The following is a 56,279-nucleotide window of genomic DNA, read 5'->3' on the forward strand; positions in this document are numbered from 1 at the left end:
TAGACGGGTCGATGGTGGCGGCCGCCGTCGGGCCGGTGACGGCGCGGCCCCTGGAGGCGCGGGGCGTCCCCACCCTCCAGCCCGAGCGCGGCCGGCTCGGCGCCCTGGTGCGCACGATCGTCGGGCACTACGAGCACCTGGAGTCCGTGGCGCTGGCCACGGTCGCCGGGCCGCTCGTCATCCGCGCCCGCGTCGCCGTCCTGGACCAGCAGGTGCTGCCCCTGTCGCCCACCGGCGTCGAGGTGCTGCGGCTGCTCGCCTCGGCGGGCGGGGACGTCGTGCCGCGCGAGCGCGTGCTCGACGTGCTGCCCGGCACGTCCCGCGACCCGCACGCGGTCGAGGTCGCCGTGGCCCGCCTGCGCGAGGCGACCGGGCGGCGCGACCTGGTCAAGACCGTCGTCAAGCGCGGCTACCGGCTGGAGCTCGCACCCCTGGCGTAGGCGCTGACCAAGGCCCGATGGGCAGTTCTCCCCGTGGTGCATCAGGGGCCCCTCTCGTTACTCTCTTCGTGGCGACAGAGGGTGAGAACCGGTGGCTGACCTGCGGGGGGACCTGGACGTGATCGTGCACAAGGTCGAGGCGAGAGCGTGAGGCCGTCGGACTGGTCGCCGGTGGGTCTGGACTCGGACCCGACGCCGGGGGATCCGGTGCTGGTGCTGGCGGGCGGTCAGGACTATCTGGAGGTCGCGGGGTCGATCGACGACGCCGCGGGTGCGATGTCGCGGTTGGACGTGGCGGGCACGGTCTCCCAGGCGGTGGACGCGTTGATGGAGACCAAGGAGGACACGGTCTCGGAGATCCGGCGCGCGCATTCGCGGTACCAGGCCACGGGTGAGGCGTTGGTGGACTACGCCCGCACCCTGGACCGGGTGCAGTCCGAGACCCTGGCCGCGTTGGAGAAGGCCAGGTCGGCGAAGGATGCGGCGGACTCCGCGGCCGGGTCGCGGGACCGGTACCAGGACCTCGCGGACACGGCGACGGACGCAGAACAGAAGCGGGAGTATCAGCAGCAGGCGGATGCCGCGGGCGGGAACGCGGACGACGCGAACGGTCAGGCCGCCGCGGCCCGTTCGGACATCGAGGGGTCGGTCTCGGACCGGGACCGGGCCGCCAGCGATGCGGTGTCCCGGATCGAGGACATCACCTCCGGTGATGACCTGAACGACTCGTGGTGGGACGACTGGGGCTCGAAGGTCGTGGCCGCGATCGCGGACATCGCGGACATGATCTCCACGATCGCCGGGTTGCTCGCGATCGTGGTCGCGTTCATCCCCGTGGTCGGGACGGCGCTGGCGGGGGTGTTGATCGTGGTCGCCGCGGTCGCGGCCATCGTGTCCGCGCTGGCGAACATCACCCTCGCGGCGACCGGGCAACGGTCGTGGGCGGAGGCGGGGATCGCGATCGCGGGCGCGGCCCTGTCGGTGATCGGTCTGGGTGGGGCCGCGAAGGCCGCGACCGGGCTGTCGAAGGCCGCGTTCAAGCAGGGCTTCAAGCAGGGCATGAAGTCCGGCGCGAAGAAGGCGTGGTGCAAGGTCGGGTTCGGCACCTGCTTCACCGCCGGCACCCTGGTCCGCACCGTCGACGGCGACAAGCCCATCGAAGAGATCCGGGCCGGGGACAAGGTCTACGCCCACGACCTGGCCACCGGGGCCGACGAGCTGCAGCTCGTCATGGAGACCTTCGTCCGCACCACCACCACGCTGTTCCACCTGACCATCGCCGGGCACACCGTCACGACCACGGACGAGCACCCGTTCATGGTCGCCAACATGGGCTGGATCCTCGTCCGCGACCTGCAGCCCGGCGACATCCTGGTGACGCCTGACGGGACGGTCACCCTGGACCGGATCGACATCGAGCACCGCGACCCCGCCGACCCGGTCACCGTCTACAACGTCCACGTCGAGACTCACCACAACTACTACGTCCTGGCCGGCGACCTGCCCGTCCTGGTCCACAACGCCGCCGGGCACGGCGGTATCCCCGAGGCCGACCGGATCGCGGACGCTGCGGACATCGCGGCAGGGCACGCTGGGTCGAAGCACGCCGGCGACTTCCCCGGCATGTCGGTCGACGACCTCACCCGTCACACGTCGAGCGTCATGTCGGACCCTGCACGAGCGAAGGACCTGTCTCGGCTCCGCCGGGCGTACCAGGGCAAGGACGGCTCGACGATCGTCATCCACGACCCGATGCACGAGGACGTGGGTACCGTGTTCCGGCGCGATCCGACCTCTATAGACGACTACTGGGAGAACAACCTCACATGACGGCTCTGCACGACCAGCGCCCGAGCAGCCTGCTCGACCCGCACGAGATCGCGCTCCTGTCGCGAGCGTTGGTCGAGTGGGGCGGTCCTGCTCACGCCAGCGACCTCCTCGCGCAAGGGATGGGGTTCGCCGATGGCCGCACGCTGGTGCAGCGGTGCGCCGCGCTCGGTGCGGAGCTGAAGCAGGACGTCCCTCTCGAGGCGGCGGACTGGGCGCGAGTCCTCCTCGCCGTGGAGATCGTCTTCGCCAGCGACCTCGTCGGCTCCGGGACGGACTGGCGCACCACGACCGGCATGGACGACGACGATACGATCCGGCTCCTGCGCACGATCCAGCGCAAGCTCGGTCGGGTCGTCCGCCCCTTCTACGGCACGACGCCCGGGTCGCCCTCCTGACCACCGGGCCGCGCGCAGGAAGGACCGACGTCATGACCGCCCCCGACGAGATCGTTCGACGTGCGGGCTTCGAGGTTCTCGGGACGGAGGGCACCGTCGACGAGGTGCGTGACGTCTGGCGGGAATTCTCATCAGCCTCAGCGGTCCCGACCGTCCGCATCGCCGACGACGACCCCGATCCGTCGGCTGTCGAGACCGCGTGGACTCGGGTCGTCGCCTCGACCGGCCTGGTGTCGTCGACGGGCGAGTTCCTCCTCAGCGTCAGCGCGACCGGTACTCACGACGCAGCGTGGCTTCGTGTGCGGGCTGGTGCTGATGCCCGGGTTCTCGATCTCGGGCCGCACGATGGCGAACCGGACCTCGTCGCCACGAACGTGGGCCGGGACGTGACGGTCGCGGTCACGTCCGAGGAGGAGGAGACCTGGATCCTCGTCTCCGCGAGGCGTCACGCCAGGTAGACGTCCACCTCTGCCGCCTTGACGGACAGCCACACGGGCGTGCCCGGCGCGAGCGCGAGCTCGGCGGCGGCCTGCGGCGTGACGTCGGCGGCAAGGTGGTCGGTGCGCACGCGCACGAGGTCGCCGCGCGGCTCCAGCGAGGTCACCGTGCCGCGGAAGGTGTTGCGGGGGGAGCCGTGCCGCTCGTCGAGGTAGACGGAGACGGCGGCGGGGCGGAAGACGGCGGTCATGGGCGCGCCGGCCGCGACGTCGGGGACGCCGTGCCCGTGCGCCACCTCGCCTGCGGGGGTGCGGACGCCGTCGCCGGTCCATGATCCGGTGAGCAGGTTGAGCCCTGCGATACGTGCCGCGAACGCGCTGCGCGGGCGGGCCAGCACCTGCGCCGTCGGGCCGCGCTCGACGACCCGCCCGCCCTCGACGACGGCGACCTCGTCGGCCAGGAGCAGGGCGTCGAGGACGTCGTGGGTCGTGATGATCGCGGTCTGGTCGGCGAGGAGCCGCCGGAGCGTCTGGCGCAGCGCGGGCGTGACGTCGACGTCGAGGGCGGCCATGGGCTCGTCGAGCAGCAGCAGCCGGGGCTCGGCCGCGAGCGCGCGGGCGACGGCGACCCGCTGCGCCTGCCCGCCGGACAGGGTCGAGGGCGGGCGGTCGGCGAGGTGCGCCAGCCCGATCTGCTCCAGCCAGCGCACGGCGGCCTCGTCCGCGTCCCGGCGTCGGACGCCCTGGGAGCGCGGGCCGAACGCGACGTTCTGCCGCACGGACAGGTGGGGGAACAGCAGGGCCTCCTGCGCGAGGAGCGCGACCTGCCGGGCGTGCGGCGGCACCCAGGCGCGGGTGCGGCCCGCCTCGGCCCGCACCAGGGTGCGCCCGTCGAGCACGATCTCGCCGTCGTGCGGGCGCAGCGTCCCGGCCGCCAGGCCGAGCGCGGTGGACTTGCCCGCGCCGTTCGGGCCGAGCAGCGCGAGGGTGCGGCCCTCGGCGACGTCCAGCTCGACGTCGAACCCGCGGGCGGGCAGCGCGGCGGAGAAGGCGAGGGTCACAGGACGCCCCGGTCCCGCCGGGTGACGGCGATGACGAGGACGGCGACCACCACGAGCAGCAGGGACAGGGCCACGGCGGCGTCGGGGTCGGACTCGCGCTGCAGGTAGATCTCCAGCGGCAGGGTGCGGGTGACGCCCTGGAGGCTGCCGGCGAACGTGATCGTCGCGCCGAACTCGCCGAGGGCGCGGGCGAACGACAGCACGGCGCCCGACAGCAGCCCCGGCCACACGAGCGGCAGGGTGACGCGGCGCAGCACTGTGGTGGGGCGGGCGCCGAGGGACGCCGCGACCACCTCGTAGCGCGCGCCCGCCGTGCGGAGCGCGCCCTCCAGGCTCATGACGAGGAACGGCAGCGCCACGAACGTCTGCGCGAGCACCACCGCCGTCGTGGAGAACGCGATCTGCAGGCCGGCGACCTCGAGCGTCTCGCCGAGCAGGCCGCGGCGGCCGAACGTGTAGAGCAGCGCGATGCCGCCCACCACGGGCGGCAGCACCAGCGGCACCATCACCAGGGAGCGCAGCAGGTCGATCCCGGGGAAGCGGCAGCGGGCGAGCACCAGCGCCATCGGGATCCCGAGGACCAGGCACACCAGGGTGCTGGCCGCCGACGTCTGCAGGCTCAGCACCAGCGCCGCCCGCGCCGACTCGCTGGTGATCAGCGACCAGTAGCTCGACCAGTCGACCCGCGTGGCCATCGCGACCAGCGGCAGCACCACGAACAGCCCGCCCGCCGCGGCGGGCACGAAGGCCCACCGCGGCAGGCCGACGGCCGCCTCCGGGTGGTGGCGGAGGCGGCGGTCGGCGCGGGTCGTGGTCATGGGCGGGTCGTGGACATGTCAGGGCCGCGAGGGGCGGTCAGGGCGCCGCGAAGCCGAACCCGGCCAGCGTCTGCTGCCCGTCGTCGGAGAGCACGAGGTCGACGAACTGCTGCGCGAGGTCCGCCTGCTCGGTGTCCGCGACGGGCGCGATCGGGTAGGTGTTGACCGCCTCGGACGACTCCGGGAACTCGACGCCCTCGACGTCGTCGCCCGCGGCGGCCACGTCCGTGACGTACACGAGCCCGGCGTCCGCCTCGCCCGCGATCACCTTGCCGAGCACGTCGGTGACGCTCTGCTCCTCGCTCACGGGCTTCAGGTCGAGGCCCGCGGCGTCGGCGACCTTGGCGGACGCGGCCCCGCACGGCACCTCGGGCGCGCAGGTCACGAGGGCGACGTCCGGGTCCGCGAGGTCCTGGAGCGTCTCGACGCCGGCCGGGTTGCCCGGCGGGACGGCGATCTCGAGCGTGTTGGTCGCGAAGTCCTGCGGCTCGCCCACCAGGTCGTCGGCCGTCAGCTTGTCCATGTTGGCCGTGTCGGCGGAGGCGAACACGTCGGCCGGCGCGCCCTGCTGGATCTGCGCCACCAGGTCGGACGACCCGGCGAAGCTGAGCTGCACGTCCACGCCGTCGTGCGCGGCCTCGAACTGCTGGGCGAGGTCCTCGAACGAGCCCTTGAGCGACGCCGCCGCGAACACGGTGAGCGTCGTCGTCCCGCCGTCGGTCCCGGCGGCCTCGTCGTCCCCGCCCGACGTGCTGCAGCCCGCCAGCGCGGTCACGGCCAGGGCCGCCACCCCGGCGGCGGCGATGTGCTTCCTCATGCGTCTCCTCTGTCCTGGGCCGATCACGCCTCGGCCTCGATCACCACGGTCGTCGACTTGATCACCGCCACCGCGACGGAGCCGCGCTCGAGCCCGAGGTCGCGCACGGCCTCGCTGCTCATGAGCGACACCACGCGGAACGGCCCGCACTGCAGCTCCACCTGCGACATGACCTTGTCGCTCCGGACGTCCGTGACGAGCCCGACGAAGCGGTTGCGCGCCGAGCTCTTCATCCCGCCCGGCAGCGCCGGGACGGTGGCGTGCTCGCGCGCCACCATCGCCACCTCGTACCCGTCCACGACCTTGCGCCCCGCCGCGTCCGTGGTGGACCCGAGCAGGCCGCGGTCGATCCAGCGGCGCACGGTGTCGTCGCTGACGCCGAGGTACACGGACGCTTCCGAAACTCGCATGTGCGGCACGAGCAGGAGCATAGTCCCGCACCTGCGGGTCTGGAAGGTCGATCTTGTCGCGGCGTCCGGGACGGAAGGCGGGTGTACCCGGAGGGGGACGTGAACCCCCTCGCCCCCTGGCCCGCGCGGCGCCCGGGCAGGTCGCGGTCCGCGAGGGACCGCGGGCGGCGGAGAACATAGGCTGACGCCCGTGCATGACGACGTGACGCACGGCCGCCGGTCCGTGGCCGACCACGCGGCCGCGGTGGCCGGGCTGGTCGAGCCGGCCCTGGCGGTGGCCCGCGGGCGCGGCGCGGCGCGGGTCGACCTCGCGACCCTGCTGACGCAGGTCGCCGCGGGCGCCGCGCTGCCGCCGCGGGTGCTGGCCCGCGACGCCGTGGCCGCCGTGGCGCTGCCCGGCTTCGACAACTCCCAGATGGACGGGTACGCGGTGCGCGCCGCCGACCTCGCCGCGGCGACGGCGCAGAACCCGGTCACGCTGCCGGTCGCGGCGCCGGTGCCCGCGGGCACGCAGCCGCCGCCGCTGGACCCGGGCACCGCGGCCCCCGTGATGACGGGGGCACCCGTGCCCGCCGGGGCCGACGCCGTCGTCAAGATCGAGGACGCCGACCCGCCGCGCTTCCCGGACCCGCGGACCAGCGCCGCGGTGCGCTTCGCCGCCCCCGTCGCGCCGGGCACGTTCGTGCGCGCCGCGGGCTCCGACGTCGCGCAGGGCGACCTGCTCCTGGCGGCCGGGACACCGCTCGGCCCGCCGCAGCTGGGCGCGCTCGTGGCGGCGGGCGTCACCGCCGTCGCCGTCGCGCCGCCGCCGCACGTGCTGCTCGTCTCCACCGGCTCTGAGCTGGCGCCCGCGGGCGCCGACCTGGGCCCCGCCCAGGTGCACGACGCCAACGGCGCCGCCCTCACCGCCGCGATCGCGCAGGCCGGGGCCCGCGTCACGACCCGCGTCGTGCCGGACCGCCCCGACGCGCTGCGCCAGGTGCTCGCCGACGCCCCGCACGACGTCGCGCTGGTCGTGACGACGGGGGGCGTGTCCGCCGGGGCGTACGAGGTGGTGCGCCAGACGCTCACCGACGCGTGGTTCGGGCACGTGGCCGTGCAGCCCGGCGGCCCGCAGGGGCTGGGCGCCGTCGACGTCGGCGTGGGGGAGGGCGCCCGCCCCGTGCCGCTCGTGGCGTTCCCCGGCAACCCGGTGAGCGCGTTCGTGTCGTTCGAGCTGTTCCTCCGCCCGCTGCTGGCCGCCGGGACGGGTGCGGCACCCGCGCGGCGCCCGGCCGGCCGGGCCCCGATGGCCGAGCCCCTCGACTCCCCGCCCGCCCTGCACCAGGTGCGGCGCGGCGTGCTCGACGACGGCCGGGTGCGGATGAGCGGCGGCCCCGGCTCCCACCTGCTGACCCACCTCGCCGCCGCGACGGTCCTCGTGCACGTGCCGCCCGGCGTCGCGCGCCTCGAGGCCGGCGACCTCGTCGACTACCAGGAGCTCCGTTGACCGACCACCCCGACCCGACGTCCGACCCGGACCAGGGCCTGTCCCACTACCGCCCCGACGGCGCCGCGCACATGGTCGACGTGTCCGCCAAGGACGTGACCCGCCGCGAGGCGACGGCCGCCGGCGTGCTGCGCACCCGGCCGGACGTCGTCGCGCGCATCGCGACTGGCGACCTGCCCAAGGGGGAGGCGATCGCCACCGCGCGCGTCGCGGGGATCCTGGGCGCGAAGCGCACGCCGGACCTCGTGCCGCTGTGCCACCCGCTGCCGATCTCCGGCGTCGAGATCGACGTCGTGCCCGCCTCGGACGGCTCCGGCGAGGTGCGGATCACGGCGACCGTGCGCACCACCGGCCGCACGGGCGTGGAGATGGAGGCGCTCACCGCCGTGACCGTCGCGGGGCTGACGCTCTACGACATGATCAAGGCGGTCGACAAGGCGGCCGTACTCACGGACGTGCAGGTCGTGGCGAAGTCGGGCGGGAAGTCGGGCGACTGGACGCGGGCGGCGTCGGCCACCGCGGCGGACGGGGAGGGCGCATGAGCGCGCACGCGCACGGTTCGCCGCACCAGCACCAGCAGGGTCACGGGCACGACGGAGGGGAGCGGCCGGAGCGCCGCGTCGCCGTCGTCGTCGCGTCGGACCGCGCGGCGGCGGGGGAGTACGAGGACCGCTCGGGCCCCGCTGCCGTCGCGTGGTTCGCGGAACGCGGGTGGCGCACGACCGCGCCCGTCGTGGTGCCCGACGGCGACCCGGTGCGCGAGGCGATCGCCGCGCTGCTCGTGGCAGCGCCCGAGGACGTGCCGCACCTGGTCGTCACCAGCGGCGGCACCGGCCTCGGGCCGCGCGACCGCACGCCGGAGGCCACGCGCGCCGTCCTGGACCGGGAGGTGCCGGGGATCGCGGAGCTGGTGCGCGCCCGGTCGCTCGCACCCACGGATCCCGCGAAGCGGGCCGTCCCGGCGGCGGCCCTGTCCCGCGGCGTGGCCGGGGTGGCCGGGCGCACGCTGGTCGTGAACCTGCCGGGCTCCGTCGGCGGGGTCGTCGACGGCCTCGACGCGCTCGCCGACGTGCTCGCGCACGCCGTCGACCAGCTCGCCGGTGGTGATCATCCGGCGCCCCCCGTGCCGCGAGGTCGAACCTCCGGTGCCGAGGTCGAGCGCGCGGGGCTCGACCGGGACGCCTCCGGCTCGACCTCGGCATCGGCGACCGTCCTGCGCGCGGACGTCGTCGACACCCCGCTCGACCCGCTGGTCGCCGAGCTGAGCGCGCTGGTGCGCGACGACGCGTGCGGGGCCGTGGCCACGTTCACCGGATACGTGCGCGACCACGACGGCGCGCCCGGTCACGAACGTCGCGTCGCGCGCCTGCACTACGAGGCGCACCCGGACGCGGCCGCGGTGCTGCGGGCGGTGGCCGAGCGGGTCGCGCGCCGCACGGCCGCGGCGACCGGGGACCGCGTGCGGGCCGCCGTCGTGCACCGCACCGGCGACCTCGGCATCGGGGACGTCGCCGTGGTGGCGGCCGTCGCCGCCGGGCACCGGCAGGCCGCGTTCGCCGCGGCGTCGGACCTGGTCGAGGAGCTCAAGGCCGAGGTGCCGATCTGGAAGGAGCAGGGCTTCTCCGACGGCACGTCCGAGTGGGTGGCCTCGCTGGGCTGAGGGCCGCCGGGCAGGCGCCCCCTGGGGGTCACCTGCTGTTCACCTGAGGGTCGGGGTCACGACGACAGGCGGCCACCGGTGCTCCCTAGCGTCGGGCGCGTCACCCCCGGTCTCGTCACCGCCCTACCTCAGGAGAGCCCCCGATGACGATCGCCCCCGAGTCGCGCCCGATGCTGGAGCTCGCGACCACGCCTCACGGCCCCCACTACGCGCGCGGCAAGCGCAGCGCGGTCACCTGCCGGCTGAAGTGCGCGGACGCGTGCTCGCACCCGGCACCCAACGAGTCCGCCAACGAGTACTTCCGCGACGTCGCCGCCCGGGCGCTGTCCCGCCGCGTCATGCTGGGCGGCCTCGCCGCTGCGGCCGCCACCGTCGTCGTCGGCGCCCAGGTGGCCGGCGCGCCCGTCGCCTCGGCCGCCACGTCGGCCGGCGCGGCCACGGGCCGCGGCACCGGCAAGGGCCTCGCCTTCGGCGCGATCGCCCCCCAGGACGCGGGCGTCGACGCCTTCGTCGTCCCCGAGGGCTACGAGTGGTCGCCCATCATCCGCTGGGGCGACCCGATCCTGCCCGGCGGCCGCGCGTTCGACGCGTCGCGCCAGACGCCGGAGCAGCAGGCCAAGCAGTTCGGCTACAACGTCGACTACCTCGACATCCTCCCCGCCGACCCGGGCGACGTCCGCCCGCAGGGGAAGACGAAGCGCGGCCGCCGCGGCCTGCTCGTGAGCAACCACGAGTACACCAACGCGGGCATCATGTTCGACGCGTCGTACGACGCCGCCACCCGCCGCGCCATCGAGCGGGCGGCGTGGGGCATGTCCGTGGTCGAGGTGCGCCGCGACCGCGAGGGCTCGCCGTGGACGTACTCGCGCCTCAGCCGCTTCAACCGCCGCATCACGGTGGACACCGAGTTCCGGGTGGACGGCCCGGCGGCCGGGTCGTACCTCCTGCGCACCGTCGCGGACCCGAGCGGCACCCGCGTGCGCGGCACGCTCAACAACTGCGCGGGCGGCACCACGCCGTGGGGCACCGTCGTCTCCGGCGAGGAGAACTTCAACGCCAACCTGCGCGTCAACGGCAAGGACCCGCGCGACGCGCGCTACGGCCTCGCCGACAAGGCGACGAGCTACGGCTGGGAGCTCGACGACCCCCGCTTCGACGGCAACAACCCCGGCTACGAGTACGAGAACCACCGCTTCGGCTGGATCGTCGAGGTGGACCCGTACGAGCCCGACGAGGCGCCGGTCAAGCACACGGCGATGGGCCGCTTCAAGCACGAGGGCGCCAACGTCATCCTGTCGAAGCGCGGGCACGCGGTGGCGTACATGGGCGACGACGAGCGGTTCGACTACGTCTACAAGTACGTGTCGAAGGAGCGGTTCCGCGAGGGCGCGAGCCGCGCCGCGCGCCGCCACAACAAGACGCTGCTGTCCGAGGGCGACCTGTACGTGGCGCGGTTCGCCGGCGACTCCCCGGCCGCCGAGATCGACGGGACGGGCGCCGTGCCCTCCGACGGTGCCTTCGACGGCACGGGCGAGTGGGTGCCGCTGGTGCAGGACGGCGCGTCGCGGGTGCCCGGCATGACCGTCGAGGAGGTGCTCGTCTTCACGCGCCTCGCGGCCGACGCCGTGGGCGCCACCAAGATGGACCGCCCGGAGGACGTGGAGCCGAACCCGCTCACCGGCCGCATCTACGTGGCGTGCACCAACAACACCGACCGCGGCAAGGCGGGCAAGGAGGGCGCCACCGAGCCGAACCCGCGGAACACCAACCGCGACGGTCACGTCGTCGAGATCATCGAGGACCGCGGCGACCAGACCGCCACGACGTTCACCTGGAACCTGCTCCTCGTGGCGGGCGACCCGTCGGTGAACGACTCGACCTACTTCTCCGGCTTCCCGGCCGACCAGGTCTCGCCGATCTCCTGCCCGGACAACCTCGCGTTCGACGCGGACGGCAACCTGTGGATCTCCACGGACGGCGCCCCGTCGACCATCCAGAAGTGCGACGGCCTGTTCAAGGTGACCCTCACGGGCCGTCAGCGCGGGCGGGTGGAGCAGTTCCTGTCGGTGCCGCGCGAGGCGGAGACCTGCGGCCCGGTCGTGGACTCGCGCGACCGGATGGTCTACGTCAACGTGCAGCACCCGGGCGAGAACGGCAGCACGGCCGACCAGCACTCGTACTTCCCGGACTACCTCGGTGAGGGCGAGCGCGCCCCCGCCGGCGCCTGGCGCGGCCCGCGCCCGTCGACCGTCCAGGTCTACCGGACCGGCCGCGGCGAGCACCCTGGCCACGGGAACGGCCACGGGAACGGCCACGGGAACGGGCACGGTCACGGCAAGGGTGACGGCTGGGACGGCCCCGGCCCGTTCCCCTGGCCCCGCCACCGCTGACGCCCGGCTGACCCCGGCTGACGCATCGAGCGTGCTGACTTCGTCCTCGTACCGCCCGTTCGCGGACGAAATCAGCACGCTCGTTGCCTGCCGGCGGAGTTCGTAGACTGGGGAACCGTGACCACCCCCGAGGCGCCCGCGGGCGCCTACCTCGACCACGCCGCCACGACCCCCATGTCGCGGGCGGCGCTCGAGGCGTACGTGGCGGAGGCGGGCCACACCGGCAACGCGAGCTCGCTGCACTCGGCGGGGCGCGGGGCCCGGCGGGCGGTGGAGGAGTCGCGCGAGTCGGTGGCGGCGTCGCTCGGCGCGCGGCCCAGCGAGGTGATCTTCACCGCGGGCGGCACGGAGGCGGACAACCTCGCCATCAAGGGGATCTTCTGGGGCCGGCGCCGGCAGGACCCGCGCCGCACCCGGGTGCTGGTGTCCGCCGTGGAGCACCACGCCGTGCTGGACCCGGCGTTCTGGCTGGCGGGGCACGCGGGCGCGGAGATCGTGCTGCTGCCGGTGGACGGCGACGGCCGGATCGACCTGGCGGCGCTGCGCGCGGAGCTGGCCGAGCACGCCCACGAGGTGGCCCTCGTCTCGGTGATGTGGGCCAACAACGAGGTGGGCACGCTGCAGCCGGTGCGCGACGTGGTGCGGCTGGCGCACCAGCACGGGGTGCCCGTGCACACGGACGCGGTGCAGGCGGTGGGGCAGGTCGAGGTCGACTTCGCGGCGTCGGGCGTGGACGCGCTGACGGTCACGGCCCACAAGCTGGGCGGCCCGCTGGGCGTGGGCGCGCTGCTCGCCCGCCGGGACCTGCCGCTGGAGGCGGTGCTGCACGGCGGCGGCCAGGAGCGCGGCGTCCGCTCGGGCACGCTGGACGTGCCCGCGATCCGCTCGTTCGCCGTCGCCCTGGCGGAGGCGGTCGGCGGCCGGCGGGAGCGCGCGGAGCGCCTGGCGGCGCTGCGCGACACCCTCGTCGCGGGCGTGCGCGCCGCGGACCCCGAGGCCGTGCTCCGCGGCCCCGACCCGGCGTCCGACGACGGCGCCGCGGCGCGGCTGCCCGGCAACGCCCACTTCACGTTCCCGGGCGCGGAGGGCGACTCGCTGCTGTACCTGCTGGACTCGGCGGGCGTGCAGGCGTCGACGGGGTCGGCGTGCCAGGCGGGCGTGCCGCAGCCGTCGCACGTGCTGCTCGCGATGGGTGTGCCCGAGCTGGAGGCGCGCGGCGCGCTGCGCTTCACGCTCGGCGCGACGTCGTCCGACGACGACGTCGAGCGGCTCGTCGCGGCCCTGCCCCAGGTGGTGCAGCGGGCGCGCGCGGCGGGCCTCGTGTCCGCGCGGTCGGGAGGCGCGGCGTGAGGGTCCTGGCCGCCATGTCGGGCGGCGTGGACTCGGCCGTCGCCGCGGCGCTCGCCGTCGAGGCGGGGCACGACGTGGTGGGCGTGCACATGGCCCTGAGCCGCAACCGGGACCAGTTCCGCACGGGCTCGCGCGGCTGCTGCTCCATCGAGGACGCCGGCGACGCACGCCGGGCCGCGGACGTGCTCGGCATCCCGTACTACGTGTGGGACCTGTCCGAGCGGTTCGAGGAGACCGTCGTCGCCGACTTCCTGTCGGAGTACGAGGCGGGCCGCACCCCGAACCCGTGCGTGCGCTGCAACGAGCACATCAAGTTCGAGGCGCTGCTGGACAAGGCGACGGCGCTCGGGTTCGACGCCGTGGCGACCGGGCACTACGCCCGCGTCGTCACGCACGAGGCCGAGGACGGGACGGTGTCGCGCGAGCTGCACCGGTCCCCGAACGACGAGAAGGACCAGTCGTACGTGCTCGCGGTCATGGGGCCGGACCGCCTGGCGCGCGCGATGTTCCCGCTCGGCGGGTTCGCCACCAAGGCTGAGGTGCGCGCTGAGGCGGAGCGGCGCGGCCTGTCGGTGAGCGCCAAGCCCGACTCCTACGACATCTGCTTCGTGGCCGACGGCGACACCCGCGGCTTCCTGCGCGACCGGCTCGGCTCCCGGCCGGGCGAGGTCGTGGACACCGCCGGGAACGTCGTCGGCGAGCACGACGGCGCGTACGCGTTCACGGTGGGCCAGCGCAAGGGGCTCGGCCTCGGTCGCCCCGCTGCCGACGGCCGCGCGCGGTACGTGGTGGACGTGCAGGCGTCGTCCAACACGGTCGTCGTGGGCCCTGCCGAGCTGCTCAGCGTGGACCGCGTCGCCGCGGGGCGGGCCGTGTGGTTCGCGCCGGCGCCGCAGGGCTGGGTCGACGCCGAGCTGCAGATCCGCGCCCACGGCGCGCCGGTCCCCGCGCGGGTGCGCGCGACGACCGGCACGCCGGCGCGGGACGGGTCGGTGGGCGACGACGGCGCGCCCGGCATGGAGCTGCGGCTCACGGGCACCCCTCTGCGGGGCGTCGCCGCCGGGCAGTCCGCCGTCGTCTACCGCGGCACCCAGGTGCTCGGCCAGGCGACCGTGGCCGACGCCTGGCGCGGCTAGGCCGCCGAGGCCGCGTCCCGCCCGTACGCCTCGAGGAGCCGCAGCCAGACCTCGCTGACGGTCGGGTAGGCCGGGACCGCGTGCCACAGCCGGTCGAGCGGCACCTCCGCGGCGACGGCGATCGTCGCGGCGTGCAGCAGCTCGCCGACGTCCGGGCCGACGGCGGTGAAGCCGACGACCACCTGCCGGTCCTCGTCGACGACCATGCCGGCCCGCCCCGTGTACCCGTCGGCGCGCAGGGCGGCGCCGGCGACGGACCCGAGGTCGTGCTCGACGGTCCGCACGCGGAGCCCGGCCGCCGCGGCGGAGGCGGCGGTGTGCCCGACGGTCGCGACCTCCGGGTCGGTGAAGACCACCTGCGGCACGGCCCTCAGGTCGGCCGTGGTGGCGTGCCGGCCCCAGGGGGAGAGGTCGACGGCGGCGCCCCGCGCCCGCGCGACGATCGTGTCGCCGACGGCGCGGGCCTGGTACTTGCCCTGGTGGGTCAGGAGGGCGCGCCGGTTGACGTCGCCGGCGGCGTAGACCCGGCCGTCGCCGACCGGGCGGCCGTCGGGCCCGAGGACCCGCAGGGAGTCGTCCACCCGCAACCAGTCGCCCGGGGTGAGCCCGAGCCGCTCCAGGCCGACGTCGTCCGTGTGCGGGCGCCGCCCGGTGGCGACGAGGATCTCGTCGGCCCCGAGGGCGGTGCCGTCCGCGAGGTCGACCCGGACCCCGTGGCGGTCGCGGCGGACGGCGACGGGTTCGGTGCCCTCGCGCAGCTCGACGCCGGCCGACTTGAGGGAGTCGGCGACGAGCGCGGCGGCGAACGGCTCGACGGCGGGGAGCAGGCGGCCGCGGGCGACCAGGGTCACGCGCGCTCCGAGGCCCGCGTACGCGGTGGCCGACTCGGCGCCGACGACGCCGCCGCCGACCACGACGAGGCGGCGCGGCACCGCCGGGGCGGAGGCCGCCTCCCTGCTGGTCCAGGGGGCGGCGTCGGCCAGGCCCGCGACCTCCGGCAGGCGCGCGCCGCTGCCCGTGGCGACCACCACGGCGTGCCGCGCCTCGAGCGCGGTCGTGGACCCGTCGGCACCCGTCACCTCGACGGTGCGCGCGTCGCGGATCCGCCCGGTGCCGCGGACCAGCGTGATCCCGGCGCCCTCCAGCCAGGCGACCTGGCCGTCGTCCTCCCAGTGGGCGGCGAAGCCGTCCCGACGGCGCAGGACGGCCGCCGCGTCGAGCTCGCCGGTCACGGCGGCGCGGGCGCCGGGCAGGCTCCGGGCGGCGCGCAGCGCGGCGGCGTCGCGCAGCAGGGCCTTCGTGGGCATGCAGGCCCAGTAGGAGCACTCCCCGCCCACGAGCTCGCGCTCCACGACGGCGGCCGTGAGGCCGCCCCGCACCACGCGGTCGGCGACGTTCTCCCCGACCGGGCCGGCGCCCACGACCACGACGTCGACGACGGTGCGGGTCATCGCGCGGCGCCCTGCACGACGCGGTGCAGCCGCAGCGCGGAGACGAGGAAGAAGATGCCGCCGAGGGTGGCGTACCCGGCGAGCGGGGTCAGCGCCGCGTCCGGGCCGCCGGCCATCATGACGAACCCGCCGCCGGCGAGCACGGAGATGCCGCCGCTGAGGATCATGGCCCACTGGCCGCCGAGCCCGCGGCGCCGGACGGCCACGACGAGCTGCACGAGCCCGGCGGTGATCGCCCAGGCCCCCCAGACGCGCAGCACGGCGGGGATCCCCGACGTGACGGCGACGCCCAGGCCGACGGCGGCCAGCAGGCTGAGGACGACGTTGACCCGGAGCCCGACGGCGGGGCGGGCGGCCTTCGAGGCGCGCAGGTCGACGACCGCTGCGGCGACGTCGAACAGCGGGTACAGCACGAGCAGCGTCGCGCTCACCGGGCCGACGGTCGCCGCCGTGAGGAACAGCAGCACGGCCCAGACGACGGCGAAGCCGAAGCGGACGAGATAGAGGTTCCGCAGCGCCGAGGCGGTGGCGGTGGATGGTTCGACGGTGGTGGTCACGGGGCTCTCTCCTGGGTGGGGACGGAGGTAGACTGACTAGTCACTCTACCGAGCGTGACCGTACACACGGCCGGTCGTCCCGCGCAAGAGGGACCGCCCCGGCGGCCGGCCGGGAGGGGCAGGAGGACACGTATGATCGCGACCGTGCAGGGGTCGGTGGGAGAGCGCCTGGTCGAGGCGGCGAGCGAGCTGTTCTACAGCCGCGGGCTGCGCGCCGTGAGCGTCGACAAGGTCATCGACCGGGCCGGGACCACCAAGGTGACCTTCTACCGGCACTTCAAGAGCAAGGACGACCTCGTGGTCGCGTACCTCGAGCGCCGGGCGGCGCTCGAGCGCGACGGCGTCGAGGCGGCCCTCGCCGCGGGGGCGGGTGACGTCGACGCCACGCTGCGCCTCGTCGCCGACGGCACCGGGGCCCTCGCGTGCAGCCCCGGGTTCCGCGGCTGCCCGTTCATCAACGCCGCCGCCGAGTACCCCGACGCCGACAGCGCGGTCCGCGCGACCGTCGACGCGCACCGGCGGTGGTGGGCGAGCGCGTTCGAGCGGCTCGTCGCGCCGCTCGCGCCCGCCGACCCGGCCGCGGTCGCCGAGGACCTGATGCTGCTGCGCGACGGCGTCATGGTCGCGGGCTACCTCGGCGACCCCGCCCGGGTCGCCGCCTCGTTCCTGCGCAGCTGCCGGGCGGTCGTCCGCGCCTGACGCCGTCCCCCCGCGGGTCCGAGGGCGTCAGCCCCGCGCGAGCCGCTGCCGGTGCGCCTCGTAGAGCACGATCGAGGCGGCGTTGGACGCGTTGAGCGAGCTCGCCGACCCGGCCATGGGGATGGCGAGCGTGACGTCGGCGGCCTCGCGCCACCCCTTCGACAGGCCGGCGGTCTCGTTGCCGACCGCCAGGAGCACCGGGCCGGTGAGGTCGACGTCGGCGGGCGCGGCGTCGCCGTCCTCGTCGGTCGCGACGACGGTGACGGGCGTGCCCGCGGCACGCCGCGCTCCCACCCAGTCGAGGACCTCGTGGTGGGACGCCGCGCGCACCACGGGCAGCGCGAAGAGGGAGCCCGTGGAGGCGCGCACCGACTTCGGGTCGTAGGGGTCGGCGGCGTGCCCGGTCACGACGAGCCCGTCCGCGCCGAACGCGTCCGCGGACCGCACCACCGCGCCGATGTTGCCCGGCTGGGTGGGGCGGTCGAAGACGACGCCGAGGAACGACGGACCCACGGGGACCCGGCCCAGGTCGTCGGCGGGCATGGCGACGACGGCGAGCAGCTCGGAGGCCCCGGCGTCCTTCTCGGAGAGCTCGGCGAGCAGGTCGGGCGACATCGCGATGGTCTCGGCGCCGGTCGCCTGCAGCAGGTCCTGCGCCCACGACGACAGCCGGCGGTCGGTCTCGTGCAGCAGGGTGCGCACCTGCCAGCCGTGCTCGACGGCCATCGTGATGGGCCGCACGCCCTGCACCAGGAACTCGCCGGCGCGGCCGCGCTTGGTGCGGTTGGTGAGCAACGTCTGTAGCTGCTGGAAACGGGCGTTGCGCACGGTGATCCGCATGGCGGCAGTCTCCCACGACGGCGCGGGGGCTCCGGGCGTCGCCCGGCGCGGGGATCACCGTCGCAGCTCGTGCTCCCACCACACCTGGTCGCGCGTCACCCAGTGCTCCACCTCGAGCCCGTCGGTCACGCGCGCGAGGTGCATCTCGCGCACGGTGAAGCGGCGGTGCGACGGCGGCACCCCGAGGAAGAACCCGGCGTGCAGCGCGCTGAACGCCACGTGCAGGGCCACGAGCTCGCCCTCGCAGATCGCGTGCAGCACCTCGACGCGCTGCTCGTCGAACGCGTCGTGGAACCACTGCATCGTGGCGACCAGCGCGTCGGGGCCGCCGGTGCAGCCGGGCAGCACGTCGTGGTTGCGGAAGCCCGGCGCCAGCTGGCGGCGTAGCACCGCCTCGGCACCCGACGGCATCGCGTTGGCGTGGACGCGCGTGGCCACGGCGCGGGCGGTGGACGGCAGGTGGTCCGGGCCCGTCAGGGGGTGCGCGGGGACCGTGCCCGCGGGCGACGCGGGCGCCTGGTCGAGGATGACGGACATCGGGACTCCTTCGTCCGGCCGTTACGGTGCTCCCGGTGAGCGCCGACGACGGCCGCTCTATCTTCGAGAGCAGCGAGCCGCCGCGACGTGACGCGGCGGGGGAGGTGACGTGGTGGTGAAACTCGCGACGACCCGCGGGGCGGCGTCGTGACGGCGGTCTCCGGGCACGGCCCGTGGCCCGGCGGCGCGCGCGACGAGCTCGTGGCGCAGCAGACCGTCCTCGACGACCTGGCGTCCCTGCCGACCGGCGTCGACCCGGTGCCGTTCCTCGCGCAGCTGACCGGGCGCGGCCCCGGCGCGGACCCGGTGGGCCGCACGGCGGCGCTGCTCGCCGAGATGCCGGTGGAGCTCGGCGCGCACGGCTGGAAGCTGACCGACCATCCGGGCGTCGACCTGCGGCGCGCCGACGCGCTGCTGCGCGAGGACCTGTCCGCCCTCGCCGTCGCCGCCGTCGGGCACGACGGCCCGCTCGCCGTCGAGCTGGTGGGCCCGTGGACGCTCGCCGCGGAGCTCTGGTCGGCGCGCGGGGACCGCGTGCTCGCCGACGTCGGGGCGCGACGCGACCTCTCCCTCGCCCTGGCCGAGGCCGTGCGCACCCACCTCGCCGACGTGCGCGCGCAGGTGCCGGGCGCGACGCCGGTCGTGCAGCTCACCGAGCCGCTGCTCGGCCAGGTGCACGCCGGGGTGCTGCCCAGCTTCTCGGGCTACTCCCGGCTGCGCGCGGTGCCCGGGCCCGACGTCGTGGAGGGCCTGCGTCCCGTGATCGAGGCGGCGCACGACGCCGGCGCGCGGGTGGTGGTGCACCTCGGCGCCACGTGGGTCGGGGTGCCGCCCGTGGCGCTCGCGGGGGCCGACGCCGTCGGGCTGGCCCTGGCCGACGTGGGCCCGGACGGCTGGAACGAGCGGGCCTGGGAGCTGCTCGCCCGTGCCACGGAGCGGGGCGTCGGGCTGTGGGCGGGGCTGCCGCCCGCCACGGTCTCGCAGTGCTCCGGGCCGCAGCTCGGGGAGCTGGTGCGGATGGTCGCGGAGCCGTGGCGGCGCGTGGGGCTGCCGGCGTCCGGGCTCGCCGACGTCACGCTGCTCGCGGCGCCGCGCCGCCGGCCGGCGGACCTCGACACGCACCGCGCCGAGCTCGCGAACCTCGGCCGGGTGGCGGAGGCGATCGCCGAGCGCGCCACGGCCTGACCGGCGACCGACCGGGGCCCGATCGAGGGAGATCTCGTCGAGGTGCCCGTCGGGCTCCCGGACGTGCCCCCCGACTGCGTAGGCTGAACCACGGCGTCGGCCCGAGGGGTGCGGTGCCCGCGACCTGACCCCGACCTGCGAAGGACCCTCGTGACCAGCCTCCGAGCCGTGCTGTTCGACCTCGACGGCGTGCTCACCCCGACCGCCGAGGTGCACATGCGGGCGTGGGAGCGCCTGTTCGCGCCCTACTGCCAGGAGCGTGGCCTCGCGCCGTACACGTCCGCGGACTACTTCGCGCACATCGACGGCAAGCCCCGCTACGACGGCGTGGCCGCGTTCCTCGCGTCGCGCGGCGTCGAGCTGCCGCGAGGCACGGCCGAGGACGCGCCCGGCGAGGACACCGTGAGCGCGCTCGGCAACCGCAAGGACGCGATCGTCAACCGGATGTTCGACGAGGAGGGGATCGCGCCGTACCCCGGCTCGGTGCGCTTCCTCGACGCCGTGACGGCGGCGGGCGCGCAGGTGGCCGTGGTCTCGTCGTCGCGCAACACCCCCGCCGTGCTCGCCGCGTCCGGGCTCGCGGACCGCTTCGACGTGGTCGTGGACGGCAACGTCGCGGCCCGTGAGCACCTGGCCGGCAAGCCCGCCCCGGACACGTACCTGCGCGCCGCCGCGCTCCTCGGCGTCCCGGCGGAGCAGTCCGTCGTCGTGGAGGACGCGCTGTCCGGCGTGCAGGCCGGCGCCGCGGGCCCGTTCGGCCTCGTGCTCGGCGTCGACCGCGGCGTCGGCGCGCAGGCCCTCGTCGCGCACGGCGCGGACCGCGTGGTCGGCGACCTGGGCGAGCTGGACGCGTCCGTCCTCGACGCGCCCGCCGCCCGGGCTGCCGAGCACCACGAGCTGGGGGAGCAGGCATGATCAAGCGCACCGCCGACGAGCAGCGGTCCGTGGACCGCATGCGCTTCCCGGCCGAGCCGTGGCGACTCGTCGAGGCGGAGTTCTCCGCGGAGGACCTGGGCGTCACCGAGTCGCTCTTCGCGGTGGCCAACGGCTACCTCGGGATGCGCGGCAACGTCGAGGAGGGGCGCGAGTCCCACGCCCACGGCACGTTCGTCAACGGGTTCCACGAGACCTGGCCGATCCACCACGCCGAGGAGGCGTACGGCTTCGCCAAGGTGGGCCAGACGATCGTCAACGCCCCGGACACCAAGGTGATCCGGCTGTACGTCGACGACGAGCCCCTGCTCCTGCCCGTCGCGGACCTCATCGACTACGAGCGCGCCCTCGACCTGCGCGACGGCGTGCTGCGCCGCGAGATCCTGTGGCGCACGCCGTCGGGCAAGCGGGTGCGCGTCAGCTCCGAGCGCATGGTGTCGTTCGTCGAGCGGCACCTGGCCGTGATGACGTTCGAGGTCACGCTGCTCGACTCCGACGCCCCGGTCGCGATCTCCTCGCAGATCCTCAACCGCCAGGACGGCCAGGACGAGTACCACGTGCCGGCCGCGTCCCTCGGCGAGGGGTTCGACCCGCGCAAGGCGGAGGCGTTCGCGGGCCGGGTGCTGCAGCCGCAGACCCGCTGGGGCGACGACGAGCGCCTCGTGCTGTCCTACCGGAGCACCAACTCGGGCATGACGCTCGCCGTCGCCGCCGACCACCGCCTCGAGACCGAGGACGAGTGGGACGTGCGCACGCAGGTGGACGACGACCTCGCCAAGCACGTGTTCCGCGTGGACGCGAAGGCCGGCCACCGGATCCGCCTCACCAAGGTGGTCACCTACCACACGTCCCGCGGCGTCCCCACGCGCGAGCTCGTCGACCGCTGCCGCCGCACGCTGGACCGCGTCCGCGCGGGCGGGGTGCAGGCCCAGTTCGACCACCAGCGCGAGTGGCTGGACGACTTCTGGACCCGGTCCGACGTCGAGATCGCCGGGCGCCCGGAGATCCAGCAGGCGGTGCGGTGGAACCTCTTCCAGCTCGCGCAGGCGACGGCGCGCGCCGAGGGCTCCGGCGTCCCCGCGAAGGGGCTGACGGGCAGCGGCTACTCGGGGCACTACTTCTGGGACACGGAGATCTACGTGCTCCCGTTCCTCACGTACACGAGCCCGCGGTACGCCCGCAACGCGCTGCGCTTCCGCTACCAGATGCTCGACGCCGCCCGGCGTCGCGCGCAGGAGCTGTCGCAGAAGGGCGCCCTGTTCCCGTGGCGCACCATCAACGGCGAGGAGGCCTCGGCCTACTACGCGGCGGGCACGGCGCAGTACCACATCGACGCGGACATCAGCTTCGCGCTGGTGCAGTACGTGCGGGCCACCGGCGACACCGACTTCCTGCGCCGTGAGGCCGCCGACCTGCTGGTCGAGACCGCGCGCATGTGGGAGGACCTCGGCTTCTGGCGCGCCAACGGCGACGACAACTTCCACATCCACGGCGTCACCGGCCCGGACGAGTACACGACGGTCGTCAACGACAACCTCTTCACCAACGTCATGGCGCGCTTCAACCTGCGCGCGGCGGCGTTCGTCGTCGAGCGGATGCGCGAGGACCACCCGGAGGACTACGAGCGCCTCGCCGACCGGCTGTCGCTCGGCGTGCACGAGACCACCGAGTGGCGGCGCGCCGCCGACCACATGTCCATCCCGTACGCCGAGAGCATCGGCATCCACCCCCAGGACTCGCACTTCCTCGAGCGGGAGATCTGGGACCTCGCGGCGACGCCGGTCACCAAGCGGCCGCTGCTGCTGCACTACCACCCGCTGGTCATCTACCGGTACCAGGTGCTCAAGCAGGCGGACGTGGTGCTGGCGCTCTTCCTCCAGGGCCAGCACTTCACGCCGGAGGAGAAGCTCGCCGACTTCGAGTACTACGACCCGCTGACCACGGGGGACTCGACGCTGTCGGGCGTGGTGCAGTCGATCGTCGCGGCCGAGGTGGGCTACCACGAGCTGGCGCTGGAGTACTTCGTCTCGTCGCTCCTGGTGGACCTGGCGAACCTGCACGACAACGCCTCGGACGGCGTGCACGTCGCGTCGGCGGGCGGCACGTGGTCGGCGCTGGCGTTCGGGTTCGGCGGCATGCGCGACCACGACGGCGAGCTGACCTTCGACCCGCGCCTGCCGCAGGGCTGGGACGAGCTGACGTTCCGCGTCATGTGGCACGGCTCTCGGCTGCGCGTCTCCGTGCGCGCCGAGGAGCTCGAGCTCACGGCCGAGACGGGCGAGGGCGCGCAGGTCGCAGTGCGCGGCGAGCAGGTGAAGGTCGGGCCGGGCGAGTCCGTGCGCGTCCCCCTCGACGGGCAGGGACCGGTGCGGCCGGGCCGCCCGAGCCTGCGCGCGCTGTCCGGCAACCGGCGCGACGACGGCACGCTCATCACCGCGACGGTGCCGCACTCCTGAGCCGCCGGTCGAGCCCGTCGGGACCGCCGTCCCGACGGGCTCGCCCTGCAGGTCTCGCCGGCACCCTTGCCGCCCCGCGACGCGATCGCTACTGTCGTCGACCAGATGCGTCGATGCGCATCGATGATCGCCGCCGGGATCCGGCGACGTCCGCGACGACGGGAGACGACGTGCCGAAGGGGCCGACCAGCGCCGACGTCGCGCGCGAGGCCGGGGTGTCGCAGTCGACGGTCTCCTACGTCATGAGCGGCAAGCGCCCGATCTCCCCGGGGACGAGGCGGCGCGTCCAGGAGGCCATCGACCGCCTGACCTACGAGCCGCACGCCGGGGCGCGGGCCCTGGCGGGGCACCGCACCAGCACCGTCGCCGTCGTGGTGCCGGTCGACCCGGACTCCAGCGCGCAGCGCCTCATGGTGTTCGTCGAGGAGATCCTGCTGGCCGCGCGTCGGCGCGACCACGACGTGCTCCTCGTGACCGCCGACGAGGGCCCGGCCGGGCTGCGCCGGGTCGCGGGACGCTCGCTGTGCGACGCCCTCGTCGTCATGGGGGTCGGCACCGACGACGACCGCGTCGACGTGGCGCGGGAGCTGCCGCTGCCCGTCGTGTTCATCGGGATCCCCGACGACGCCGCGGGGCTCGACTGCCTCGACTTCGACTTCGAGGCCGCGGGCGGCCTGCTCGTGGCCGAGCTGGCCGACCTGGGCCACCGGACGGTGGACGTGCTGGGGTGGGGGCCGGACGTCACCGCGCAGGGCATCAACTTCGTGCCGCGGTTCGAGCGCGGCGCGCGTGCGGCGGCCGCGGCGCGCGGCGTCGAGCTGCGCTGGCACCGGCCGGCCGGGGAGCCGGACGTGCGGCGGGCGGTCGACGGCGCCCTCGCGTCCGGCGCGGTGCCCGGCCTCGTGCTGGCGACCGCGATCCCCGAGGCGCTGCGCGCGCTGGCCGACCGGGGTCGCCGGCCGGGCGCAGACGTCGACGTCGTCGGCCTGGCCCTCGACGCCGAGGCGGAGCCGCACGGTCTCACCGCCACGTCGCCGCGGCCGCGCGACGTCTCCCGGCGCGTGATGGAGCGCGTCTTCGCCCTGCTCGACGGCGACGCACCGCGCGGTGCGGGGCAGGAGCTCGCGCCCGCGGTACTGGTGCGGCGCGCGTCGACGCGCACCGCGCCGGCGGCCGGCTAGCCCGGCCCGACCGCCACCCGGCCGAGGGCCGGCGCGGCGGAGCCCCGCAGGACGTCGATGCGCATCGATACCGAGGAGCACCTACGAGACGCACCCACGAGAAGCACGCATCCGAGAACCAGCCACCCGATCACCAGCCACCCGAGTGAAGGAGACACCATGACCGCACCGATCCGCGTCACCGTCTGGGGCGAGAACCGGCACGAGCAGCTCGAGCCGTCGGTCGCCGCCCGGTACCCCGACGGCATGCACGGCGCCGTCGCCCAGGGCATCGAGGCCCACCTCGGCGCCGGCGCGCGGGTGCGCACGGCCACCCTCGACGACCCCGAGCACGGGCTCACCGAGGAGGTCCTGCGGGACACCGACGTGCTCACGTGGTGGGGGCACGCCGCGCACGGCGAGGTCTCCGACGAGGTGGTCGAGCGCGTCCACCGGCACGTGCTGGAGGGGATGGGGCTCGTCGTCCTGCACTCGGGGCACTGGTCCAAGATCTTCATGAAGCTCATGGGGACCTCGTGCACCCTGCGGTGGCGCGCGGAGCACGACCGGGAGCTGGTGTGGACCGTCGACCCGACGCACCCCATCGCCCGGGGGGTCCCGCACCCGATGATCATCGAGGAGGACGAGATGTACGGGGAGTTCTTCGACGTCCCCGCCCCGGACGAGACCGTCTTCCTCAGCACGTTCTCGGGCGGGGAGGTCTTCCGGTCGGGCATCACGTACCGCCGCGGCTACGGCAAGATCTTCTACTTCCGCCCCGGCGACCAGGAGTACCCGACGTACTTCCACGACGGTGTCCGCCGGGTCATCGCCAACGCCGTCGGGTGGGCCGTCACCGTGCGTCCGGAGCGCACCGCCCCCACGCTGCTGCGGTACGACACCGAGGACTTCTACGGGGGCCAGGGCTATGGCGGCGCGCTGAGCGACGAGGCCCGCGCCGCCGCGACGGAGGCCGGGCTGTGAGCGTCCCGCTGGTCCTCGTCGGCGCGGGCGGCATGGGCCGCGCCTGGCTGACGGCCGTCGGGGCCGAGCCGGGGGCCGAGCTCGCCGGCGTCGTCGACCTCGACGTCGACGCGGCGCGCCGGGCGCTCGCCGACGCCGGGCTCGCCGGGGTCCCGGTGGGCACCGACGCGGTGGACCTGGCCCGGGCGACCGGGGCGCGCGCCGTCGTCGACGTCACCGTGCCGGCGGCCCACCACCCCGTGACGACGGCCGCCCTGTTCGCGGGGCTGCCGGTGCTGGGGGAGAAGCCCGCGGCGGCGACGGTCGCGGAGACCCTCTCGCTCGTCGCGGCCGCCGAGGTCACCGGGCAGCTGTTCATGGTCAGCCAGTCGCGCCGCTACAACCCGCAGCTCGCCGCGTTCCGGCGGCAGGCCGGCACGCTCGGGCGGCCGGGCCTGCTCACCACGGAGTTCTTCCGGGCCCCGCGCTTCGGCGGCTTCCGCGAGGAGATGGCCCACCCGCTGCTCGTGGACATGGCCATCCACCCCTTCGACACCGCGCGGTACCTGCTCGACGCCGAGCCGGTCTCGGTGTACTGCGAGTCGTTCAACCCGCCGTGGAGCTGGTACTCCGGCGACGCCGCGGCGAGCGCCGTCTTCGAGATGACCGGCGGCGTGCGGTACGCGTACACGGGCAGCTGGTGCAGCCCGGGGCGCGAGACGTCGTGGAACGGCGCATGGCGGCTGTCGGGCGAGCACGGCACCGCGTCCTGGGACGGCGACCACGACCCCGAGGTGGAGCGCGCGCCCGCGCCGGCCGGCGAGGAGGCGCGGGGCGGGGCCGCCGGGGGCGAGAGCACCGGCGAGGGCATCGCGGGGGCGCTGACGGCCTTCCTCGCGGCGCTCGACGGCGGGCCGGTGCCGCGCGGCGAGGTGCACGAGAACGTGCTCAGCCTCGCGATGGTCGAGGCGGCCGTCGCGTCCGCGACGTCGGGGGAGCGGGTGCTCGTGGACGACGTCCTCGAGCGGGCCCACGCCGAGGCGCTGGCCACGGAGGCGCGGGAGGACGTGCGCGCGCGGCTCGCGTCGTGGACCTCGGTGCGGGCGGCGCTCGGGACGGAGCGCGGGACGGAGCGCGGCGCGCGCCCCTGACCGCGCGGAGCGTGGTGGGCGCGTCCTCGGCCCCGGTCGTGACCGGAGGACGCCGAGGACGCGCCCACGCCGTCAGGCGAGGCGCTCGCGCAGGAAGGTCCAGGCGAGCGCGGCCATGTGCGCGGCCTGCGCGTTGTTCGCCGCGCCGCCGTGCCCGCCCTCGACGTTCTCGTAGGACGTGACGTCGGCGCCCGCCGCGAGCATCAGCGCGGCCAGCTTGCGCGCGTGGCCCGGGTGGACGCGGTCGTCCTTGGTGGACGTCGTGAACAGCACCGGCGGGTAGGCGCGGCCGGCGTCGAACAGGTGGTACGGCGAGAAGGTGCGGACGAACTCCCAGTCGTCGGTGTCCGGGTCGCCGTACTCGGCCATCCACGACGCGCCGGCGAGCAGGTGCGAGTACCGCTTCATGTCGAGCAGCGGCACCTGCACCACGACGGCGCCGAACAGGTCGGGGTACCGGGTGAGCATGTTGCCCGCCAGCAGCCCGCCGTTCGAGCCGCCCTGCGCGCCGAGGTGGGCCGGCGTGGTGATGCCGCGGGACACGAGGTCGCGCGCGACGGCGGCGAAGTCCTCGTACGCCCGGTGGCGGTGCTCCTTCAGCGCCGCCTGGTGCCACGCCGGGCCGTACTCGCCGCCGCCGCGGATGTTCGCGACCACGTAGACGCCGCCGTCGGCGAGCCAGGCGCGGCCGACCGTGCCGGAGTACCCGGGCAGCAGCGGGATCTCGAAGCCGCCGTACCCGTACAGCAGCGTCGGCGCGGTGCCCCCGGCGGCCGGGTCCGCGGGCCGCACCAGGTCCGCGCGGCCCACGACGAAGTACGGCACGCGCGTGCCGTCCTCGGACGTGGCGAAGTGCTGGTCCGCCACCATGCCCGCGGCGTCGAAGAACGCGGGCGCCGACTTGAGCACCTCGGGCTCCGCGGGCTCGGCGCCCGGCCCGGCGACGGTCGTGAGGGCCAGGGTGGACGGCGTGAGGTAGCCGGTGGTCGTGACCCACACGTCGTCGCTGTCGACGGCGTCCACGGCGCGCACCCCGACCGTCAGCAGCCCGCCGCCCAGCGGCAGCTCGGAGCGGGTCCACGGCACGCCGGGCGCCGCGTCGGCGGGCGGGGTGAGCACGTGCACCGCGTTCTTCACGTCGTCGAGGACGTTGACGACGAGGTGGTGGCGCGTCCAGGCCGCGCCGACCAGCGAGGTCGACCCCGTGGGCGCGAAGAGCACGGTGAGGTCGCGGGAGCCGGCGAGGAACGCGTCGGCGGGCGCGGCGAGCAGGGAGCCGGCGGCGTAGCTGCGCTCCGGGCCGGCCCCGTCGGACGGCACGGTCCAGTCGTCGCGCAGCTCGACCAGCAGCCACTCGCGGTGGAAGCCGACCTCGGCGGACTCGGGCACCTCGACCCTGACCAGGCGCTGGTCCGGCGTCCCGACGGCCTCGACGAGGTAGGTCTCCGACCGGTAGAACGCGATCGACCGGCTCACGACGTCCCGCTCGAAGCCGGGGGTACGCGACCGGCGGGCGGAGATGTACATGTCCTCGTCCGTGCCCTCGTAGACGAGCGCGGCGTCCTCGAGCGGGGTGCCGCGCCGCCAGAGCCGGGCGATGCGGGGGTAGCCGGACGGCGTGGTCGTGCCGGGACCGAAGTCGGTGAACACGTACACGGTGTCCTCGTCGACCCAGGCCAGCCCGCCCTTGGCGCCGGTGCGGCCGTCGGCCCGCGCGGTGTCGCGCTCGAAGCCGCCGTCGGCCGCCGGCACGAACCGCTTGGCGACGAGGTCGAACTCGCGCGTGACGTCGGCGTCGGACCCGCCGGGGGAGAGGTCCACCAGGGCACGGCGCCACGGCTCGCCGGCCGCGAGCTGCCCGGGCGTGGGGCGCAGCAGGGACGCGCCGTGCCACACCCAGCTCTCGCCCTCGGCCTCGGCGAGGGCGTCGAGGTCGAGCACGGTCTCCCAGTCGGGCGCGTCGGTGCGGTAGGAGTCGGGGGTGGTGCGGCGCCACAGGCCCCGCTCGTGCGCGGCGTCCCGCCAGAAGTTGTACAGGTGGTCGCCGATCCGCGACACGTCGGGGATGCGGTCGTCGGAGTCCAGCACCTCGCGGACGGCGGCCTGCGTGGCCCCGAAACCGGGGGCGGCGCCGACCGTCGCGTGCGCGTGGTCGTTGCGCTCGCGCACCCACGCCAGCGCGGCCTCGCCCTCGACCTCCTCGAGCCACCCGAACGGGTCCGGCGCGGCCGGGTCGAGCGGGGTCGGCGGGGCGTCGGTCGGTGCGGTCGTGGTGCGCTCGGCGGTCATGCTCGGCACCCTAGCCGCCGCCCGACCGGGGGACACCGGCGCGACGGCGGCAGCCCGGCCGTCGACCCGCCACGCGGGCGGCACGGCCTCTTTCACCCGCCGGGCGCCCGTGGTAGAAACTCCTGGTCAGAGCAGTAAATCCGGTATGGACGTTCCGAGAGACCCGTCCCTTTCCACCCCCGGGGGTGCGGTGAGCACGACGACCACCGCCGGTACGCGCACGACGCGCGTCCCGGCCCTGCTCTGCGCCGCGCTGGCCGTGGCGTGCATCGTCGCCGGGCCGGTGCTCGGCGACCGGCTGACCCCCGCGGGGACCTGGGGACTGGCCGGCGCGGCCGCCCTCCTGGTGGTCCTCGCGACCGCCCTGCTGGCGGGCGCCGCCCGGCGTACCGAGGCGGCGCGGCGGGGCCTGCAGGCCGAGGGTGTCGTCCTGGCCGCCGACCTCGCCGCGTCGGCCCGCGCCCTGGAGGACGCGACGGCCGAGCTGGCCCGCACGCGTGCGGCCCGCGACGACGAGCGCTCCGCCGTCGAGACCGCCGTCGTCGCGCTGGGCCGCAAGGTGCAGGCGTCGGCGCACCGCATCCAGGAGGAGGCGGCCCGCACGGTGCAGCGGCACGCGGCCGACCCGGACGTGCTGCAGACGGCGATGCGGATCGACCACGCCGCCGCCCAGCACGCGCGGCAGGCGCAGAACCTCGTCGCGCTGTGCGGGCGCCGCCCCGGGCAGACCTGGGACGACCCGCTCCCGCTGCCCGACGTCGTCCGCGCCGCCGCGGGCCGCATCACCGCGTTCCAGCGCGTCGAGGTCTCGGGCGACCCGGGCCTGGCGGTGGTCGGCCGCGCCGTCGAGCCGATCGTGCACGTGGTGGCCGAGCTGCTCGCCAACGCCACGCAGTGCTCCCCGCCGAACACGCAGGTGCTCGTCGCGGTCCGGCAGGTGCAGCGCGGCGCCGTCATCGAGGTCGACGACTGCGGCGTGGGCATGGTGACCCGCGAGCTGGAGCGCGTGCGGGCGGTGGTGTCCGGCGCCCGGCCGGTCGGGATCGCCGACCTCGGGGAGGTGCCGCAGACCGGCCTCGCGGTGGTCGGGTCGTACGCCCGCGCGCTCGACCTGCGCGTCGACCTCATGGAGTCCGTCTACGGCGGCCTGCGTGCCGTCGTCATGGTGCCCGGCGAGCTGACCACCGCCGTGGCGGCGGCGCCCGACACCCTCGCCCCGAGCGTGGACGACGCCTGGCCGGAGCGGCCGCGCGACGTCCTGCCCGGCCCGCCCGCCGCCGCACCCGGTGCCGTCGCGCCCGGGGTGGCGAGCCCCGCGGACGGCGCGCCCACGCTCCCGCAGCGGCGCGCGCGCCGCGGCGACGCGGCCACCGGCGCGCAGCGCGTCGTCGCGTCGGGCGGTCCGGCCGCCCCGGGCGCCGCAGGCGAGCTGCCCGGCCAGGCCCCCGACCCGGCGTCCGACCAGTCGGCCGAGGAGGCCGGCGCCTGGATCGGCGCGTTCTTCGCCGCGGACCGCGCGGACCACGAGCCCGTCGCCGCCGCGACGAGCGGCGCGGCACCGACCACCCCTGACACCCCCGCCCACGACACGCCGTCGTCCGCCACGGCGGACGCGAACCCGGAGGACTCATGACCACCCAGACCACCGGCACGACGCCGACCCCGGCCGCGCATCCGGACAGCTGGATGCTCGACCTGGTGGCCGGGGTGCGCGGGGTGCGGCACGCCGTGGTGCTCAGCTCCGACGGCCTGGTCAAGGTCCGCACGGACGTCACGGACCCGGACACGGCCGACAAGGTCGCCGCCGCGTGCGCCGGCCTCGTCGCGCTCGGCATGAGCATGGGCCGCGAGTTCGGCGCGGGGGACCGGCTGCGCCAGGTGCTGGTGGAGTTCGAGGGCGGCTTCCTGTTCGTGCGCCGGGCCGGAGACGGGTCGCGCCTCGCCGTCGTCACCGACGCGACCGTGGACCCCGGGCTCGTGGCGCAGCAGATGCAGGCGCAGGTCCTCATGATCGGCGAGCGGACCCTCGGCACCGACGTGCTGCGCCCCTCCGGAGCCGGCCCTGCCGCCGGCGCCGCCACCGACGCCGAGAGCTGAGGAGCACACCATGCCCGCGCAGACCCCCGCGGACGGCTTCCGCGACCACCCGGTGCGCACCTACGTCCTCACGGGCGGGCGCGCGCACCCCAGCCGCAACACGCTGCGGCCCGAGACGCTGCTGTGCGCCGTGGACGACGGGCGCGAGCTGCCGCGCGGGGCCGGCCGGCACGAGCGCGCGCTCCTCGCGACGTGCCGCGGCACGCTGTCCCTCGCGGAGCTCGCCGCGTACCTGCGGCTGCCCACGAGCCTCGTCGCGGTGCTGGCCTCCGACCTGCTCGACGCCGGCTACCTCGCGGTCCGCTCGCCGCAGAACGCGCTCGGCCTCGACCTGCTGGAGGAGGTCCTCGATGGGCTCCGACGCTTCTGAGCGGGGCGCGGCGGACGGCGCGGCGCTGCACCTGGCGGCCACCGTCGAGCGGTCGGTGAAGGTGCTCGTCGTGGGCGCCTACGGCGTCGGCAAGACGACCCTCATCGGCGCGGTGAGCGAGATCCCCGTGCTCACCACCGAGGAGACGATCACGGCCGCCAGCGTGGGCGTCGACCCCCGCCTCGGCGCGAAGTCGACCACCACGGTGGCGATGGACTTCGGCCGCGTGACCGTGGGCGGCACGACGGCGCTCTACCTGTTCGGCACGCCGGGCCAGAAGCGCTTCTGGGACCTGTGGGTGGGGCTGGCGGACGGCGCGGTCGGGGCGCTCGTCGTCGTGGACACCCGCCGCCTGGAGGACAGCTTCGAGGTGCTGGACCAGCTCGAGGAGCACACGGCGCTGCCCGTGGCCGTCGTCGTCAACGAGTTCCCCGGCGCCCCGCAGCACTCGACGGACGCCGTGCGCGCGGCGCTCGACCTGCCGCCGGGCACGCCGGTGGTGGCGGGCGACCTGCGCGAGCGGCGCCAGGCCGTGGAGGCGCTCAAGGCCCTGGTCGCGCACGCGGTGCGGCTCGCGGGCGGGAGCGCGGCCGCGTGAGCCTCACGGGCGCCGTGCGCGTCGTGCCGCTGGAGGAGGTCGCCGACCGGCCGCTCCTGGCCGACCTGGCGGGCGCGCCCGACCCGGCCGAGCGGTACGAGGCCCTGCGCTCGCGCTGGGGCTCGCTCGCGCCCGTCGACCTCGAGCCCGGGGTGCCGGCGTGGCTGGCGCTGGGGCACGCCGAGGTGTCCGCCGTGCTGCGCAACGAGGCGCTGTTCACGCGCGACGCGCGGCGCTGGCGCTACGAGGCCGAGCGCAAGGTCGCCTGGCGCTCGCCCACGCGCGCGGTGCTGGCCCAGCGCGACAGCGCGCACGACCGCGACGGCGCCGAGCACCGCCGCCTGCGCACCCCGCTGGCCGACGCCCTCGACGCGGTCGAGGAGAAGCGGGTGGTGCGGACCGTCGACGTCGCCTGCACCTCCGTCCTGGACCGGCTGGCCGCTCGCGGCACCGCCGACATGGTGGCCGAGTACGCCGTCGACGTCCCGGTGCGGGTGCTCGCCGACCTGCTGGGCATGACGCTCGCCGACGCGCGCCGCCTGCACCAGCTCACCGTCGTCCAGCGCTCCGGCACCGCGGACTCGTTCGCCGCGTCGGTCGAGGTCGAGGACCTGCTGGCGGGGTTCGTGGCCGCCCGGCGGGCCGAGCCGAGCGACGACCTCACCTCCGCGCTGCTGGCGCACCCGGCCCACGAGAACGACCTCGAGGTGATGGGCGCCGTCGGCCTGGTCTTCGCCACGGCCCACGACGCGGAGATCGCGTGGATCGCCACCGCCCTGCAGCGCCTGCTCGCGGACCCGGGCTTCGCGGCGCGGCTGCACGGCGGGCGCATCTCCCTGGACGACGCGCTCGACGAGGTCGCCCGCGACGCGCCGCCGCTGCCGCACCTGCGACCCCGCTACGCCCTCGCGGACTGCGAGCTGGGCGGGCAGGCCATCGCGGCGGGCGACGCCGTCGTGCCCGCGGTCGCCGCGGCCAACGCGGACCGCGCGGTGCGGGCGGCCGACCCGTGGGAGCAGGTCGACGCCCGGTTCCACCTCACCTGGGGCACCGGCGCGCACGCCTGCCCGGCGCACCGCACCGCGCCCCTGATCACGCGGGCCGTGGTCGGGCACTTCCTCGCCCGGGTCGCCGACATGGAGCTGACGGTGCCCCCGGCCGACGTCGTGCCGGTGCGCTCGGCGTGGGTGCGCCACCCGCGCGAGCTCCCGGTCCGCTTCGTCTGACCCGTCCGACGTCGGCCGACGGCGGCGGGCGGAGCGGCCGGGGGCCCGCGCGGCGGGTCAGGCGCCCTGCCCGACCCGGCGGCGGAGTTTGTCCGACAGGCTCCGGTACGCCTTCGGGTCCACCGGCAGCAGCCACTGGCCGGCGCGGGTGGCGGCGGGGAGGCGCAGGTCCAGGTCGTCGAGCATCTCGTCGATCTGGTGCAGCGAGAACGGGATGACGTTGGTACCGCGGGCGTGCTTGCCCTCGGTGCGCTTCTCCATCCAGTCGACGCGGTTCGTCACGTGCTCGCGGCGCACCTGGATCGGCGGCACCCGCACCGCGCCGGCCAGGTGGGCGGCGGTCCACAGGGCGGCGACCTCGGCCGACAGCGGGCTGAACAGCGAGGAGTTGTACCCGGCGAACGTCAGGTGCGGCACGTCGTGCGGGAGCACCTGGCGGTAGAGCTGGAAGTTGCCGCGGTCGTCGAGCAGGCGGGCCTGCAGGTCGTCGTCGAGGAACGGCACGCGCTGGTGGAAGCCGGTGCCGCACACGACGAGGTCCGCGGGCACGGTGGTGCCGTCGTCGAGGACGGCGACGGGCGCGCCGTCGTCGTCGGTCGCCAGGCGCTCGATCTCGGCGTCGCGGTGCACGCGGACGGTGCCGTCGGCGACCTGGTCGAAGAAGCCGTCCGTGGCGAGCGACACGGTGGAGCGGGCGATGTCGGCGAACTCGCCGCGGGGCACGAGGCCCAGCTCCTTGAGGTGCAGCTGCTTGGTGGAGACCGAGCCCACGCTGGACAGCATCGACCTGCGGACGCCGTCGCCGGGGCCGTGCAGGAACCGCTCCATGCCGCCGGCCACCGTCTGGTAGCGGAACAGGCCCTCGCCCATGCGGGTGAGCAGCAGGTACTTGTAGTTGAGCGCGTTGGCGATCTTCTTGGGCAGCTTCCACAGCAGGTGCCGGGCGACGACGTGGGTGCTCGCCGCGACCGGGCCGATCTCGGCGGCGACGTCGCAGGCCGACTTGCCGTAGCCGACGACGACGACGTGCTTGTCGCGCGCGTCCTCGAGCGACGTGAGCTGGCTCGCGGCGACGACCTTGCCGCCGGCGCGCATGAGCTGCGCCAGGCCCTCGAAGCGGGGGATCACGGGGTCGGAGAAGATGCCGTTCGCGACGACCACGTGGTCGAACGGCTCGGGGTCGCCCACGGGCTCGCCCGAGCGCCGGGCGGTGACCAGCCAGCCGTCCTCGGCGGCCGTGAGCTCGGCGCGCACCACCTCGGTGGACAGGCGCAGGGTGGGGCGCAGGTCGTGCAGGTCCACGTACCGCTCGAGGTACGCCTGGACCTGCTCGCCGCTGGGCCACTCGGGGTAGTCCTTCGGCATGGGCAGGTCCGAGAAGGCGTACGAGCCCTTGTTGTTCTGGGTGGTGAGCCCGGAGTAGCGGCGGCTGGCGCTCCAGACGCCGCCGACGTCGGGGGTCTTGTCGAACACGGTCACGTCGTGCCCGAACTCGCGGAGCACCTTGGCACTGGCCAGGCCGGCGAAGCCGGCGCCGACGACGGCGATCTTCATGAGCGTCCTTGCTGTCGGTCGGGTGGGGATCGGTCGAGCGGGCCAAATCGCCAGAATCGTAGCGGTTCGGACAGCGTCGGGGACAGGCCTTCTCGCAGGTCGGGCCGTGCATGGCGCCCGATCCGGCCGGTGTCGGCGGCACGCGGCAAGATGGGCCCGTGACGGACACCGAGAACACCGCGCCGGACACCCTGCTCGACGAGGCCGCGGCCCAGCGCCGCTGGGCGGAGCTGGTCGCGCTGGTGGAGGCCGACCAGCGCGCCTACTACGAGGACGACGCCCCGCGGGTGTCCGACGCCGAGTACGACGCGCGGATGCACGAGCTGGAGGCCATCGAGGCCGCGCACCCGGCGCTCGTCACGCCCGAGTCCCCGACGCAGCGGGTGGGCGGCGCGGCCGCGGGCGGCTTCGCCACCGTGGAGCACGTCGAGCGCATGCTGAGCCTCGACAACGTGTTCTCCACCGAGGAGCTGCGGGCGTGGGACGCGCGCGTGGCCCGCGACCTGGCGGCCGAGCACGTGGGCTACCTGTCCGAGGTGAAGATCGACGGGCTGGCGATCGCCCTGCTGTACGAGAAGGGCCGCCTGGTGCGCGCCGCCACCCGCGGCGACGGCCGCACGGGCGAGGACGTCACGCAGAACGCCCTGCGGATCGCCGACATCCCTCGGCGCCTCGAGGGCGAGGGCCACCCGGACCTCGTCGAGGTCCGGGGCGAGGTCTTCATCCCCGTCGCGGCGTTCGAGCGCCTCAACGAGCTGCAGGCGCAGCTGCGCGACCGCGTCGTGGCGGAGTCGCGCGAGCGGCACGGCGGCCGTGCGTCGACCGCGCGCCCGTTCGACGAGGAGCGCGCCCGCGTCGCCGCGCTGCGCCGCTTCCCGCAGTTCGCGAACCCGCGCAACGCGGCGGCGGGCGGCCTGCGCCAGCTGCTCGACAAGAAGGAGGGCATGGAGCTCGAGGCGGGCGTCGCCCGCGTGGAGTCGCTGCGCCTGTACGTGCACGGGATCGGCGCGCTGCAGTGGACGGCGGGTGAGCACACCGAGCTGGCGCGGCAGTCGGAGGCGTACGAGCACTTCGCGCGCTGGGGCCTGCCCGTCTCGCCGCACAACCGGGTGGTGGAGGGCGTGGACGGCGTCGTCGAGATGATCGAGCACTTCGGCGTCCACCGCCACGACATCGAGCACGAGCTCGACGGCATCGTCGTCAAGGTCGACGCCCTCGAGGACCAGCGGCGCCTCGGCGCCACGAGCCGCGCGCCCCGCTGGGCCATCGCCTACAAGTACCCGCCGGAGGAGGTCACCACCCGTCTGCTGGCCATCCAGGTGGGCGTGGGCCGCACGGGCCGCGCCACGCCGTACGCGGTGATGGAGCCGGTCCTGGTGGCCGGCTCCACGGTGCGGCAGGCCACGCTGCACAACCAGGACGTGGTGCGGGCCAAGGGTGTGCGCATCGGCGACATGGTGGTGCTGCGCAAGGCCGGCGACGTCATCCCCGAGATCCTCGGCCCGGTCACCGCGCTGGCCGACGACGGCTACCCGCGCGAGGACTTCGTCATGCCCGCCGTGTGCCCGGAGTGCGGCACCCCGCTGCGGCCGATGAAGGAGGGCGACGTCGACCTGCGCTGCCCCAACGCCGAGACCTGCCCGGCGCAGGTGCGCGGCCGGGTGGAGCACATCGGCTCGCGCGGCGGCCTGGACGTCGAGGCGCTCGGCGAGGTGACGGCGTCCGCGCTCACCCAGCCCGAGGTGCCGGAGGTCCCGCCGCTGCGCACCGAGGCCGGCCTCTTCGACCTCACGCTGGAGCAGCTGCTGCCCATCGAGGTCGTGGTGCGCGACGCCGAGACGGGGCTGCCCAGGATGGACGACGACGGCGTCGCGCGGCGCCGGACGCCGTTCCGCAAGAAGGTCACGTACACGAAGGCCCGGCGGGCCGAGGCCGAGGCGGCGGGGGAGCCCCTGCCCGAGCTCGAGCCGACGGCCGCGGCCACCAAGCTCCTCGAGGAGCTGGAGCTCGCCAAGACCAAGGACCTCTGGCGGATCCTGGTCAGCCTCAACATCCGCCACGTCGGGCCGGTCGCGGCCCGGGCGCTCGCGGGCTGGTTCGGCTCGCTCGACGCGATCCGGGCGGCGTCGCGCGAGGAGCTGGCGGCCGTGGAGGGCGTCGGCACGATCATCGCCGACGCGCTCCTGGCCTGGTTCGACGTCGAGTGGCACCGCGAGATCGTCGACCGCTGGCAGGCCGCCGGCGTCCGCACCTGGATCCCGGACCACCCCGGGCCCGCGGCCATGGCCGCCCAGGCGGACGAGGGCCCGACGGGACCGCTCGCCGGGCTGACGGTGGTCGTGACCGGCTCGCTCGAGGGGTACAGCCGCGACGGCGCCAAGGAGGCGGTCCTCGCCGCGGGCGGCAAGGCGGCCGGGTCGGTCTCGAAGAAGACGGACTACGTGGTGGTGGGGGAGAACGCCGGGTCGAAGGCGGCCAAGGCGGAGGAGCTCGGGCTGCCCGTCCTCGACGAGGCCGCGTTCACGCGCCTGCTGGAGGGCGGCCCCGCCGCGCTCGGGGCGGGCGACGGGTCCGGCGGCGGCGAGGGGGACGCGGAGGTCGCCGCGGACGAGCCCGGGGACGACTGACGCCCGCGGCTACGATGCGCGGGTGCCGGACACCCTCACCCCGAACCAGCCCCCCGCCCCGACCCTGACCCTGCGCGGTGCCCACCTCGTGGGTTCGGTGAACCTGCCGAGCGCGCGCGACACGCTGCGCACGGTCGCGACGGGGCTGGGCGCCCACGCCCGCCGCGTGCCCGACGGCGAGGTGGGCGAGCGGTTCCACTGGATCCTGTTCCAGGGCTCGCGGTTCGAGGCGGTCGACGGCCTGGCGCGCGTGGGCGACTCGCCCGTCGTCGTGGCCGGCTTCGACGTGCGGCCGCACGTGCTCGACGGCACCGTGCCGGCGGAGGACCTGCGGTTCGGGCCGCTCGGGTACGCGGCGGCGGCGCTCGCCTCCTACGCCGACTTCGTCGCGCTGCGGGCCGCGGGCGTGATCGCGCCGGGCACGCGGTTCCAGGTGTGCCTCCCGTCGCCGCTCGCGGCGGTCACGACCTTCGTCGCCCCGGCCGACCGCGCGGCCGTCCACCCGGTGTACGAGGCGGCGCTCGTGCGCGAGCTCGAGGAGATCTGCGCGGCCGTGCCGGCCGAGGACCTCGCCGTGCAGGTGGACCTCGCCACCGAGTTCGCGTTCGTCGAGGGCGCGAACCTGGGCGGCGGCGCCGCGCGCGCCTGGTTCGACTCCGGCGCGGGCGGGGACGAGGGCGTCGTCGAGGGGTGCGCCCGCCGGGCCGCGCGGTTCGCGGCGCACGTGCCCGAGGGCGTGCAGCTCGGGTTCCACCTCTGCTACGGCGACGTCGCGGAGAAGCACTTCGTCGAGCCGGCGGACGCCGGCCACCTGGTCGCGATGGCGAACGCCCTGGTGACGGCCCTGCCGCGCCCGGTCACGTGGGTGCACCTGCCGGTCCCGATCGACCGGGACGACGTCGCCTACGTGGCGCCGCTGGCCGGTCTCGCCCTCGACGAGGCCACCGAGCTGTACCTCGGGGTGCTGCACCACGAGGACGGCGTCGAGGGCGCGACCCGCCGGCTCGCCGCGGCCGCGCAGGTGCTCGGCGACCGCGTGGTCGGCGTGGCGACGGAGTGCGGCTTCGGGCGCGGCCCGTCCGACCGCACGGCGGCGCTGCTGGACCTGCACGTCGCGGTGCTCGAGCGCTCGGCCTGACGCCGCCGCCCCCTGCCGGGTCCGGTCAGGACGCGGGGCGCCCCGCGACGACGTCCCGCAGGGCGGCCTCGTCCGCGGCGGTGAGCGGCACGAGCGCGTCGCGCGGCGGCGCCGTCGGGGTACCCAGGAGCGCGGCGACGGCGTGCAGCGCGGCCACGGCGCGGCCGGTGGCGGCCACGGCGCGCGCCAGGTCGAGCAGCCACGCGGCCGCGGCCTGCGCGCCGCCGTCCCCGGCCTCAGGCCCGGCGACCCGCGCCGCGCGGACCGCGACGTACTCCGCGGGGGCGAGGGCGGCGAGCCCGGTGTGCCACGCGTCGGCGGGCTCGGCGCCGCCCACCAGGGCGGGGTCGCCGCTCAGCCCGACGGCGACGCCGGGCGCGGCGGCGCGCAGCTCGGCCACGCGCCCGGCCGGCCGCGACGGCAGCGACGCGGGGTCCTTGACCGCGACGACCGAGCCGTCCGCGGCGAGGTCGGCGAGCAGCGCGGGGGAGACGTCGAGGCCGAGCTGCACCGGCTTGTTGTAGAAGCAGGCCGGGGCGCCGGCCGCGGCGGCGCCTACCCGTGCGAAGAGCGCCCGGACCTCCGCGTCGTCGAGCGGCAGGTAGGAGAACGGCGGCAGCACCAGCCCCGCCGCCCCGGCCGCGACGGCGGCCCGGGCCCGCCCGGTCACGCGGTGCGCGGACTCCCCGGCCACGCCGACGTGCACCGGCGTGGTCCCCGCCGCCGCGAGGGCCACGCGCACCACGGCGTCGCGCTCGGCGTCGTCGAACGACACCCCCGCGCCCGACGTCGCGAGCACGGTGACGCCGTCCACCCCGGCCGCCGCCGCGCGGCCGACCAGGCCCTCGAGCGCGTCCAGGTCGACGTCCCCGTCGGCACCGAGCGGGGTGATCGGATAGGCGAGCAGTCCGGTGAAGGCCGAGGTCATGGCCGCATCGTAGGGGCCGCGGTCAGCGGCTCGCCCAGAGCATGCCCCGCTCGATGATCGTGCGGATCTCGGGCGTCTCCAGGTCGGCGAGCTGGTGGCCCGGGGTGCAGACGAAGACCTTCCCGGCGCCCCAGCGCCGGGTCCACACGGCCGGGGACACGACGGGCTCGTGCCACGGGTCGCCGTCGCGCCGGGCGATCTCGGTGGTGGCGAGCACCTCGCACGCCGGGTCGGTGAGCATCCAGTACTGCTCGGAGACCAGGTCGATCCGGTCGATGCCGGCGACGATCGGGTGGTCGGCGTGCTCGGCCACGACCTCCACGCTGTGCGGCACGAGGTCGTGGGCGTGCGCGGCGAACTGTCCGCCCGTCATCTGGAGGTAGTCGGTCGCCATGCGGAACGAGTCCACGATGCCGCCGTGCCATCCGGCGAGCCCGGTGCCGGCGGCGACGGCGGCGCGCAGCCCCCGGATCTCGTCCGGGAGGATCTCGCCCATCGTCCAGCACTGGACCACCAGGTCGACGTCCGCCATGAACCCGTCGTCGGCGTACACCTCGAGGTTCTCGGCGACGGACACGTCGAACCCCGCCTCCTTGAGGAAGGGGATGAACAGCTCGGTCGCCTCCGCCGGGGCGTGCCCCGGCCATCCGCCCTGCACGATCAGCGCGCGACGTCCCGCTTCGGTCATGTGTCCTCCTCGACGCACGGTCCCGACGTGCTCGGGGCACCCGTCCCCTCGCACGCTCGCCCACATGCTTCACCGGCCGCGGGGCGCCGTCAACATCACGCGCTGCGGGGTCGGGCAGGCCACCCACCCTGCGGTCAGACGGCCCCCGCGATGGCGTCGATCGCCTCCGGCGAGAGCACGTGGTCCACCACCATGGCGCTCGCCCCGAGCACGCCGGCCTTGCCGCCGGTCTCCGACGTCACGATGCGCAGGTGCTGCGTCGCCAGGGGGAGCGAGCGCCGGTAGACGACCTCGCGGATCCCGGCGATGAGGTGCTCCCCGGCGTCGGCGAGGACGCCGCCGATGACGATGAGGGACGGGTTGAGCATGCTCACGCACGCCGCGAGCACGATCCCGATGTCGCGCCCGGCCTGCCGCACGGCGGCGCTGGCCGCGAGGTTGCCGGAGCGCACGAGGTGGATGACGTCGCTGCCGCGGTGCGCGTCCAGGCCCTCGGCGCGGAGCTTGTCCGCGACCGCCTGACCGCTCGCGATGGCCTCGAGGCAGCCGAAGTTGCCGCACCGGCACGGCACCTCCTCGGCGCCCATCACCGCGATGTGCCCGATGTCGCCGGCCGCGCCCTGCGCGCCGCGGGTCAACGTGCCGTCCGCGACGATGCCCGAGCCGATGCCGGTCGCGACCTTGACGAAGAGGAGGTCGGAGACGTTCGGCCACGCCGTGCGGTGCTCGCCGAGGGCCATGACGTTGACGTCGTTGTCGACGAGGACGGGCGCGTCGAAGTGCCGGCGCAGGATCCCGGGGGCGTCCACGTGGTCCCAGGCCGGCATGATCGGCGGCATGATCGGGTGACCGGTGGAGTGCTCGACCGGCCCGGGCAGGCCGACGCCGACCCCCGCGAGCCGGTCGTGGCCCCACCCCGAGGAGGCGAGCAGGGCGTCGCCCTGCTCGGCGACCCAGCCCAGGACGGCGTCGGGGCCCTCGGCGATGGCCAGCGGGGCGTCGGCCTCCGCCAGGATCTGGCCGGCGAGGTCGGTGAGCGCGATCCGGGCGTGCGTCGCCCCGAGGTCGACCGCGAGCACCGCCTTGGCGGCGGGGTTGAAGGCGAAGGTCGCCGGGGGCCGCCCGCCGGTGGACGTCGCCTCCCCGGCCGGCACGATCAGGCCCGCCGCCATGAGGAGGTCGATCCGCGCGGCGATCGTCGATCGTGCCTGCCCCGTGGCGGCGGCCAGGTCGGCTCGGGTGCGCGGCTCGCGGTCGCGCAGCATCTGAAACATGTGCCCCGCACCCGTCGGCCGGGGCGCGAATTTCAGCAGTTCCTCCATGGGCACAGTCAATCATGATGATTAACCCACTACTTTTGCTTGACGATCGGCAAAAGCCGCCCTAGGTTGTGGCACATGGTCGACGCAGACCCCCCAGAGGCACCGCAGCCCCGCCGAGAGCCCGCCCACACCGCGGGCACCGACACGGCTCCCGGCACGCCGTCCACGAGTCCCGACGCCCCCCTGCTCCGCATGGAGGGCATCGTCAAGCACTTCCCGGGCGCGAAGGCGCTCGACGGCGTCGACATCGACATCGTCGCCGGTGAGGTGCACTGCCTGCTCGGCCAGAACGGAGCCGGCAAGTCCACCCTCATCAAGGTGCTGGCCGGCGCCCACCAGCCCACCGCGGGCCGGATCGTGCTCGACGGCGAGGAGACGGTCATCCCGCACCCCGTCGCGGCCCTGCGGCTCGGCGTCGCCACGATCTACCAGGAGCTCGACGTCGTCGACGGGCTCACCGTCGCGGAGAACGTCTTCCTCGGCCACGAGCTCGCCAGCGGCGGGTTCACGCAGCGGCGCGAGGTCACGCGACGCACCCGCGAGCTGCTCCGCCGCCTCGGCCACCCGGAGATCTCCCCGCACCGCGAGGTCGGCATGCTGTCGGCGGCGGGCAAGCAGGTGGTCTCCATGGCGCGGGCGCTGTCCCACGACGCGCGCGTCATCGTCATGGACGAGCCGTCCGCCGTGCTCGACGCGGGCGAGGTGCAGAACCTCTTCCGGGTGGTGCGCGAGCTCACCGCGCAGGGTGTCGCGGTCGTGTACATCTCGCACCGGATGGAGGAGATCCGCGAGATCGGCGACCGCATCACGGTCCTCAAGGACGGGCGCACGGTGGGCCGCAACCTCCCCGCCACGACGCCGACCCCCGAGCTCATCCACCTCATGACCGGCCGCGCCGTCGAGTACGCGTTCCCGCAGCGGCCGGGCGTCCCCGACGACGCCCCCGTCGTGCTCGACGTCGAGGGTCTCGCCCTCGGCAGCACGTTCGAGGACGTGTCCTTCCAGGTGCGGGCCGGCGAGATCGTCGGGCTCGCGGGGCTCGTCGGGGCCGGCCGCTCGGAGATCCTCGAGACGCTCTACGGCGCCCGCCGGCGCACCGCGGGCACGGTCACGGTCAACGGGCGCCGCCTGCGGGCCGGCTCGGTCGCCGCCGCGGTGGACGCCGGCATCGGCCTGTGCCCCGAGGAGCGCAAGAGCCAGGGGCTCGTGCTCGACCAGCCGGTCTACCGGAACGTCACCCTGTCGACGTTCGCCCGCCTCGCCCACGGCGGCTGGCTGGACGAGCGCGCGGAGCGCGCGGCGGCGCGCGAGCAGGTCGCGGCCCTCGACCTGCGGCCCGCCGACGTCGACCGGGCCATCCGCACCCTGTCCGGCGGCAACCAGCAGAAGGCCATGTTCGGCCGCTGGGTGGTGCACGGCGTCGACGTGCTCCTCCTCGACGAGCCCACCCGGGGCGTCGACGTGGGCGCGCGCTCCGAGCTGTACGCCCTGGTGCGCCGGCTCGCCGACGCCGGGACGGCCGTGGTCGTCGTCTCGAGCGAGATCCCGGAGGTCCTGGGGCTCGCCGACCACGTGCTCGTGGTCTCCGAAGGACGCGTCGTGCACCGTGCACCGGCGCAGGACATCGACGAGCACCGCGTGCTCGACCTCGTCATGGAAGGAACCGCCGCATGAGCACCCAGGCCGCAGCGCCGCCCGCGGAGGCGTCGCGCACCTCGTGGTTGTCCGGCTCCGCCGGCCGCACGATCGGGCTGGTCGTGGCCCTCGTCCTCCTCGCCGTCGTCGGCGTGATCACGGGCGGCGAGCGCTTCGCCAGCATCGACAACACCATGACCATCCTCCGGCTCGCGTCGGTGACCGGCGTGCTGGCCATCGGGATGACGTTCGTCATCACCGCGGGCGGCATCGACCTGTCGGTGGGCTCCGTGACGGGCCTCGCCGGCGTGTGGGCCAGCACGCTCGCCACGCAGACGATGGCCGAGGACGTGCACTGGACGATCATGGTGCTCACCGCGCTCGTGGTCGGCACGGCCGCCGGCCTCGTCAACGGCGTGATCATCGCGTACGGCAAGGTGGTGGCGTTCATCGCCACCCTCGCGATGATGATCGCCGCCCGCGGCCTCGCGGAGATGATCTCCGGCCGGCAGACGCAGGTCGTCAAGGTGAGCGGCTTCCTCGACTTCTTCCGCGCGGACGTCATCGGCGTGCCCGTGCTGGTCTGGATGTTCGCCGTGGTCGCCGTGGCGGGCTGGTTCCTGTTCAACCGCACCACGTTCGGGCGTCGCACGGTGGCCGTGGGCGGCAACGTCGAGGCGTCGCGCCTCGCGGGCATCAAGGTGCAGCGCCACGTCCTGTACCTCTACGCCCTGTGCGGCCTGACGTCCGGCATCGCGGGCGTCATGATGCTCGGCCGCACCACGGCCGGCACCTCGACGAACGGCCTGTACTACGAGCTCGACGTGATCGCCGCGGTGGTCGTCGGCGGCACGCTCCTCATCGGCGGCCGCGGCACGATCGTCGGCACCGTCATCGGCGTCCTCATCTTCGCGACCCTCCAGAACGTCTTCACCATCAACAACCTGTCGATCTCCGCCCAGAACGTCGCCAAGGGCGCGATCATCGTGGCCGCCGTACTGATCCAGCAGCGCTTCGCCAGGCGCTCGACGTCGACCTGACGTCCGCGGCCGCCGCACCCCCGTACCTCCTGCATCGCTCGCACCCCCTGCACCACCCGCACCACCCGCACCGGGCCCTCCGCCCGGCAGGGCCGGACCGAATCGAGGATGATCACATGTCCGCACGCACCGAGCTGGGGCGTCTCCACCGCCGTGGGCGCACCGTCGCGCTCGCCGCCGTGGCCACCACCGCCGTCCTTCTCGCCGCCGGCTGCACCAGCAACGAGCCGCCCGAGGACACGACCTCGGCCGCCCCGCAGGTCGCCGCCGAGGGCAACGACGAGCCCGGGGAGAAGGTCGTCATCGGCTTCTCCGCCCCCGCCGCCGACCACGGCTGGATGGGCGCCATCACCAAGTCGGCGGTCGACACCGCCGAGCAGTACGAGGACGTCGAGCTCCGCCAGGCCGAGGCCACCAACGACGTCAACGTCCAGATCAGCCAGGTCGAGCAGTTCATCAACGACAAGGTCGACGCGATCGTGCTCCTGCCGTTCGACGGCGCGGCGCTCACCGAGGTCGCCAAGAAGGCGATGGACGCGGGCATCCCCGTGATCAACGTGGACCGTGAGTTCTCCAGCCCGTTCGCGGCCCGTGCCACCGTGCTCGGCGACAACTACGGCATGGGCGTGAGCGCCGGCACCTACATCTGCGAGCAGCTCGGCGACAAGCCCGACGCCGTCGTCGCCGAGATCGCCGGCATCGACTCGCTGCCGCTCACCCAGGACCGTAGCAAGGGGTTCAAGGACGCCCTGGCCGACTGCGGCCTCGACGTCGACGCCCGCGTCGCCGCGGACTTCACCGTCCAGGGCGGCGAGACGGCCACGTCGAACCTGCTCCAGGCGCAGCCGAAGATCGACGCGATCTGGAACCACGACGACGACCAGGGCGTCGGCGTCCTGGCCGCCATCGAGAACGCGGACCGCGACGAGTTCTTCATGGTCGGAGGTGCGGGCTCCCTCGACGTCATGGAGCACATCGAGGCCGGCGACTCCGTGCTCCAGGCCACCGTCGTCTACCCGTCCACGCAGGCCGCCGACGGCATCAAGCTGGCCCGGCTCGTGGTGCACGACAAGAGCATGGGCGACCTGGTCTCGGCCGGCGTGCCGCGCACCACGCAGCTGTACGCGCCCGTCGTCACCAAGGACAACGTCGAGCAGTACAAGTCGATCGGCTTCCGTTCCTGACCTGCCGGCACGTCACGATCCGCACCACGTAAGGAGGTCGCTCGATGAGCGAGCACGCCACGGCAGGGGGCACGCCCACGCTGGGAGTCGGGATGGTCGGGTACGCGTTCATGGGGGCCGCGCACTCGCACGCGTGGCGCACGGCGCCGCGGTTCTTCGACCTCCCGCTCGCTCCGCGGATGCGGGTCGTGGCGGGCCGCAGCGCCGACGGGGTGCGGGAGGCGGCGGACCGGCTCGGCTGGGACGACGCCGTCACGGACTGGCGCGAGCTGCTGGCGCGCGACGACGTCGACCTCGTCGACGTGTGCACGCCGGGCGACACGCACGCCGAGATCGCCGTCGCGGCGCTCGAGGCGGGCAAGCACGTGCTGTGCGAGAAGCCGCTCGCCAACTCGGTGGCGGAGGCGGAGGAGATGGTCCGGGCCGCCGAGGCGGCGGCCGAGCGCGGGGTGCGCGCGGCGGTGGGGTTCACCTACCGCCGCGTGCCCGCGATCCAGCTCGCGCGGCGTCTCGTCGCCGAGGGTCGGATCGGCGAGGTGCGGCACGTGCGCGCCCAGTACCTCCAGGACTGGCTGTCCGACCCGGAGGCGCCCCTGTCGTGGCGGCTCGACAAGGAGAAGGCCGGCTCGGGGGCGCTGGGCGACATCGGGGCGCACGTCGTCGACCTCGCCCAGTTCGTCACGGGGGAGCAGCTGGTCGGCGTGGCCGGGATGCTCGAGACGTTCGTCCGCGAGCGGCCGCTGCCGGCGTCGTTCTCCGGCCTGTCGGGGGAGGCGGGCGAGGGGACCGGCCCGGTGACGGTGGACGACGCGGCCGTGTTCTTCGGCCGGCTCGCGGGCGGGGGGCTCGCGAGCTTCGAGGCGACGCGCTTCGCCTGGGGCCGCAAGAACGCCATCCGGCTCGAGGTGAACGGCACCCGCGGCTCGCTCGCCTTCGACTTCGAGGACATGAACCTCCTGCACTTCTTCGACGCCTCGGACGACGCCGAGGTGGCGGGCTTCCGCCGCATCGTCGTCACCGAGCCCGTCCACCCGTACGGCGGGCACTGGTGGCCCCCGGGCCACGGCCTCGGGTACGAGCACGCGTTCACCCACCAGGTCGTCGACCTCGTCGGGGACCTCGCGGCCGGCCGCCAGCCGACCCCGTCGTTCGCCGACGGCCTCGCCGTGCAGCGGGTGCTCGACGCCGTCGAGCGCAGCTCCGCCGCCGAGGGCGGGTGGGTCCGCCTGGGGGAGGACGCCCCCGCCGCGGCGCCGGCGCCGTCCGGGCGGTAGCACCTCCCCGACCCGCTGAGACCGAGAGCTCGCTGAGATCGAGAGGAATCACGATGGCACGACCGATCACGCTGTTCACGGGCCAGTGGGCCGACCTGCCGCTGGAGGAGGTGGCGCGACTGGCGTCGGGCTGGGGCTACGACGGCCTCGAGCTCGCCTGCTGGGGTGACCACCTCGACCCGTGGCGGTGGGACGACGACGCGTACGTCCAGTCCCGGCTCGACCTGTTGGAGCGGCACGGGTTGAAGGTGTATGCGATCTCCAACCACCTCAAGGGCCAGGCCGTCTGCGACGACCCGATCGACGAGCGGCACCGCGACATCCTGCCGGACGTCGTGTGGGGCGACGGCGACCCGGAGGGCGTGCGCCAGCGGGCCGCCGAGGAGATGAAGCACACCGCGCGCCTGGCGCGGCGGCTCGGCGTCGACACCGTCGTCGGCTTCACCGGGTCGTCGATCTGGAAGTACGTGGCGATGTTCCCGCCGGCGTCGGAGGCCATGGTCGAGGCCGGGTACCAGGACTTCGCCGACCGCTGGAACCCGATCCTCGACGTCTTCGACGACGAGGGCGTGCGCTTCGCGCACGAGGTGCACCCCAGCGAGATCGCCTACGACTACTGGACCACGGTCCGCACCCTCGAGGCGATCGGGCACCGCGAGGCGTTCGGCCTCAACTGGGACCCGTCGCACATGGTGTGGCAGGACCTGGACCCGGTGAGCTTCCTGTGGGACTTCAAGGACCGCATCTACCACGTGGACTGCAAGGACACGAAGAAGCGGATGGGCAACGGCCGCAACGGGCGCCTGTCGTCGCACCTGCCGTGGGCGGACCCGCGGCGCGGGTGGGACTTCATCTCGACGGGGCACGGCGACGTGCCCTGGGAGGACGCGTTCCGGATGCTCAACACGATCGGCTACGCCGGGCCCATCTCGATCGAGTGGGAGGACGCCGGCATGGACCGGCTCGTCGGCGCGCCCGAGGCGCTGGAGCTGGTGCGGCGCCTCGCGTTCGACGCCCCCGAGGCAGCGTTCGACGCCGCGTTCTCGACGAGATGACCGTGCGCGACCGCTGACCCCGCACGACGCATGACCGCACAGACCGCATGCCGCACTGATCGAGGGAGATCACCATGAGCATCCGTTCCGAGGTCGACCGCAGGACGTTCCTCCGCCTCGCGGGCTCCACCGTCGCCGTGGGGGCGGCCGTGGTCGGCGGCGCCGCGCCGGCGCTCGCGGCCGGGACGCCGCCGCCCGGGCGACGCCTGGTGCCGCCCGGCAAGCTGGGCATCCAGCTGTACTCCATCCGCGACAAGGTGTCCTCGCTCGGGTTCCGCACGGTGTTCGAGCGGCTCTCCGCGCTGGGGTACGCCGAGGTGGAGTTCGCCGGCTACACGCAGGGCTCCGTCGGCGCCATCACGCCGGAGGAGATCCGGGTGCTGCTCGACGACAACGGCCTGGTCGCCGTCGGCTCGCACCGCGGGATCGGCGACTACAGCAGGAACCTGGAGGCCGAGCTCGACATCGCCCAGACCCTGGGCATGGCCCACGTCGGGACGGCGGACGCCCCCACGGGGAACCGGACCGTGGGCGGCTACCTCGCCGCCGCCGAGCAGTTCAACGGGTTCGGGGCGGCCGCGGCCGCGCGCGGCCTGAAGTTCTACCAGCACAACCACGACGGCGAGTTCGGGTTCGCCACCGACGACCCGTCGGTGCGGCTGTACGACGTCTTCCTCGAGAACACCGACCCGGCGGCGGTCTACCTCGAGATGGACGTGTACTGGGCGTTCGTGGGCCAGCACCGGTACCCGGGGTTCGACCCGGTCGACTACGTGCTCGCGCACCGGTCCCGCTACCCGATGTTCCACCTCAAGGACGGCAAGGCGAACCCGGCGTCGGGCGCGGGCTACGACATGGTCGAGTTCGGCGCGGGCGACATCGACTACCAGGCGTTCCTCGGCGCGCTCGGCGGCTCGGGCCGCCAGCACGGGATCTGGGAGCAGGACAACGCCGCCCAGGTCGCCGAGCCGCCGCACGCGCTCGACTCGCTCGGCAACGCGGGCCGCAGCGCGGACGCGCTCCTGGCGCTGCGCGCCAAGGGCTGACCCTCGCCTCGGTCGACCAACGGCCGACAGCACTGCGGGACGCCACCTCCGGGTGGCGTCCCGCACTGCTGTCCGGGCCGGTGGCCGCGCCTCGCTACCGCGCCGTGAGCGCGGCGTGCCCCTGGAGCTCCAGCACGAGGTCCTTGACCGCGGTGGCGGGCACCTGCCGGTCGTCCGCCGCCACGAGCGCGGCGACCGACGCGGGCACCGCGTCGTCCGAGCAGAGGATGAGCGGGGTGTCCGCCGAGGATGTCGGCAGCCGGCCGTGCGTGCCGCGCACGCAGGACGGGTCGAGGGGCACGGTGCTCATCGCGTACCGCAGCCCCAGCTTCTTCTTCACCAGGTTCAGCCCCGCCTTCGCCTTGGCGAGCGGGTCCGCCGGGTCGAAGAACAGCTCCGCGGGGTCGTAGCCCGGCTTGCGGTGGATGTCGACGCCCCGCGCGTACTCCGGGGCCCGCGCGTCGTCGAGCCAGAAGTAGTACGTGAACCAGGCCCCGGGCTCCGCGACGACGACGAGCTCGCCGGAGCGCTCGTGGTCGAGCCCGTACCGGGCCTGCGCCTGGCGGTCGAGCACCTCGTCGACGCCCGGGACGGAGCGCAGCAGGTCGGCGACCCGCGGGACGTCGGACTCGTCGGCGACGTACACGTGCGCGACCTGGTGGTCCGCGACGGCGAACGCGCGGGACGCCCACGGGTCGAGCTGCTCGCGCCCGTCCTGCACGTAGACCTGGAGCAGCCCCTCGCGGCGCAGCAGCCGGTTGAGGTGCACCGGCCGGTCCGCGCCCGCGATCCCGTACTCCGACACGACCACGACGGTCACGCCGTCGGCCTCCGCCTGGTCGAGGAGCGGGGTGAGGGCGACGTCGAGCTCGGCCGCCGCGGCGTCGGCCTGCGGCGAGTCGGGGCCGAACCGCTGCAGGTCGTAGTCGAGGTGCGGCACGTACGCCAGGGTGAGGTCGTCGGCGCGCTCGGAGAGCACGTGGCCCGTGGCGCCGATGATCCAGCGGCTCGAGTCGATCGATGCCGTCGGCCCCCAGTAGGTGAACAGCGGGAACTCGCCGAACCGGCCCACGAGCTCGTCGTGGAGCGCGGCCGGGCGCACGTACGCGTCGGGCGACTTGCGGCCGTCGGCGTGGTAGATCGGCCGGGGCGTGACGGTGACCTCGGTGGTCATCCCCATCGCGTACCACCAGCACACGTTCGCGGCGGAGTACTCGGGGTCGGCCGCGCGGCCGGCCTCCCAGAGCTTCTCCCCGGCCACCAGCCGGTTGTGCTGGCGCCACAGGTGGACGTCGCCGAGGCCGCGGAAGTACCACCCGTTGCCGACGGCCCCGTGCTGCGCCGGCATCAGGCCGGTGAGGAGGGTGGACTGGACGCTGCAGGTCACGGCCGGCAGCACCGTGGCGAGCTCGGAGGACCAGCCGCCGGCGGCCAGGCGGCGCAGGCGCGGCATGTGCGCCAGGGCGCGGGCGGTCAGCCCGACGACGTCGAGCAGCAGGACGGGCTTCATGCGACGCTCCTCGCGTTCAGGGGGGTGGTGCTCGGCTCGGCGGCCCCGCCGCCGAGGTGGTCGCGCGCCCAGCGCAGCTCGGCCGCGATGCCCGCGACCAGCTCGGCCGGGCCGTCGGGGCGGACGTCGGCGGGGAGCACCGACCACGTGTACGTCTCGACGTCCAGGTGCGCCCGGTCGCCGTGCGGCGCCGCCGCGACGGCGGCGACTGCCGCCCGGAGCACGTCGGTGGTGGCCGCCAGCGGGGCGGCGGGCGCGTGGTGCAGCGGCACGTGGAAGTGCACGCGCCACGGCCCGTGCGCCGGGAGCCGGCCGGCCAGGGCCTCCGGCAGGTCGTCGGCACCGGCGACCGCCCCGTCGGTCCCGCGCTCGCGGACCTGGTGCAGGTACCGGGTCTCGGCGAACCGCGCGACGGCCTCCCGCGCGCCGGGGTCGGCCGGGTCGTCGACGTGCAGCGCCGCGGACGCCTGGACCTTGACCACGCGCAGGCCCGCGTCCGTGATGCGCGCGACGGCGGCGGCCGGGTCCGCGAACGACACCGCGAGGTGGCACGTGTCGAGGCAGACCCCGACGAGCTCGGGGTCGATGCGGCGCTCGGCCGGCAGGTCGGTCGCGGTGCGGGCCGCGAGCCAGGCGACGACGTCGTCCACGGTGTCGAGGACGCAGCCGGGCTCGGGCTCGACGGCGACGCGGACCGTCCGGCCCGTGCGGTCCGCGAGGTCGCGCAGGCCGCGGGAGAGGGTGGCGAACGCGCGGGTGGCCTCGTCGTCGTCCGCGGGCGTCCACGGCGCGCGCCACGCCAGCGGCAGGGTGGAGATCGAGCCGTCGACGCCCTCGGGCAGGAGGTCGGCGAGCACCCGGGCGCACGCGAGCACGTAGTTGAGGCGCGCCCGCTCGGCCCAGGTGGGCGAGTAGACGGCGTGCTTGACCACCTCGTCGTGGAACCCCCCGTACGGGAAGGCGTTGAGCGTGTGGACCACGAGCCGGTGCTCGGCGAGCACGCGGCGCAGCCGGTCGCGGTCCTCGGGGGACCGGTCGAGCCGGTGCGCCAGCGCGGCGGGGAGCCAGAGGCCGACGCCGAGCGTCTCGAGCCCGGCGGCCTCGCGCACCGGCCCGGCGGTGCGCGCCAGCTGGTCGAGCACGCCGTCGAGGTCCTCGGCGGGGTGGACGTTGGTGCAGTAGGAGAGCAGCATCGCGCGCCCCTCAGACCCGTGCGCCGCGAAGGACGGAGGAGCCCTCGAACGTGGCGCCCGCGGCCTCGCCGGGGACGAAGCCGGGGACCGGGTCGAGCACGAGGTTCCCGGACTGCTCGTAGAACGCCACGGGATTGCGCCAGAGCACCTGGTCGACGTCGCCGTGCGTGTACCCGTCGGCCAGCATCGCGCGCCCGGTCCGTGCGGTCTTCAGCGGGTCCGAGCGGCCCCAGTCCGCGGCGGAGTTCACGATCATCCGCTCGGTGCCGTGCTCGCGCAGCAGGGCGACCATCCGGCCCTCGTCCATCTTCGTGTCCGGGTAGATCGAGAACCCGGCCCAGCAGCCGGCGTCGCGCACCATCGCGACGTTCGTCTCGTTGAGGTGGTCGACGAGCACCCGCTCGGGCGGCAGCCCGGACTCGCGCACCACGTCCAGCGTGCGGCGGGTGCCGGCGAGCTTGTCCCGGTGCGGGGTGTGCACGAGGACGGGGAGGTCCGCGTCGAGGGCGAGCTGCAGCTGGGCGGCGAACACCTCGTCCTCGGCGGGGGTCATGGAGTCGTACCCGACCTCGCCGACGGCGACGACGCCGTCCTTGAGCAGGTAGCGCGGGATCTCGTCGAGCACCGCCCGGCAGCGCGGGTCGTTCGCCTCCTTCGGGTTCAGCGCGATGGTCGCGTGGTGCCGGATGCCGAACTGCGCGGCCCGGAACCGTTCCCAGCCGAGGAGGGCGTCGAAGTAGTCGCAGAAGGACCCGACCGAGGTGCGCGGCTGGCCGAGCCAGAACGCCGGCTCGACGACGACGCGCACGCCGGCGGCGTACATGGCCTCGTAGTCGTCCGTGGTGCGGCTCGTCATGTGGATGTGGGGGTCGAGGATGCGCATGCTCACTCCTGGGTGGTGGTCGTGGGGATCAGCCGGTCGACGTCCGGGGGGACGATCCGGCCGGCGGCCCGCCGTTCCGCGGCGAAGTCGGTGGCCATGCGGGCGAGCTCGGGGTCCGCGCGGGACTCCAGGTCGGCGACGGCGTCGAGGCTCACGCCCATGAAGACGAGCTTGAGGACGGCGTGCCGCCAGGCGTGCTGGTCGAGGTACCGCGAGCCGAAGGTCCCGGTGGCGGCGGCGACGAGCGCCTGGTCGTTGGACCGCAGGGCGTCGGCGGCGAGCTCGACGCCGGTCGCGACGACGTCGTCCGCCGGCGCGCCACGCGCCGCGAGCGCGTCGAGGCCGCGCAGCACGCCGCGGCGCTCGGCCGCGTCCCCGCCGCGGTAGAGGGCGGCGAGCCGGTCGCCGAGCCCGTCGCCGGACGAGGCCGCGAGCGTGACGACGAGCTCGGCCCGGGCCTCGTCGTCGACGGTGCCGCGCACGACGCCGGTGGGGTCGGCGTCGGGGTGCAGCGGTGCTCGGCCCACCCGGCGGGGGACGAGCGCGAAGGCCCGCGTGACCGCGTCGGGGTCGCGCGCGACGTCCGCGTGGGCCTGCTCGAGCCACGCGGTCGCCGCGCTCGTGGGGGTGGGTGTCATGGTCGGACCTCCGTGGTCGTGGACGTCTCGCGCGTGGACGCCGTCCGCCACGCGTCGTGCAGCGCCGTCAGGCTCCGGCGGGCGAGGTCCGGTGCGTCGTGGGAGTGCCGGGGGAGCTCGACGGCGGCGACGCCGGAGTAGCCGAGGTCCGCCAGCGTGGCGAGCACCAGGGGCAGGTCGATCTCGCCCTCCCCGAAGGGGCGGTGCTCGTGGTGGGTGGAGGGCATGTCGTCCAGCTGCACGTTGGCCAGGTGCGGCGCGGCGGCGCGCAGGGCGCCGACGACCCCGTCGGGCTCGACCACGAGGCAGTGGCCGACGTCGACCGTGAGGCCCAGGTCGTCCCCGGCCGCACCGAGCTCGGCGCGCAGCCGCAGCGCGTCCGCGACCGTCTCGACGAGCATCCCGGGCTCGGGCTCCAGCGACATCCGCACCCCGCGCTCGCGGGCGTGCTCGAGCAGGCGGGGGAGGCGGTCGTGCAGCCGCGCCCACCCGTCGGAGGCGCGGTCCGCGGCGGGCAGGATCCCGGAGAAGAACGAGACGCAGCGGGCGTCCAGGGCGGCCGCCACGTCGACGGCCCGCTCCAGGTACCGCAGCCGCACGTCGGCGTCGGCGTCGACGAGGGTGGGGCGGTGCTTGACCCACGGGTCGAGCAGGTAGCGGGTGCCGGTCTCGACGACGACGGCGGCCCCGGCGCCGTCCCGCATGCGCGCGAGGCGCGCGGCGACGCGGGCCACCTGTGCGTCGGCGTCGTGCGCGAACGGGTCGAGGTGGGGGAACCCCAGGGTGAGCGCGACGGCGTCGTACCCGACCTCGTCCAGCACGTCGAGGGCCGCCGGCAGCGGGTGGTCGCCGAAGCCGTTGGTGCCGTACCCGAGGCGGAACCCGGGCCGCGCCGCCGGGTCGGCGGACGGGTCGGCGGACGAGCCGGGGGACGGCGTCGGCGCGGTCACGTGATGCTCACCCGGCCCCGCCGGCGCAGGAGCGCGGCGGCGGCCGCCGAGGCCCCCGCGAGCGCCACCGCCTCGACGCGCCCGCCCCGCAGCGCCCAGGCGGCCTGGAGGGGCACCATCGCCTGGATCCCCGCCCTCGTCGCCGACCGCGCCGCGCCGGCGGAGCGGTCCTGGGCGGCCCGGAGCTGGCCGGGGAGGCACGCGGCCGCGTACGCGGCCGCCGCCGCGACCGCGCCCCCGCGGGCCCACCCCCTGGCGGGTGCGGTCCCGGGGCGGGCGAGCGCCGCCGCGGCCGTCCCGGCGGCGACGACCGCGGTGGTGACGGCGGCGGACGTCCCGACCGCCGTCGTCGTGCCGTGCACCTCCCCGCGGGAGAGCACGGTGACGCCGAGGGTGTGCACCGCGAGCGCGGCCGCCGCGGGCAGGGCGGGCCGCACGCCGGTCGGCGCCGCGCCGAGCAGCACGTCGAGGCCGCGGCACGCGGCCATGACGAGCGGCCCCGACCGGCTGTCCTTCGCGACCAGGTCGTAGGTCAGGACGCAGGCGGCGAGGGGCACGGCGACGGTCAGCGCGGCCCGCCCGCCGCCGAGCGCGGCCAGGGTCACGCCGGCGCCGGTGAGGGCGGCGCCCGTCGCCAGGGCCTGCCCGGGGGTGACCCGGCCCGAGGGGATCGGCCGCTCCGGCCGCTCGACGGCGTCCAGGTCGCGGTCGGCGTAGTCGTTGAGCGCCATGCCGCCCAGGTACAGGCACGCCGACGCCACGGGCAGGAGCACCCGGCGGCGGGCGGGGCCGCGCCCGGGCGACGACGCCATGCCGGCGAGCGTGTCGCCGAGCACGGTCAGCGCCGCGGGGGCGCGGACGAGCTCCGCGGCGTCGCGGGGCGTCACCGGCGCGCCTGGTCCGCCGCGCGCACCGCCCACGCGGCGAGGTCGGCGGCCTGCGACGCGGCGTCGTGCACCGAGGACGCCCACGGGTCCTTGAAGAAGAACCCGAGCTCCGGGACGGGGCCGGCGACGCCGGCGGCGTGGGCGAGGGCGAGGAGCCGGGCGAGGTCGAGCACCATGGGGGCGGCCAGCATGGAGTCGTAGGCGCTCCACGTGGTCTGCAGGGTCAGGCGCGAACCGAGGAACCCCTCGACGTGCACGTGGTCCCACGCGACCTTCGTGTCGCCGAGGTCGGGCACGTTGTCGATGTGCAGGGGAGTGACGTCGCTGCCGGTGAGGTCGTGCAGGCCGCGGGTCTTCGTGGCGAGCTTGCTGCGCGCGGCCTCGGGGTCGGCCAGGGTCGCGCCGTCGCCGCCGCCGAGCAGGTTGGTGCCGGCCCACGACAGCACGCGCAGGCCCCGGGCGGTGAAGGCCGGCGCCAGGACGGTGCGCAGCCAGGTCTGCCCGGTCTTGCCGTCCTGCCCCGCGACGGGGAGCCCGGCCTCCGTGGCCAGCCGGGTGAGGGCCGGCAGGGACATCCCCGCCGACGGCGTGAACGCGGCGTACGGGGCGCCGGCGAGCACCGCCGCGTACGCGGAGACGGACGACGCCGGCAGCACGGCGCGGCCCGGGTCGGTCAGCGCGGTGCGCAGCGCGGCCAGGTCGTCGTGCTCGCGGGCCGGCGTGACCGGGGGCTCGGTCGCCGAGACGTCGACGACCACCACCCGCGCGAGGCCGTGGCGCTCGCGGAACCCGGTGATGTCGGCCGCGAGCCGGTCGGCGGCGTCCTGCTGGCTGCCGCGGTGCTCGGCCGGGTCGTAGCCGGTGCGGACGTCGGCGTCCGCGGCCTCGAGCGCGTGGTGGGTGGCGGCCAGGAGCCGCGGCGGGATCATGCCCGCCTCGACGAGGCCCTCGGCGCGCTTCGTCATCGTCGTGGGGGAGAGGTCGTGCCCGCCCACGACGAGGTCGCCGAACGCGGGCATCGGGACGTCCTCGAACCCGGCACCCGCGGTGACGCAGCCCGTCGCGGGGGCGTGCCCCTCGGAGAGCGCCGCCAGCCCGAGGGTGGCCGTCGTGGCGACCGAGCCGTGCGCGCCGACGAGCCAGAGGCCCGTACGTCCGGTCGGGTGGTGGTGGTCCGCTGTGGCGTGGTGCATCGTCGCTCCCCGAGGTCGGCGGTGCTCGGCGCCGAGCACCGCGTCGAGGGCCCCTCTGCCCCCGACGGCCGCCACGCTAGCGAGGCTTCTGACGGTCCGCAATCAAAAGATGGATCTCGTACCGTCGAATGGTGGGGTCCGGTCGACAGGTTCCGCCGTGGGCACCGTCGCCCGGCGTGCGTCGGGCGACGGCGGCCCGGGTCACGCCGAGGGGCGCGCTCCCGTGCCCGGCTCGCCCGTGGCACGCAGCATGACGACGTCGTCGTGCTGCACGCCCCCGACGTCGTACGTGCGCGTGCCCGCGACCTCGAAGCCGTGCTTGCGGTAGAACGCCTGGGCCCGCACGTTCTGGCCGTTGGTGCCGAGCCACAGCGGGGCGGCGACGCCGGCCGCGGACCCGAGCTCGGCGGCCGCGGCGGCGGCCCCGTCGAGCAGGTGCGCCGCGACGCCCCCGCCCAGCGCCTCGGGGTGCACGTAGATCTTGGACAGCTCCGCGTACGGGCCGGGGCCCGCGACGGCGCGGAGCACCGCGCGCTCCTCGGCACCGGCGGGGTCGCCGAACGCCACGAGCGCGTAGCCGAGCAGCGGGGGTACGTCGTCGGAGGTAACGCCACTCCTGCCGTCCGCCTCGTCGACCGCCACCAGGAGCGCGTGGCGGTCGGACACCGCCCACGCGCGGAAGTCGGCCGGCGCGAGGTGCGCGGCGACGTGCGCGGCCATGGTGGCGACCGGCGTCCCGGGCGGGCAGGCGAGCGGGAACGTGAGGGCGGCGAGCCACGCGACGTGGGC

At 75.4% G+C, this 56,279-nt stretch carries 51 protein-coding genes (2 of these 51 running past the window's edge); 30 read left to right on the forward strand and 21 right to left on the reverse strand.

Features of this window, described 5'->3' with window-relative positions:
* From ACFU9A_RS21450 to ACFU9A_RS21465, 4 genes are all read left to right on the forward strand, one after another.
* Nucleotides 1–440, forward strand: partial view of a uroporphyrinogen-III synthase gene (locus tag ACFU9A_RS21450; protein ID WP_430577388.1) — the 3' end only. The gene continues 661 nt to the left of window position 1, outside the view; 440 of the gene's 1,101 nt are visible here — the last part of the coding sequence; its start codon lies off the left edge, out of view; it ends in the stop codon at nt 438–440.
* Between the two features lie 147 nt (nt 441–587).
* Nucleotides 588–2,270, forward strand: a complete 1,683-nt coding sequence (locus ACFU9A_RS21455; RefSeq protein ID WP_430577330.1) for a polymorphic toxin-type HINT domain-containing protein — start codon at nt 588–590, stop codon at nt 2,268–2,270.
* The gene (locus ACFU9A_RS21460) at nt 2,267–2,665 is read left to right on the forward strand and encodes a hypothetical protein (RefSeq protein WP_430577331.1); all 399 of its coding nucleotides are present in this window, start codon (nt 2,267–2,269) and stop codon (nt 2,663–2,665) included. Before ACFU9A_RS21455 ends, ACFU9A_RS21460 begins: the two co-directional genes overlap by 4 nt.
* 32 nt (nt 2,666–2,697) lie before the next feature.
* Nucleotides 2,698–3,123, forward strand: a complete 426-nt coding sequence (locus ACFU9A_RS21465; protein WP_430577332.1) for a hypothetical protein — start codon at nt 2,698–2,700, stop codon at nt 3,121–3,123.
* Here the strand turns inward: ACFU9A_RS21465 and ACFU9A_RS21470 are convergent.
* The 4 genes from ACFU9A_RS21470 to ACFU9A_RS21485 are packed head-to-tail and all read right to left on the reverse strand — an operon-like array spanning nt 3,111 to nt 6,217.
* On the reverse strand, nt 3,111–4,163 hold the full coding sequence (locus tag ACFU9A_RS21470) for a sulfate/molybdate ABC transporter ATP-binding protein (RefSeq protein ID WP_430577333.1): 1,053 nt from the start codon (nt 4,161–4,163) through the stop codon (nt 3,111–3,113). The two genes, ACFU9A_RS21465 and ACFU9A_RS21470, sit on opposite strands and share 13 nt — an antisense overlap.
* Nucleotides 4,160–4,981 carry an ABC transporter permease gene (locus tag ACFU9A_RS21475; RefSeq protein WP_430577334.1) on the reverse strand — a complete coding sequence of 274 codons (822 nt, stop codon included), beginning with the start codon at nt 4,979–4,981 and terminating at the stop codon, nt 4,160–4,162. Before ACFU9A_RS21475 ends, ACFU9A_RS21470 begins: the two co-directional genes overlap by 4 nt.
* A gap of 37 nt (nt 4,982–5,018) precedes the next feature.
* Nucleotides 5,019–5,798, reverse strand: coding sequence for a molybdate ABC transporter substrate-binding protein (gene modA / locus ACFU9A_RS21480; protein ID WP_430577335.1), 780 nt, complete (start codon nt 5,796–5,798; stop codon nt 5,019–5,021).
* 23 nt (nt 5,799–5,821) lie between these two features.
* Nucleotides 5,822–6,217, reverse strand: coding sequence for a molybdopterin-binding protein (locus ACFU9A_RS21485; protein WP_430577336.1), 396 nt, complete (start codon nt 6,215–6,217; stop codon nt 5,822–5,824).
* Between the two features lie 181 nt (nt 6,218–6,398).
* Here ACFU9A_RS21485 and glp point away from each other — a divergent pair, with 181 nt between their 5' ends.
* The 6 genes from glp (at nt 6,399) to mnmA (ending at nt 14,233) form a co-directional block, all read left to right on the forward strand.
* The gene (glp, locus tag ACFU9A_RS21490; RefSeq protein WP_430577337.1) at nt 6,399–7,697 is read left to right on the forward strand and encodes a gephyrin-like molybdotransferase Glp; all 1,299 of its coding nucleotides are present in this window, start codon (nt 6,399–6,401) and stop codon (nt 7,695–7,697) included.
* A complete protein-coding gene (gene moaC / locus ACFU9A_RS21495) occupies nt 7,694–8,239 on the forward strand; it encodes a cyclic pyranopterin monophosphate synthase MoaC (RefSeq protein WP_430577338.1) in 546 nt (181 codons plus the stop codon). The genes glp and moaC overlap by 4 nt, the downstream gene beginning before the upstream one ends.
* Nucleotides 8,236–9,357, forward strand: coding sequence for a molybdenum cofactor biosynthesis protein MoaE (locus tag ACFU9A_RS21500; protein ID WP_430577339.1), 1,122 nt, complete (start codon nt 8,236–8,238; stop codon nt 9,355–9,357). The genes moaC and ACFU9A_RS21500 overlap by 4 nt, the downstream gene beginning before the upstream one ends.
* 170 nt (nt 9,358–9,527) lie before the next feature.
* The gene (locus ACFU9A_RS21505) at nt 9,528–11,747 is read left to right on the forward strand and encodes a PhoX family protein (protein ID WP_430577389.1); all 2,220 of its coding nucleotides are present in this window, start codon (nt 9,528–9,530) and stop codon (nt 11,745–11,747) included.
* Between the two features lie 117 nt (nt 11,748–11,864).
* Nucleotides 11,865–13,097 (forward strand): cysteine desulfurase family protein, encoded by a 1,233-nt coding sequence (locus tag ACFU9A_RS21510; RefSeq protein ID WP_430577340.1) that lies wholly within the window; start codon nt 11,865–11,867, stop codon nt 13,095–13,097.
* Nucleotides 13,094–14,233 carry a tRNA 2-thiouridine(34) synthase MnmA gene (gene mnmA / locus ACFU9A_RS21515; protein WP_430577341.1) on the forward strand — a complete coding sequence of 380 codons (1,140 nt, stop codon included), beginning with the start codon at nt 13,094–13,096 and terminating at the stop codon, nt 14,231–14,233. Before ACFU9A_RS21510 ends, mnmA begins: the two co-directional genes overlap by 4 nt.
* Here the strand turns inward: mnmA and ACFU9A_RS21520 are convergent.
* Together ACFU9A_RS21520 and ACFU9A_RS21525 are read right to left on the reverse strand one after the other, a co-directional pair.
* A complete protein-coding gene (locus ACFU9A_RS21520; protein WP_430577342.1) occupies nt 14,230–15,684 on the reverse strand; it encodes a dihydrolipoyl dehydrogenase family protein in 1,455 nt (484 codons plus the stop codon). The two genes, mnmA and ACFU9A_RS21520, sit on opposite strands and share 4 nt — an antisense overlap.
* The gene (locus ACFU9A_RS21525) at nt 15,681–16,241 is read right to left on the reverse strand and encodes a hypothetical protein (protein WP_430577343.1); all 561 of its coding nucleotides are present in this window, start codon (nt 16,239–16,241) and stop codon (nt 15,681–15,683) included. The genes ACFU9A_RS21520 and ACFU9A_RS21525 overlap by 4 nt, the downstream gene beginning before the upstream one ends.
* A gap of 132 nt (nt 16,242–16,373) precedes the next feature.
* On the opposite strand from ACFU9A_RS21525, the gene ACFU9A_RS21530 reads away from it, so the two are divergent.
* On the forward strand, nt 16,374–16,940 hold the full coding sequence (locus ACFU9A_RS21530; protein WP_430577344.1) for a TetR/AcrR family transcriptional regulator: 567 nt from the start codon (nt 16,374–16,376) through the stop codon (nt 16,938–16,940).
* A 27-nt stretch (nt 16,941–16,967) separates the two neighbouring features.
* Here ACFU9A_RS21530 and ACFU9A_RS21535 read toward each other — a convergent pair whose 3' ends face one another.
* Complete coding sequence (locus ACFU9A_RS21535) at nt 16,968–17,780, reverse strand: TrmH family RNA methyltransferase (RefSeq protein ID WP_430577345.1); 813 nt, start codon at nt 17,778–17,780, stop codon at nt 16,968–16,970.
* A gap of 54 nt (nt 17,781–17,834) precedes the next feature.
* Nucleotides 17,835–18,317, reverse strand: coding sequence for an ester cyclase (locus ACFU9A_RS21540; RefSeq protein ID WP_430577346.1), 483 nt, complete (start codon nt 18,315–18,317; stop codon nt 17,835–17,837).
* Nucleotides 18,318–18,464: 147 nt separating this feature from the next.
* Between ACFU9A_RS21540 and ACFU9A_RS21545 the strand changes: the two genes are divergently transcribed.
* The 6 genes from ACFU9A_RS21545 to ACFU9A_RS21570 all read left to right on the forward strand — a co-directional run bounded on the left by ACFU9A_RS21545 (nt 18,465) and on the right by ACFU9A_RS21570 (nt 26,165).
* On the forward strand, nt 18,465–19,502 hold the full coding sequence (locus ACFU9A_RS21545) for a hypothetical protein (protein ID WP_430577347.1): 1,038 nt from the start codon (nt 18,465–18,467) through the stop codon (nt 19,500–19,502).
* Nucleotides 19,503–19,652: 150 nt separating this feature from the next.
* Nucleotides 19,653–20,417 (forward strand): HAD family hydrolase, encoded by a 765-nt coding sequence (locus tag ACFU9A_RS21550; RefSeq protein ID WP_430577348.1) that lies wholly within the window; start codon nt 19,653–19,655, stop codon nt 20,415–20,417.
* Nucleotides 20,414–22,891 carry a glycoside hydrolase family 65 protein gene (locus ACFU9A_RS21555; RefSeq protein WP_430577349.1) on the forward strand — a complete coding sequence of 826 codons (2,478 nt, stop codon included), beginning with the start codon at nt 20,414–20,416 and terminating at the stop codon, nt 22,889–22,891. The genes ACFU9A_RS21550 and ACFU9A_RS21555 overlap by 4 nt, the downstream gene beginning before the upstream one ends.
* A gap of 170 nt (nt 22,892–23,061) precedes the next feature.
* Nucleotides 23,062–24,072, forward strand: coding sequence for a LacI family DNA-binding transcriptional regulator (locus ACFU9A_RS21560; RefSeq protein WP_430577350.1), 1,011 nt, complete (start codon nt 23,062–23,064; stop codon nt 24,070–24,072).
* 159 nt (nt 24,073–24,231) lie between these two features.
* Nucleotides 24,232–25,035: a ThuA domain-containing protein gene (locus tag ACFU9A_RS21565; RefSeq protein WP_430577351.1), complete on the forward strand. Its 804-nt coding sequence runs from the start codon at nt 24,232–24,234 to the stop codon at nt 25,033–25,035.
* A 32-nt stretch (nt 25,036–25,067) separates the two neighbouring features.
* Nucleotides 25,068–26,165: a Gfo/Idh/MocA family protein gene (locus ACFU9A_RS21570; protein ID WP_430577390.1), complete on the forward strand. Its 1,098-nt coding sequence runs from the start codon at nt 25,068–25,070 to the stop codon at nt 26,163–26,165.
* Between the two features lie 72 nt (nt 26,166–26,237).
* Here ACFU9A_RS21570 and ACFU9A_RS21575 read toward each other — a convergent pair whose 3' ends face one another.
* Nucleotides 26,238–28,454, reverse strand: coding sequence for a prolyl oligopeptidase family protein (locus ACFU9A_RS21575; protein ID WP_430577352.1), 2,217 nt, complete (start codon nt 28,452–28,454; stop codon nt 26,238–26,240).
* A gap of 190 nt (nt 28,455–28,644) precedes the next feature.
* On the opposite strand from ACFU9A_RS21575, the gene ACFU9A_RS21580 reads away from it, so the two are divergent.
* From ACFU9A_RS21580 to ACFU9A_RS21600, 5 genes are read left to right on the forward strand one after another with little or no spacing between them, the layout of a single operon-like run.
* A complete protein-coding gene (locus ACFU9A_RS21580; protein ID WP_430577353.1) occupies nt 28,645–30,087 on the forward strand; it encodes a hypothetical protein in 1,443 nt (480 codons plus the stop codon).
* Nucleotides 30,084–30,551 (forward strand): roadblock/LC7 domain-containing protein, encoded by a 468-nt coding sequence (locus ACFU9A_RS21585; RefSeq protein ID WP_430577354.1) that lies wholly within the window; start codon nt 30,084–30,086, stop codon nt 30,549–30,551. The genes ACFU9A_RS21580 and ACFU9A_RS21585 overlap by 4 nt, the downstream gene beginning before the upstream one ends.
* Nucleotides 30,552–30,561: 10 nt before the next feature.
* A complete protein-coding gene (locus ACFU9A_RS21590) occupies nt 30,562–30,921 on the forward strand; it encodes a DUF742 domain-containing protein (protein WP_430577355.1) in 360 nt (119 codons plus the stop codon).
* A complete protein-coding gene (locus ACFU9A_RS21595) occupies nt 30,902–31,519 on the forward strand; it encodes an ATP/GTP-binding protein (protein WP_430577356.1) in 618 nt (205 codons plus the stop codon). Before ACFU9A_RS21590 ends, ACFU9A_RS21595 begins: the two co-directional genes overlap by 20 nt.
* The gene (locus ACFU9A_RS21600) at nt 31,516–32,745 is read left to right on the forward strand and encodes a hypothetical protein (protein ID WP_430577357.1); all 1,230 of its coding nucleotides are present in this window, start codon (nt 31,516–31,518) and stop codon (nt 32,743–32,745) included. The genes ACFU9A_RS21595 and ACFU9A_RS21600 overlap by 4 nt, the downstream gene beginning before the upstream one ends.
* Before the next feature lie 57 nt (nt 32,746–32,802).
* Here the strand turns inward: ACFU9A_RS21600 and ACFU9A_RS21605 are convergent, their stop codons facing one another.
* On the reverse strand, nt 32,803–34,299 hold the full coding sequence (locus ACFU9A_RS21605; protein WP_430577358.1) for a flavin-containing monooxygenase: 1,497 nt from the start codon (nt 34,297–34,299) through the stop codon (nt 32,803–32,805).
* A gap of 110 nt (nt 34,300–34,409) precedes the next feature.
* Between ACFU9A_RS21605 and ligA the strand changes: the two genes are divergently transcribed.
* Together ligA and ACFU9A_RS21615 are read left to right on the forward strand one after the other, a co-directional pair.
* Nucleotides 34,410–36,926 (forward strand): NAD-dependent DNA ligase LigA, encoded by a 2,517-nt coding sequence (ligA, locus tag ACFU9A_RS21610; RefSeq protein WP_430577359.1) that lies wholly within the window; start codon nt 34,410–34,412, stop codon nt 36,924–36,926.
* Nucleotides 36,927–36,948: 22 nt separating this feature from the next.
* Nucleotides 36,949–38,064, forward strand: coding sequence for a hypothetical protein (locus ACFU9A_RS21615; protein WP_430577360.1), 1,116 nt, complete (start codon nt 36,949–36,951; stop codon nt 38,062–38,064).
* Between the two features lie 25 nt (nt 38,065–38,089).
* Here the strand turns inward: ACFU9A_RS21615 and ACFU9A_RS21620 are convergent, their stop codons facing one another.
* The 3 genes from ACFU9A_RS21620 to ACFU9A_RS21630 all read right to left on the reverse strand — a co-directional run bounded on the left by ACFU9A_RS21620 (nt 38,090) and on the right by ACFU9A_RS21630 (nt 40,954).
* Nucleotides 38,090–38,992, reverse strand: a complete 903-nt coding sequence (locus tag ACFU9A_RS21620) for a dihydrodipicolinate synthase family protein (RefSeq protein WP_430577361.1) — start codon at nt 38,990–38,992, stop codon at nt 38,090–38,092.
* 22 nt (nt 38,993–39,014) lie between these two features.
* Complete coding sequence (locus tag ACFU9A_RS21625; protein ID WP_430577362.1) at nt 39,015–39,680, reverse strand: ThuA domain-containing protein; 666 nt, start codon at nt 39,678–39,680, stop codon at nt 39,015–39,017.
* A 134-nt stretch (nt 39,681–39,814) separates the two neighbouring features.
* Nucleotides 39,815–40,954 (reverse strand): ROK family protein, encoded by a 1,140-nt coding sequence (locus ACFU9A_RS21630; RefSeq protein WP_430577363.1) that lies wholly within the window; start codon nt 40,952–40,954, stop codon nt 39,815–39,817.
* Between the two features lie 240 nt (nt 40,955–41,194).
* Between ACFU9A_RS21630 and ACFU9A_RS21635 the strand changes: the two genes are divergently transcribed.
* The 6 genes from ACFU9A_RS21635 (at nt 41,195) to ACFU9A_RS21660 (ending at nt 48,236) form a co-directional block, all read left to right on the forward strand.
* Entirely contained in the window at nt 41,195–42,676 is a 1,482-nt protein-coding gene (locus ACFU9A_RS21635) for a sugar ABC transporter ATP-binding protein (protein WP_430577364.1), read from the forward strand.
* Nucleotides 42,673–43,677 (forward strand): ABC transporter permease, encoded by a 1,005-nt coding sequence (locus tag ACFU9A_RS21640; RefSeq protein ID WP_430577365.1) that lies wholly within the window; start codon nt 42,673–42,675, stop codon nt 43,675–43,677. The genes ACFU9A_RS21635 and ACFU9A_RS21640 overlap by 4 nt, the downstream gene beginning before the upstream one ends.
* A 116-nt stretch (nt 43,678–43,793) precedes the next feature.
* Nucleotides 43,794–44,861, forward strand: a complete 1,068-nt coding sequence (locus ACFU9A_RS21645) for a substrate-binding domain-containing protein (protein WP_430577366.1) — start codon at nt 43,794–43,796, stop codon at nt 44,859–44,861.
* A 44-nt stretch (nt 44,862–44,905) separates the two neighbouring features.
* Nucleotides 44,906–46,135: a Gfo/Idh/MocA family protein gene (locus ACFU9A_RS21650; RefSeq protein WP_430577367.1), complete on the forward strand. Its 1,230-nt coding sequence runs from the start codon at nt 44,906–44,908 to the stop codon at nt 46,133–46,135.
* Nucleotides 46,136–46,188: 53 nt separating this feature from the next.
* The gene (locus ACFU9A_RS21655) at nt 46,189–47,190 is read left to right on the forward strand and encodes a sugar phosphate isomerase/epimerase family protein (RefSeq protein ID WP_430577368.1); all 1,002 of its coding nucleotides are present in this window, start codon (nt 46,189–46,191) and stop codon (nt 47,188–47,190) included.
* 74 nt (nt 47,191–47,264) lie between these two features.
* Nucleotides 47,265–48,236, forward strand: a complete 972-nt coding sequence (locus tag ACFU9A_RS21660) for a sugar phosphate isomerase/epimerase family protein (protein ID WP_430577369.1) — start codon at nt 47,265–47,267, stop codon at nt 48,234–48,236.
* A 94-nt stretch (nt 48,237–48,330) separates the two neighbouring features.
* Here the strand turns inward: ACFU9A_RS21660 and ACFU9A_RS21665 are convergent, their stop codons facing one another.
* From ACFU9A_RS21665 to ACFU9A_RS21700, 8 genes are all read right to left on the reverse strand, one after another.
* Nucleotides 48,331–49,746, reverse strand: coding sequence for an alkaline phosphatase family protein (locus tag ACFU9A_RS21665; RefSeq protein ID WP_430577370.1), 1,416 nt, complete (start codon nt 49,744–49,746; stop codon nt 48,331–48,333).
* Nucleotides 49,743–50,939 (reverse strand): metabolite traffic protein EboE, encoded by a 1,197-nt coding sequence (gene eboE, locus ACFU9A_RS21670; protein ID WP_430577371.1) that lies wholly within the window; start codon nt 50,937–50,939, stop codon nt 49,743–49,745. Before eboE ends, ACFU9A_RS21665 begins: the two co-directional genes overlap by 4 nt.
* 10 nt (nt 50,940–50,949) lie before the next feature.
* Nucleotides 50,950–51,822 (reverse strand): TatD family hydrolase, encoded by an 873-nt coding sequence (locus ACFU9A_RS21675; RefSeq protein ID WP_430577372.1) that lies wholly within the window; start codon nt 51,820–51,822, stop codon nt 50,950–50,952.
* Between the two features lie 2 nt (nt 51,823–51,824).
* Nucleotides 51,825–52,460 carry an EboA domain-containing protein gene (locus ACFU9A_RS21680; protein WP_430577373.1) on the reverse strand — a complete coding sequence of 212 codons (636 nt, stop codon included), beginning with the start codon at nt 52,458–52,460 and terminating at the stop codon, nt 51,825–51,827.
* Entirely contained in the window at nt 52,457–53,410 is a 954-nt protein-coding gene (locus ACFU9A_RS21685) for a sugar phosphate isomerase/epimerase family protein (RefSeq protein ID WP_430577374.1), read from the reverse strand. The genes ACFU9A_RS21680 and ACFU9A_RS21685 overlap by 4 nt, the downstream gene beginning before the upstream one ends.
* Entirely contained in the window at nt 53,407–54,297 is an 891-nt protein-coding gene (locus ACFU9A_RS21690) for an SCO3242 family prenyltransferase (protein ID WP_430577375.1), read from the reverse strand. Before ACFU9A_RS21690 ends, ACFU9A_RS21685 begins: the two co-directional genes overlap by 4 nt.
* On the reverse strand, nt 54,294–55,490 hold the full coding sequence (locus ACFU9A_RS21695) for an inositol-3-phosphate synthase (RefSeq protein WP_430577376.1): 1,197 nt from the start codon (nt 55,488–55,490) through the stop codon (nt 54,294–54,296). Before ACFU9A_RS21695 ends, ACFU9A_RS21690 begins: the two co-directional genes overlap by 4 nt.
* 201 nt (nt 55,491–55,691) lie before the next feature.
* A protein-coding gene (locus ACFU9A_RS21700) for a GNAT family N-acetyltransferase (RefSeq protein WP_430577377.1) crosses the window boundary here: on the reverse strand, nt 55,692–56,279 show its 3' portion. 72 nt of this gene lie beyond the right edge of the window; 588 of the gene's 660 nt are visible here — the last part of the coding sequence; its start codon lies beyond the right edge, outside the window — the gene reads right to left on this strand; its stop codon occupies nt 55,692–55,694.

Origin of the sequence: Isoptericola sp. NPDC057653 (assembly GCF_042799955.1) — a bacterium.
Classification (GTDB): Bacteria; Actinomycetota; Actinomycetes; order Actinomycetales; family Cellulomonadaceae; genus Isoptericola.

Excerpts from the sequence above, each read along its gene's own strand:
- eboE (WP_430577371.1), bottom strand. The coding sequence starts at position 50,939 with ATGCTGCTCTCCTACTGCACCAACGTCCACCCCGCCGAGGACCTCGAC.
- ACFU9A_RS21695 (WP_430577376.1), bottom strand. The coding sequence starts at position 55,490 with ATGCACCACGCCACAGCGGACCACCACCACCCGACCGGACGTACGGGC.
- ACFU9A_RS21535 (WP_430577345.1), bottom strand. The coding sequence starts at position 17,780 with ATGCGGATCACCGTGCGCAACGCCCGTTTCCAGCAGCTACAGACGTTG.
- ACFU9A_RS21680 (WP_430577373.1), bottom strand. The coding sequence starts at position 52,460 with ATGACACCCACCCCCACGAGCGCGGCGACCGCGTGGCTCGAGCAGGCC.
- ACFU9A_RS21630 (WP_430577363.1), bottom strand. The coding sequence starts at position 40,954 with ATGTTTCAGATGCTGCGCGACCGCGAGCCGCGCACCCGAGCCGACCTG.
- ACFU9A_RS21575 (WP_430577352.1), bottom strand. The coding sequence starts at position 28,454 with ATGACCGCCGAGCGCACCACGACCGCACCGACCGACGCCCCGCCGACC.
- ACFU9A_RS21555 (WP_430577349.1), top strand. The coding sequence starts at position 20,414 with ATGATCAAGCGCACCGCCGACGAGCAGCGGTCCGTGGACCGCATGCGC.
- ACFU9A_RS21625 (WP_430577362.1), bottom strand. The coding sequence starts at position 39,680 with ATGACCGAAGCGGGACGTCGCGCGCTGATCGTGCAGGGCGGATGGCCG.
- ACFU9A_RS21665 (WP_430577370.1), bottom strand. The coding sequence starts at position 49,746 with ATGAAGCCCGTCCTGCTGCTCGACGTCGTCGGGCTGACCGCCCGCGCC.
- ACFU9A_RS21520 (WP_430577342.1), bottom strand. The coding sequence starts at position 15,684 with ATGACCCGCACCGTCGTCGACGTCGTGGTCGTGGGCGCCGGCCCGGTC.
- ACFU9A_RS21640 (WP_430577365.1), top strand. The coding sequence starts at position 42,673 with ATGAGCACCCAGGCCGCAGCGCCGCCCGCGGAGGCGTCGCGCACCTCG.
- ACFU9A_RS21585 (WP_430577354.1), top strand. The coding sequence starts at position 30,084 with ATGACCACCCAGACCACCGGCACGACGCCGACCCCGGCCGCGCATCCG.
- ACFU9A_RS21595 (WP_430577356.1), top strand. The coding sequence starts at position 30,902 with ATGGGCTCCGACGCTTCTGAGCGGGGCGCGGCGGACGGCGCGGCGCTG.
- ACFU9A_RS21505 (WP_430577389.1), top strand. The coding sequence starts at position 9,528 with ATGCTGGAGCTCGCGACCACGCCTCACGGCCCCCACTACGCGCGCGGC.
- ACFU9A_RS21565 (WP_430577351.1), top strand. The coding sequence starts at position 24,232 with ATGACCGCACCGATCCGCGTCACCGTCTGGGGCGAGAACCGGCACGAG.
- ACFU9A_RS21465 (WP_430577332.1), top strand. The coding sequence starts at position 2,698 with ATGACCGCCCCCGACGAGATCGTTCGACGTGCGGGCTTCGAGGTTCTC.
- ACFU9A_RS21605 (WP_430577358.1), bottom strand. The coding sequence starts at position 34,299 with ATGAAGATCGCCGTCGTCGGCGCCGGCTTCGCCGGCCTGGCCAGTGCC.
- ACFU9A_RS21540 (WP_430577346.1), bottom strand. The coding sequence starts at position 18,317 with ATGTCCGTCATCCTCGACCAGGCGCCCGCGTCGCCCGCGGGCACGGTC.
- ACFU9A_RS21590 (WP_430577355.1), top strand. The coding sequence starts at position 30,562 with ATGCCCGCGCAGACCCCCGCGGACGGCTTCCGCGACCACCCGGTGCGC.
- ACFU9A_RS21460 (WP_430577331.1), top strand. The coding sequence starts at position 2,267 with ATGACGGCTCTGCACGACCAGCGCCCGAGCAGCCTGCTCGACCCGCAC.
- ACFU9A_RS21675 (WP_430577372.1), bottom strand. The coding sequence starts at position 51,822 with ATGCGCATCCTCGACCCCCACATCCACATGACGAGCCGCACCACGGAC.
- modA (WP_430577335.1), bottom strand. The coding sequence starts at position 5,798 with ATGAGGAAGCACATCGCCGCCGCCGGGGTGGCGGCCCTGGCCGTGACC.
- ACFU9A_RS21500 (WP_430577339.1), top strand. The coding sequence starts at position 8,236 with ATGAGCGCGCACGCGCACGGTTCGCCGCACCAGCACCAGCAGGGTCAC.
- ACFU9A_RS21645 (WP_430577366.1), top strand. The coding sequence starts at position 43,794 with ATGTCCGCACGCACCGAGCTGGGGCGTCTCCACCGCCGTGGGCGCACC.
- ACFU9A_RS21660 (WP_430577369.1), top strand. The coding sequence starts at position 47,265 with ATGAGCATCCGTTCCGAGGTCGACCGCAGGACGTTCCTCCGCCTCGCG.
- ligA (WP_430577359.1), top strand. The coding sequence starts at position 34,410 with ATGGCGCCCGATCCGGCCGGTGTCGGCGGCACGCGGCAAGATGGGCCC.
- ACFU9A_RS21530 (WP_430577344.1), top strand. The coding sequence starts at position 16,374 with ATGATCGCGACCGTGCAGGGGTCGGTGGGAGAGCGCCTGGTCGAGGCG.
- ACFU9A_RS21475 (WP_430577334.1), bottom strand. The coding sequence starts at position 4,981 with ATGACCACGACCCGCGCCGACCGCCGCCTCCGCCACCACCCGGAGGCG.
- ACFU9A_RS21650 (WP_430577367.1), top strand. The coding sequence starts at position 44,906 with ATGAGCGAGCACGCCACGGCAGGGGGCACGCCCACGCTGGGAGTCGGG.
- ACFU9A_RS21570 (WP_430577390.1), top strand. The coding sequence starts at position 25,068 with ATGGGCCGCGCCTGGCTGACGGCCGTCGGGGCCGAGCCGGGGGCCGAG.
- ACFU9A_RS21620 (WP_430577361.1), bottom strand. The coding sequence starts at position 38,992 with ATGACCTCGGCCTTCACCGGACTGCTCGCCTATCCGATCACCCCGCTC.
- ACFU9A_RS21655 (WP_430577368.1), top strand. The coding sequence starts at position 46,189 with ATGGCACGACCGATCACGCTGTTCACGGGCCAGTGGGCCGACCTGCCG.
- ACFU9A_RS21635 (WP_430577364.1), top strand. The coding sequence starts at position 41,195 with ATGGAGGGCATCGTCAAGCACTTCCCGGGCGCGAAGGCGCTCGACGGC.